Raw genomic sequence first — 56,448 nt, forward strand, 5'->3', positions numbered from 1 at the left:
AACGGCACCCCGCTGCAGATCTGGGACTGCTACGGCGGGGGCGGCACCCAGCCCAACCAGGTCTGGACCTTCCGCTGAAGGCCGTCGCAGCAGGGGGCGGCAGGGCGGGCTGAAGCGCGCTCCGCCCCGGCGTTCCCTCCGGCCCGGACGAGGTAGTGCACGGGGGCGACGGCCCGCACCGCGTGGTGCGGGCCGTCGCTCTCCTGTCGGCAGCCGCGCAGACCCCGTGGTTCTCCACGCGGGCGGAGGCGAGCTCGACGCGGGCCCGCACGGCGGGTGGTACGAGGACGGCCCTAGGAAACCCGTTCGGGGTCCCCCCACTCCCGGACGGCCACCTCGTCGCCGACCGACAGCTTTCCCGGTGTCAGCACGGAGAACTTCGCCCCGAACACCACGCCGCCGCTCGCGGCCCGCCGGTAGCCCGCGAGGGTGCGCAGCGGCTCCGGACCCCGGCGCGCCCCGGTCTCCTGTTCCACCAGGGTGACGGCGCAGCGCACCGTGAGTTTGGCGTGGCCCGACTCGTCCGCGCCGATGGTGAGGCGGCGCGCCCGGTCCTCGGCGTGCGGGACGGCCGCCCAGTCGTCGCCGTGGCCCTCGCAGTCGTGGCCCTCGCAGTCGTGGCCTTCGCAGTCGTGGCCCTCGCAGTCGTGGCCGTGGCTGCCGACGACGACGATGTTCGGGCGGAAGCGGTTCACCGGCAGGGGCGGGGTACCCCGTTCGGCCAGCCGCCGGTCGAGGAGGGCCGGCGAGGCGCGGGACGGCACCCGGACCAGGCGGCTGGGGATGCCGAGGAACTCCGAGAGCCAGGCGGCGACTTCGCCGCCCTGGTCGATGCCCCGGAAGGCGGTGCCGAACAGGTCGACGTCGCGGCGGGGCGCGGTCGTCGTCACGTCGAGGCGCACCGTGCCGAAGCGGTCCCTACCGTCGGCCGGGGCGAGGGTGAGCCGGGTCCCGTCGGGGCTGACGGCGGGCCGGACCAGGGCGAGGCGGGGGTGGCGGCGCTGGGTGCGGTAGGTGCCGTCCTCGCCGACGACCATGAAGCTGCGGTCGTGCGCGAGGCCCGCCGGCGTCAGGAACGCCTCGGTCGCCGACGTGCCCGCGCACCCCTTCACGGGATGGCAGATCAGCTCCGCGACGCCGGCCATCCGCCGCCCCCCTTCGGTCGACAGCCACCCCAAGGCTTGTCCCGTCACGGTCGAGCGGCTGTGTGCCGAGCAGCTGCGTCAGGCAGCTCTGCGGCCGACGGTCCTCGGTCCGTCCGACGCACGGATGCCCCGGACCGCCTCGGCCGGCCGGAGGCCGCGGCGCCGCCGAGCCGCGCTACAGGGAGTCCGCTACAGGAAGTTGTTGGGCCAGATCATGGTGCGCCACATGTGCGCCGAGGGCGAGTCGTCGAACCCCAGCCCTTCGCGGGGCTGTCGGAAGCAGCGGCCGAGCTCGTCCTCGAACTCGCTGATGTCGATCGCCTCGGCCGGGTCGAAGTCGAAGGTGTAGAGGTCGTTGAGGGTGACCAGCCGCGCCGTCATGTACCAGCGGTGGGCACGGGCCTGACGGTAGGCGTGCCGCACGTGCTCGGGCGGGCGGTAGTCGGCGCCGAAGAACGCGTCGTAGGCCTGCGGGTAGTCGTAGCCCACCGCGGGGTCGGGGAAGAAGCGGAGGACCTCGTGCTGGCGGATCGCCCAGGCGACCTCCTCGCTGACGTAGGGGGCGACCAGTTGGGCGCCCCAGTGCCCGTGGTGGCTGCGCAGCAGGCCGCCGACGGCGATGTCGTGCAGCAGGCAGGCGGTGACCACCGCGTCGCCGAGGTCGAGGGCGCGGGCGCGGCGGGCGCTGTGGATCAGGTGCAGGGCGGTGAAAGGATCCTGCGCGAGCCGCAGGCGGAAGAAGTCCGCCAGGGTGGGCCTGGCGGGCATCGGTGGCAGCGCCGGGTTGTCGCCCATCATGTAGACGCGGTCCGCGCCGAGCCGGGCGAGGGTCTGGGCACCGTCGATGTGGTGGTCGGTGCCCAAGGTGGCGGCGGCGGGCAGCGCGATCATGCGCTCCAGCCCTTCCTGCCCGGTGCCGGTGCCGGTGCCTCCGGCTGTCGCTGGTGGGAGTGCGCGCTGCGCGGGAGCGCTCTCGGACGGGCCGCGGTACGGGTCATGGGTCAACATCATGATCGTTCCAACGAGGATCCCGCGGCCAGGTCACCGAAGCCGGGGCGAGGCGCTGGAGCGGGTGGAGGGGACCTCCGCGTTCCGGCTGGGCCGGGTGGAGCCGGAGCGGGTGCCGCCGAACCCGCCGACGACGCCGACGAGGGCCGGCCGGGTCCGAAGGCACCGAGGGTGGAGCGAACGCGGGGCCGTGGTGCGCGGCGCTGCTGCCGCCGGTGGTGCGACGCCTGACCGGCGGCCTGCTCCACGGCCCCGACCGCGGTCTCCCGGCCCCGTGACCACCCGTTCACCCGGCACCGCCTGACGGTCGACGGACCGCCGCTCCGGACCGACGGCAGCGGGTGCCCGAGCGGCGGAAAGCGGCCCGCCGCCGGGCATCACCCGGTGCCGGCGGGCCCCCGGGCGACCGCGCGTCCCGGACCGGACGGCCCTGGCCGGTCTCATCCAGGTGCTGCGGACCGGTGCCGCGTGGCTCCGACGTCCCCGCGCAGGGCGACGACCGGTCAGTGCCGCGTCCCCGACCTCACCGGGCGGAACGCCTCGCCCGGTCGCGACGCCCGGCCACCACTGACTGCGGCCGGTCGGCGGTGGCGGCTGCGGCGGCGGCGGCGATATCGGATTGACCGGCGCGGCGGGCTCCGCCCATCATCCCCCCATGGAACACGGGCTGCCGCGGGGGCTGTTGAACGTGGTCGACATCGAGGCCACCTGCTGGGACGGGCAGCCGCCGCCCGGCCAGGTCAGCGAGATCATCGAGATCGGGCTGACGGTGGTGGACCTCGACTCCCTGGAGCGGGTCGGCCGGCACCGCGTCCTGGTCCGCCCCCGGCGCTCGACCGTCAGCGCCTTCTGCACCGAACTGACCGGCCTGACCGGCCCCGAGGTGGAGACCGGCCTGCCGTTCTCCACCGCCTGCCGCCTGCTGGCCGCCGAGCACCGGGCGGGCGAGCGGCCCTGGGCCAGTTGGGGCGACTACGACCAGCGGCAGTTCACCCGCCAGTGCCGGGCCACGGGCACCGCGTACCCGTTCGGCCACCGGTACACCAACGCCAAGGCGGTCTTCACGGACGCCCGCGGCCTGCGCCGGCGCCCGGGCATGGCGCAGGCCCTCGAACTGGCCGGCCTCCCGCTGGAGGGCCGCCACCACAGCGGCGCGGACGACGCCTGGAACATCGCCGCCCTCGTCCTCACCCTGGCCCGCTCCGGCCACTGGCCGCCGGACGCCGCGCCCGGACGCAGCCCGATGAGCCCGGTCGCGGCCTGCGGTGACGGCCGCCCGAGTTGACTGTCGGTCAAGGCGCCTAGGGTGATCACATGAGTTCCTCCCTGAGCCCCTTCCTGATCGACACCGCCGCCGTGCGCGGCCTGGTCGGCTCCGGCGACGAGCAGTTGCTCCGGATGATCGGCGAGCGCTTCGGCGCCCGCCTCGCCGCGGACGACGACTGGTTCTCCGACGAGATAGCGGAGGGCGCGCCGACCGCCGCGGAGGCGCTGCACGCGGTGGTGCACGGCGGCCCCTACCCGGCGGACTCCTCGTACGTCTTCCCGTACGGCTACGCCTACAAGCGCCTGTGTGAGCTGACCGGCAGTTTCCTGGACAACTCCGGCTTCTCGCCGTTCCGCGGCTCCTGGCTGGAGACGGTCGACGAGGGCCTGCGGGCGCTGCGGATCACGGCGGTCTCGGTGGCCGAGTTCGGCTACCACGGGGGCCTGCCGAGCGGGATCCCCTCGGACGACCTGCCGCGCTGCGGCGAGTGGACGCACGAGCAGTGCCTGGCCGCGCTGGAGCAGTTCGAGCAGACCGAGCGGGACGGCCACGCCCCGTCGCTGGAGCCCGCCGTGGCGGACGCCGTCTCCGACGTCGTCGGCTGGCTGCGCCAGGTGGAGAAGCGCCCGGGCTTCGGCGTCGTCGGCTTCGTCTTCTGAGCCGCCGCCCGGAACCGGACCTCAACGGCCGGGACCGGATCAGCGGCCGGGCCTCAGCGGCCCGCCCCGGGGACGTCCCGGGCGTGGGCGGCGGCCAGCAGCCGGTAGCCCTCTCCGTTGGCCCGGATGCCGGCCCGTTCCTCCTCGGTGAGTTCGCGCTTGACCTTCGCGGGGACGCCGGCGACCAGCGACCCGGGCGGCACCCGCATGCCCTGCGGGACGACCGCGCCGGCCGCGACCAGCGAACCGGCCCCGATCCGGGCGCCGTTGAGCACGGTGGCGCTCATCCCGATCAGCACGTCGTCCTCGACCGTGCAGCCGTGCAGGACGGCGTTGTGGCCGACCGAGACCCGCTCCCCGAGGACGGCGGGGAAGGACGGGTCGGCGTGGACGGTGCAGTTGTCCTGGATGTTGGTCAGCGCGCCGACGCTGATCCGCTCGGCGTCCCCGCGCAGCACCGCCCCGTACCAGACGCTGGCCCCGACGGCGACGGTCACCGCCCCGACCACGACCGCCCCGGGCGCGACGAACGCGTCGGGGTCGACCTGCGGGTGCAGTCCGCCGACGGCGGCGATCAGGGGTTCGGCCACGGTGGCACCTCCGGTACGGGACGGACGCGACGACGGAACGGCAGGACGGCGGAGCGCTGGGACGACGGCGTCCGCCGCCCCGGCCCAGTCTTCCGTACCCACCGGTAGCCCGGGTACCCGCCCCCGCCCTACCCCCGTCGGGTCGGCCAGTGGTCGAGCGGCAGCGGCCCCCGGGACCGGACGGTGCGGATGGCGAAGGTGGAGCGGGCGTCGCGGACCGGGCCGACCGCGAGGATCTCGTCCAGCAGCACCTGCTCGTAGGCGGCCAGGTCCGGGACGGCGATCTCCACCAGGAAGTCCGCCTCGCCCGACACCACGTGGCAGGCGACCACCGCCGGGATCGCGCACAGCGACTCCTCGATGTGCCGCGAGGTCTCCCGCGAGTGCTGCTCCACCCGCAGCGCCACGAACACCGTCAGCCCCAACCCGACGCGCTCCCGGTCGAGTTCGGCCCGGTACCCGGCGATCACCCCGTCCGCCTCCAGCGCCTTCGTCCGGCGCAACGCGGAGGAGGGCGAGAGCCGGACGGCCTCGGCGAGGTCGACGTTGGGCGTCCGGCCGTGGCGCTGGAGGTGGGCCAGGATGGCGCGGTCGATGCGGTCGTACTGCGGGCTCGGCATGCCCCGCACCCTAGTGCTCCGGCACGGGGTGCCGCGAAACGTCCGGCGCGCGGCAGGATCTGCCGTCCGGGCCCCGTCGCGGCGCGGATTTCGCCAGCGGGTGCCGCGCGATCGGGGCCAGGATCGGGGCATGACCGACACCCCGTCCGCGCCCCGCCCCCGTCCCCGCCTCCGCTTCCTCACCTCCCGGGCCTCCCGGGCCTCCTCCCGTCCGGCCGCCCTGCTGTCCACCGCCGGGGCGTCCGCGCTGTACATCGGTGCGCTGCTCGGCCCGAGCCTGCTGCTCCTGCCGGGGCTCGCGGCGCGGGCGGCGGGCCCGGCCTCGCTGGTGGCGTGGCTGGGGCTGCTGGCGCTGTCCGGGCTGATCGCGACGGTGTTCTGCGGGCTGGGCACCCGGCTGGGGTCGTCCGGCGGGGTGGCCGGGTACACGGCGGCCGGGCTGGGGGCGCGGGCGGGCCGGGCCGCGGGGTGGTGCTTCCTGGCGGGGGTGGTCGCGGGGGCGCCGGTGGTCTGCCTGATCGGCGGGAGCTACGCGGCGGCGGCCGTCGGTGCGGACGGGGGCGCGGCCGTCCGGGCGGGGCTGGTGCTGCTGGCGGTGGTGCTGGCGGTGCGGCTGCTGGGGGTGCGCACCGGTGCCGGGCTGCAACTGGTGCTGGTGTCCGCCCTGGTGGGGCTGGTGCTGTTCGCGGTGATCGGCGCGGCTCCGGCGGCCCGGTCCGCGCACTGGACGCCGTTCCTGCCGCACGGTTGGACGGGCGTCGCGCAGGCCGCGCCGCCGCTGATGTTCGCGTTCGTCGGGTGGGAGGCCGCCGCCTCGCTGACCACCCGGCTGCGCGACCCGCGCCGCCAACTGCGCCGGGTGGTGCTGATCGCCTTCGCCGTGACCTCGCTGCTCTGCCTGGGCCTGGCCGCCGCGACGGTCGCCGTGCTCGGCCCGGGCGCGGGCGGTTCCGTGCCGCTCGCCGACCTGATGCGCGCCGCGATCGGCGACCGGGGCCCGCTGCTGGCCGCGGGCGCGGCCCTGGTCCTGACCCTGGCCGCCACCAACACCTATCTGACCGGCGCCGCCGCCCTGCTGGACGCCCTGCTCCCGTCCGGTGCGGCGGCCGGCCGGCGCGGTGCGCTCGCGGTACCGGCCGCGACCGCGCTCATCGGCGTCCCGCTGTTCGCCCTGGTCGGCCGGGGCGTGCTGACCACCGCTCAGCTGGTGGCGGTCCCCACCGCCCTGTTCCTCACCGTCTACCTGACCTGCACGGCCTCGGCGGTCCGGGTCCTGACCGGCGCGCCGCGCCTGGCTGCGGCCGCGAGCTGCCCGGCGGTCCTGGCCCTGCTGCTCGGGACCGGCTGGCCGGTGCTGGCCGCGGCGGCGGTGGCCCTGACCGCGGCCGCCACGGACCGAACGGGCGACCGATCCGCGTTCGAACGTTCCGCCGCAGCTCGGGAGGGTTCACCGGCCGGTGGGGTTTGACCCCGAACGACTACCGCGCACCACCGGAACGGTCCGATGATCGGGCAATGGACCATGCCGCGGGCGCGTACCCGCCGCCCCTGTCCCTGCCCCCGCTCCCGCCGCTCCCGCCCTTGCCTCCGCTGCCCTCCCTGCCCCTGCCGCACCACCCGCCCTGGCCGTGGCCGTGGCACTGCCACCACCCGGCACCGACGCCCACCCCGACCCCCGCCCCGACGCCGACACCCGCGCCGCACCCGTCGCCAACTCCCGTTCCCACCCCCGCACCCACTGCGCACCCGACGCCGCTCCCGGCCCCGGCCCCGACGCCCGTCGCCTCGTACCCGACGCCCCTCCGCACCCCGTCCGCCTCGCCCCACCCACAGCCCCAGGCTGCGGCCCCGGCCCCGGCCCCGGCGGCCGCCGCTCCGGCGGCGAGCCCGTCGCCCCCGGTGGCCGCCCCCGCCCCGACCCCCGGCACCGCCTCCTCGACCCTGGTCGCCGCCCCGCCGCCGGAGGCCCCGGCCGGGCCGGGCCCGCTCGAACCCTCGGTCTGGGCGACCGTCCTGCTCGTCACCGTCCTGCTGCCGGCCGCGCTCGCGGCCCTCGCCGGGCAGCACTTCGTGTTCTCCAGGAGGAGACGTTGAACCTTGCTCCGTTGCTCGGCGCCCTCGGGGCGCTGGTGCTCGCGGTGGGCGCGCTCGCGGTGGCGAACCGGCTGCGCCCCGAGGTCCCGGCGGGCGAGCCGTTCCCGGAACCGCACCCCACGCTCGGGGCGATCGGGTCCGGGCTGCTGTCCGGGTTCACCCTGCTGACGGGCTTCCTGATCGCCACCGGCTGGGCCGCCCGCAGCACCGGCATCGTCCCGCCCGACGGCCTGTACATCGCCGACCTCGCGGCGGGCGGCGCCGTCCTGCTCTACCCGTCGCTGGCGGGGCTGCCGTTCACCCCCCGGTACGTCACGGCGGTGTGCCTGTTCGGGCTGCTGGTCGGCTACGTGATGGTGACGGCCGTCCAGCTCCGGCCCTGACCGGCGCGGGGCGGGCGGAGCGGGCGGGGCGGAACGGAAGGGTGCCCCGCCGGCCCTCGGGTGGGGGGTGGCCGGCGGGGCTGGGGAGGGTGGTTCAGGAGGTGGTGCAGGCGGTGCCGTTCAGCGTGAAGGCGGTCGGGGTGGTGTTGTTCGACCCGTAGGTCGCCTGCAGGCCGAAGCCGGTGGACGCACCCGCCGCCAGGGTGCCGTTGTAGCCGAGGTCGGTGGCGGTGACGGCGGCCCCGCTCTGGGTGACCTTGGCGTTCCAGGCGCTGGTGACCTTCTGGTCGCCGGGGAACGTCCAGCGGAGCGTCCAGCCGGAGATCGCGGCGGAGCCGGTGTTCTTCACCGTCACGTCGGCGGTGAAGCCGCCCGCCCAGGAGTTGGCCCGGTACGCGATCGAGCAGGACGCGTTCCCGGTCGGCGGCTGGGAGGTCGGAGGCTGCGAGGTCGGCGGCTGGGACGTCGGCGGCTGCGAGGTGGGCGGCTGCGAGGACGGCGACGGGGACGGCGTGCTCGGGTCGGGCGCGTTCTGCGCCAGCTGGTAGGCGATGTCGGGGACGAACGTCCCGGCCGCGGCGGCGCAGCCGTCGGCCTCGCCCGGGGGCTTGATCCACAGGAAGGCGTCGACGGCGCTGTCGTTGGTCGCGGCGGTCGGGTAGTTGCCGATCCGGCGGCCGGACGGGTCGCACCAGGCGCTGCCCGCCGGGCCGTTGCCGTTGCGGCTGGTGTCGATGACGGCGTGCAGGTTGCCGGGGTTGCCGAGGGCGTTCAGCACGTTGCGGGCGAAGGAGCTCTCGTTGGCGGTGGTGTTGAAGTTGGAGACGTTGGTGAAGAAGCCGTCCGCGTTCAGCACGCCCGCGCCGCGCAGCCGGTTGGCCTGCTCGGCGGCGGAGTTCCAGGTGGAGTGGCCGCCGTCGAGGTAGACCTTGGCGTTCGGGTTGGCGGCGTGGAGGGTGGTGACGGCGCGGGCCAGCGAGGCGAACCGGTCGTTCTGCTGCTGGGCGCTCAGGCAGGTGGTGAGCGCGATCGAGTCGGGCTCCAGCACCACCACAGCGCGCGAACTGCCCAGCCCGGCGGCGAACTTGCCGACCCACGCGTCGTACGAGGGCAGGTCGGGCGCGCCGCCGGCGGAGGCGCCGCCGCAGTCCCGGTTGGGGATCGCGTAGGCCACCAGCACCGGCACCTGGCCGGCCTGGGCGGCGGCCGAGGTGACCGCGCGGACGTCGGAGGTGACGCTGTCGGGGCGGTAGTTGGAGAACCAGATGCCCTGCGGCTGGCTGGCGATCCGCTTGGAGATCACCTGGGTGCGGGAGTCCCCGGGGTTGGCGGCGACCCACTTGACGACCTGCGAGGTCGGGTCCTTGTAGAACTGGGTGTCGGCGGCGAGGCTGCCCTGCACGGCCGCGCCCGCGCCGCCCTGGGCGGCGACCACCAGGCCGACGGCCGAGGTCGCGGCGGCGAGGGCGAGGGCGGCGGCCCGACGGGTCGGCCGGACGGGCGGGACGGGGGTGTGCCGGTGCGGGTCGGGGGTGTGCACGGTGTCCTCCGGTGGGGTGCTCTCGGGTGGGAGAGGCGGACGGCAGCCGGGTGGGGGGCATGCTGACCGGGGCCGATGCGGGAGCCGGAGCGTGGGAGCGCTCCCGCAACGAACCGCGCCCGATGCTAGCGGCCCGCCCCGCCCTCACGGCAGGCCCCGGACACCGCGAACTCCCGCCGCCCCGAACGACCCTGACTCCGCGCCACCGGGCCGAACCGCCGCCGAACCGCCGTCGAACAGGCCCTTCGCGCCCGTCCCGCCCGCGCCCGGCCGTCTCGGGGAGCCGACCGGCCCCGCGAAACTTTCACCCGGGACGGAACGGGACCGGCGGCCGCCCCCCTCACCCCTGCGGCGCCCGGGCGGGCTCGGGCAGGTCGAGGGTGGCGATGTCCTCCCCCATCGCGAGCATCCGGTCCAGCAGCGGGCGTCGGCCGAGCAGGGTGTTGCGCAGCCACAGGCCGCGGGCGGTGCGCGGGGCGAGGAAGGGCCCGGTGCGGTCGCCGCCGCGCTGGCAGCGCCGGGCGTAGGGGCGGACGGTGCGTTCGTAGCGGGTGAGTGCGGTGCGGTGGTCGCCGTCGGCGCGGGCGAGTTCGGCGGCCAGGACGTACGCGGCGACCAGGGCGGTGCCGGTGCCCATGCCGCCGATGGTGGCGCCGCAGGCGGCGTCGCCGAGCAGGGCGATCCGGCCGTCGGACCAGGCGGGGACGTCGGCGCGGCTGATCGAGTCGACGTACAGGTCGCGGTCGTCGACCTCGTCCAGGGTGGCGAGCAGGTGCGGGACGGGGTGCGGCAGGTCGGCGAAGCGTTCGCGCAGCAGGGCCTTGAGGCGGGCGGGGTCGTGCCGGTCGAGGGGGAGTTCGGGCGAGGCGAACAGCAGGAAGGCGCCGGCCCGGTCGGGGTCGCGGGGGTCGGCCCCGGCGGCGGCGAGTCGGCCGGGGGTGTTGATGCCGGTGCTGCCGGCGGGCAGGCCGAGGCGGTTGGGGAAGGGCCAGGTGGCGGCGTAGTAGCCGAGGTGGCGGACGTAGCGCCGTTCCGGCCCGAAGGCGAGGGCGCGGACCCGGGAGTGCAGGCCGTCGGCACCGATCACCAGGTCGAAGTGCCGTTCGGGGGCGTGCCGGAAGGAGACCAGGACGCCGTCGGGCCGCTGCCGCAGGGCGGTGGCGGTGTCGCCGAACAGGTACTCGGTGCCGGGCGCGCTGTGCCGGTGCAGCAGCCGGACGAGGTCGCCGCGCGGGATCTCCACCTCGCCCCCGGCGAACTCGGCGGGCAGCCGCAGCCTGGTCCGGCCGCGCGGGTCGGTGAAGGTCATGGGGGTGCCGCCGGTGCGGTGCGCGCGCAGTTCGTCCAGCAGGCCCATCCGGCGCAGGACGGTCAGGTGGGTGGGGCCGCGGAAGTCGACGGCCTGCCCGCCGGCCCGCGGTCCGGGGGCGAGTTCGACCACGGTGGGCCGGTGTCCGTACCGGGCGAGCCAGTACGCGAGCGCGGGGCCGCCGATGCCGGCGCCGGAGATCAGTATCCGCACGTGCTTCCTCCTCGGGTGGCGTCGCCGCCGAGAAACTGCGTCCATAGGACGCGGTTCATTGCTGTGTACGGTAGACACAGTTCCGGGCCGCGCACAAGGCCGGCCCGCGGAGCGAGGAGGGACCGTGCCGGAACCGAACGCGGCGCTGCGGCTGCTGTGGGGCCCGCCCGCCCGGCCGACCCGGGGGCCGAAGCCGTCCCTGAGCCTGGAGTCGATCGCCCGCGCCGGGGTCGGCGTCGCGGACGCCGAGGGCCTGGCGGCGGTGTCCATGCAGCGGGTCGCGGGGCTGCTCGACCACACCAAGATGGCGCTGTACCGGTACGTGCCGGGCAAGGCCGAACTGGTCGCCCTGATGGTCGAGCACGCCGCGGGCGACCCCCCGCCCGCGAGCGACGCCCCGTGGCGCGAGCAGCTCGCCGACTGGGCCCACCGGATGTCCGCCGTGCTGGCCGCCCACCCCTGGCTGCTGGACGCCCTCGCCGCCCCGCGCCCCACCGGCCCGCGCGAACTGGCCTGGCTGGAACGGGTGGTGGCGGCCCTCGACGGCCACGGCCTGTCCGGCGCGGAACGCATGGACGCCGCCGTCCTGCTGGTCGGCCACGTCCGCACCATCGCCGCCCAGCACCGCCAGTCCCGCGACGGCTCCCCCGAGGCCGAACTCCTGCGCGCCCTGGGCGATCTGGTCCAGACCCACGCCGACCGCTACCCCGCCCTCGCCGCCGCCCTCGCCGAACCCCCCGGTGGCCGCGACGACGCCTACGACTTCGGCATCGCCCGCATCCTCGACGGCATCGCCGCCCTGATCGACCACCGCACCCGCTGACCCTCCCCCGCCCGGCACCCGGACGCTCCACGCCTTCGCCCGGGCCCGGGAAGGGCCTGGCGCGGCACCGGCTGAGTACCCGTACTCATGCGTCCGGCCCCCGGCTCGCCGAGGGTGGAGCCGGAGGTGCGGGATGACGGGGAAGCGGAGGTCGCTCGCGACCGAGTGCGCCAGGACGCTGGGGCTGGTCGGGGCGCTCGTCCTGGCGCGGTTCGGCGGGACGAACCTCAGCGGGCCGTCGAAGCGGAAGCTGCGGCGGCTGGTCGGGTCGCCCGGGGTGGAGTCGCGCCGGGCGGCGGCGGAGCGCGCGATGGGAGCGGTGGTCGAGCGGGTGGGCGCGTGCGGGGGGCTGGAGCACGTGGTGACGCACTGGGCGGAGACCTTCTCCCGGCGCACCGAGTTCGCGGGTTTCGGCTCCCCCGCCGCCCGCAAGGTCACCTGCGAGCTGCGGGCCGTCGCCTACTTCGGGGTCCGCGGCGAGGTGGCCGACGTCCTGGACGGGCTCCGGCGGTACGGCCTCGCGGACTGGCTGCCGCCTGCGGAGTACGGCCCGGCCCGGTCCGGCGGCCCGGAGTTCGGCACTCCGGAGCTGCGGATCGACTGGGACCGGCCGGGGTCGCCGCTCCCGCTCCGGGACGGGGTGCGGGCGCCGCGCCGGGGGATCGGCTCCGGCCGGCTGCGCCACCGGCGCTGGAGCGTCCCGCCCCGATCGCCGGGCCGGACCACCCGGACCGACCGGGCGGACCGGGCGCGGCTGGCGGACGCGCGGGCCCGGTGCGGCACCCTGCTGGTGCTGCGCCTCGGCGGGCCGGGCCGGTACGGCGGGACCCGCTTCACCGTCCGGTACGAGAAGTGATGGTCCGTCAGTATTCCCGGCCGCGCGGGTCGGCGCGGTGGCGGCCGCGGCGGGCGGAGCCGCGGGTCGCGGTGACGGCCGCGGCGAGGATCATGGGGGTGAGCAGCAGGAGCATGGTGAGTTGCATGTGGTGCCTCCGGGTGGTCCGGTTCCTGCTGGTGCGGGTACCCGCACCTGGCGCGGACATGTGGACCGCCCTCCCGGGTCACCCGCCCGGACCGCGCCGCGGCCCGGATCTCGCCCGGTCGGTCGCCCACCAACCGGGGATCTTCCCGGGCAGACGATCCGTCAATCTGCTTCCCGGGGGCGCTCGGGCAGCACGATCGGCGCGCCCCCGCGCGGATGCGCCAGTACCTCCACGGGGTGGCGGTAGACCCGGCTGAGCAGGTCGGCGTCCAGGATCTCCGCGGTGGGGCCGACGGCGACGGTGCGTCCGGCGTCCAGCAGCGCGATCCGGTCAGCGTGCGCGGCGGCCAGCGTCAGGTCGTGCAGGACGACGACCACGCCGTGTCCGGCGTCGGCACGTTCCCGGGCGACCCGCAACACGAGTTCCTGGTGGCGCAGGTCGAGCGCGGCGGTGGGTTCGTCGAGCAGCAGCAGCGCGGTGTCCTGGGCGAGGACGCGGGCCAGCGCGACCCGGGCCCGTTCGCCGCCGGAGAGCGCGGTGAACGGGCGTTCGGCCAGGTGCGCGCAGTCGGTGGCGGCCATCGCGCGGGCGACGGCCCGTTCGTCCTGGTCGGCGGTGCGGCGGCCGGCCCAGGGGGCGCGTCCCATCCGGACCACCTCGACGGCGGGGAACGGGAAGGACACCTCGTGGGTCTGCGGCAGCAGGGCCCGGCGGCGGGCGAGTTCGGCGGGCCGGTACCCGGCCAGCGGGCGGCCGTCGATCCGCACCTCGCCGCGGGCCGGGCGCTGGTCGCCCGCCAGGACGGACAGCAGGGTGGACTTGCCGGCGCCGTTGGGGCCGAGCAGCGCCAGGATCTCCCCGGCCCGCACGGCCAGGTCGACGTCCGCCAGCAACTCCCGTCCCCCGGCGGCGAAACCGATCCCGTCGGCTTGCAGCAGCACGGTCATGCCCAGCCTCCCTGGCGGCGTCGGGTGCGGCGCAGCAGCCAGAAGAAGAACGGGCTGCCGAGGAGTGCGGTGAGGACGCCGAGCGGGAGTTCGGCGGGTGCGGCGAGGGTGCGGGCGGCGAGGTCGCCGGCGACCAGGACGAGCGCCCCGCCGACGGCGGAGGCGGGCAGCAGGAAGCGGTGGCCGGGGCCGGCCAGCATCCGCAGCAGGTGCGGGACGACCAGGCCGACGAAGCCGATGATGCCGCTGACCGCGACGGCCGCGGCGGTGAGCAGCGCGACCACGGTGATCAGCACGATCCGCATCCGTTCGACGTCCACGCCCAGGTGCCGGGCGGGGCGTTCGCCGAGCGCGAGCAGGTCCAGGCGGCGGGCGTAGCGGGGGGCGACGGCCAGGCCGAGGGCGGCGAACGGCAGCACGGCCAGCACCTTCGTCCAACCGGCCTGGGAGAGCGAGCCGAGCTGCCAGAACGTCACCTGGCTGATCGCGGCGGTGTCGGCGGTGAACAGCAGCAGGCCGATCAGCGCGCCGCAGAACGCGTTGACGGCGATGCCGGTGAGCAGCAGGGTGACCACCTCGGTGCGGCCGCCGCTGCGCGACATGGCGTAGACGGCGCCGACGGTGAGCAGGCCGGAGGCGAACGCGGCGGCGGTGACCGTCCAGGAGCCGAGCGCGTCCAGGCCGAGCACGATGCAGCTGACGGCGCCGACCGCGCCGCCGGAGGAGACGCCGATCACGGCGGGTTCGGCCAGCGGGTTGCCGAACACGCCCTGCATCAGCGCCCCGGCGCAGCCGAGCGCGCCGCCGACCAGCAGGGCCAGCACCACCCGGGGCAGCCGGACGTTCCACAGCACCGATTCGGGGACCCGCTCCAGGGCGTGGCCGCCGAGGTGGGCGCGGTGGGCGAGCGAGGCGAGGATGTCGCCGAGCGGGATGGCGTAGGCGCCGGTGCCGGCGGCGAGCAGCGCGCAGGCGAGCAGGGCGGCGCACAGGCCGGCCAGCAGCAGCGGGCGCCGGTCGCGGGCGGCCTTCTTCACCAGGGGGGTCGCGGCGGCGGCGGTCCCGCCGGTCGGGCCGGTCGGACCGGTCTCGGGCAGGGTGGCGGTCACTCGGCGTCCCGGTGCAGCTGGGTGGCGATGTCGCGCAGCACCTCGGGGGTGCGCGGGCCGTAGGAGAGCAGGCGGCCGTCGTCGACGGCGATGATCCGGCGGTCGAGTCCGGCGGGGGTCTGGGCGACGCCGGGGAGGCGGAGCAGGCCGTCGACGCCGCCGACCGACTCCAGGCCCTTGGTCATCACCAGGATCGCGTCGGGGGCGGCCTTGACCAGGGCTTCGCTGGTGAGCGGGGTGAAGTCGCCGGTGAGGTGGGCGGCCGTGCCGGCGTCCTCGCCGCCGGCGGCCTCGATGAGCGAGGGCGCGCCGGAGTCGGGGCCGCCGAGCAGGAAGACGGAGGCGCTGCCGCGCAGGTAGAGGAAGGCGACCTTGGGGCGGGTGGCCCCGGCGGCCGGGAGCTGCGCCTGCACGTCGGCGATCTGACGCCGGGTGCGCTCCTTGAGCCGGGCCCCGGCCTCGGGCACGCCGAGGGCGGCGGCGACCCGGTCGATCCGGGGGCCGACGTCGTCGAGCCTCTTGGCGTCGTCCAGGACGATCAGTGGGACGCCGGCGGCGCGGATCTGGTCGACGGCCTCGGCGGGGCCGGTGCTGCGGTCGGCGAGCACCACGGTGGGGTGCAGGGAGAGCACGCCCTCGGCGGAGACCTCGTGGGCCTGGGTGATGACGGGGAGTTTCGCGGCCTGCTCGAAGGTGGTGGACACGTCCCGGGCCACCGCGCGGTCGCCGAGGCCGAGGCTGAACACCAGCTCGGCCAGGCTGCCGTCGAGCGGGATGATCCGGTCCGCGCTGGTGACGGTGACCTGTCGGCCGTCGGCGGAGGGGACGGTGACGGGCAGGCGGGGCGCGGGGGTGTCGGGCAGCGCCTCGATCCGGTCGGGGTCGGCGGCGACGGAGGCGGAGGCCGCCGGTGCGCCGGGGGCGGCCTCGCCGGTGGAGCAGGCGGCGGCGCCGAGCAGGAGTCCGAGGACGGCGAGCAGGACGGCGGGGGCGGTTCTGGTCCGGTCGCGGAGGGTGCGGGTCAACCTCGGGCCTTTCTCGGTGCGTTGACGTCCCGTCGAGGCCGCCGAGGGGGGTCACGGCCGGGACACTTGACTCATATATTAGGTTAGCCTTACCTCAATTGAGCAAGGGGGCCGCCTCCCCCCGCACCCCTTGCCACCTGCCCGTTTCCCCTCCGCCGAGGAGTGATCCGCCATGCCCGTCCCCGGACGGCCCCCCGTACCGCCCCGCCGCCCGGCCGCCCGGCTGCGCACCGCCCTCGTGCTGCCGCTCGCCCTGCTGCTGGCCCTGGCCTGGCTCCCCGGCCGGGCCGCCGCGGCCGATCCGGCGGTCTCCGGCGGCCGGCTCGACTGGGGCATCAAGCAGTCCTTCCTCACCTACGTCACCGGCCCGATCGCCAACGGCACGTGGGCCCTGACCGGCGGCGCGGCCACCGTCGGCGGCTCGGCGTTCCGCTTCCACTCCGCGGCCGGCAGCTACGACCCGGCGACCGGCGCGCTCTCCGCCGCCTTCCAGGGCGGGGTCCGCTTCACCGGCCACCAGGAGAACGGCAGCAACGCGCTCGACCTCTCGATCTCCCACCTCACCGTCAAGGCCGCGGCCGACGGCAGCGCCGCCCTGTACGCGGACGTCAGCTCCAAGTCCCGCGAGACCGGCAAGACCTCCAGCACCAGCCAGGCCCGGCTGGCCGACCTCTCGCTCTCCGGCGTCTCGCTCAAGAACGCCTCCGGCACCCTCACCCTCAGCAACGTCCCCGCGACGCTGACCCCGGCCGGGGCCGGTGCCTTCGGCGGCTTCTACACCGCGGGCACCGCGCTCGACCCGCTCACCTTCTCCGTGACGCTCAAGTCCCCGGCCGCCGCGCCCTCCCCGACGCCCACGCCCACCCCGACGCCGACCGCCGCCCCGGAGAGCGCGGCCGGAGCCGCCCCGAGCGCCACCGCCGCCGCCACCGCCCTCGACCGGGGCGCGCTCGACTGGGGCGTCCGGCGGACCTTCCGCGACTACGTCACCGGCTCGATCGCCCGGGGCGGTTGGCAGCTCGGCGGCGGCGCGGCCGACGGCGGGGCGTTCTTCCGCTGGACGCCCGCCCACGGCACCTGGGACCCGGCCACCCGCACCCTCGACGCGGGCTTCACCGGCACCGTCCGCTTCACCGGCCTGCGCGAGGGCGACACCCTCGGCCTGGACCTGACCCTCGCCGACCCGCGCCTGACCGCCGCCGGCACCGAGGGCCACCTGACCGTCGACGTCTCCGGCCGCACCCCCGACGGCACCACCCGCGCCGCCGCCACCACCGAGATCGCCACCTTCGACGCGAGCGCCCTGAAGACCGAGAACGGCCTCCTCACCGCCGCCGACCTGCCGCTCACCCTCACCGCCGCCGGTGCGGGCGCCTTCGGCAACCTCTACCCGGCCGGCACTGAGATGGACCCGCTCACCGTCAACCTCCCGCTCACCCCCGCCGCGGCCGTCCCGCCGCTGCCCGACCTCGGCGCGACGCCCACGCCCCCGCCGTCCCCGGCCACCGCGCCCGTCGCCGCCGCCACGTCCTCCTCCTCCCGCACCGCCCTGATCACCACCCTCGCCCTGGTGCTCGCCGCGGCGGTGGCGGCGGCCACGACCCTCGTCGTCCGGCGCCGCAGGCGTTCCTGAACGCCCCCGTTCCCGAACACCCCGGTTCCCGAACGCCCTCGTTCCCGAACGCCCCCCGGCAGGTCCCCGGCCGCTCCCCCGGCCCCTCCTCCCGCCCCACCCCACCGATTCCGGAGTCCGATCCATGTCCCACACCCCTGCCGTCCGCCACCGCAACCGCACCCGGCTGGCCGCGCTGGCCGCCGCGACCGCGGGTCTCGGCCTGACCGCCTTCGGCCTGCCCTCGCTCGCCTTCGGCGCCGGCGCCCCCACCACCGTCAACTACGACACCGGTTCGCTGGACTGGGGCGTCAAGGCGAGCTTCCGCACCTACGTGACCGGCCCGGCCGGCGGCGGGAGCGTCACCCTGAGCGGCGGTGCCACCACCAACGCGGACGGCTCCTACCACTTCAACCTGGCCTCCGCGGGCTACGACCTGACGACGCACCGGCTGAACGCGGCCTTCGACGGCGGGGTGCGCTTCCTCGCCCACGGCGGCGCGCTGGACATCGCGATCAGCGACCTGCGGATCGTCACCGAGGGCACCACCGGCACCCTCACCGCGGACACCGCCTCGAAGGAGAGCATCGGCGCCGCCGCCCCGACGCTGCGCCAGGACGTCGCGCTGGCCACCTTCACCGTCGCCCGCGACACCACCAACGGCGGGGCCACCGCCGCCACCCTGACCGCCGACGGCGCGAAGGCGTTCGCCGGGTTCTACCCCGAGGGCACCGCGCTGGACCCGCTGTCGATCGTCCTCAAGCAGACGCCCGCCCCGTCCCCCTCCGCGTCCGCCTCGGCCTCCGCTTCGGCCTCGTCCGCGCCGTCCTCCTCCCCCTCCCCTTCGGCGTCCGCGTCTGCGTCCACCTCCACCGCGCCGTCCTCCTCCCCCTCCCCTTCCGCCTCCGCCTCCACCTCCGCCGCGCCGTCCGCCTCCCCCTCGCCCTCCGCGTCCGCGTCCACCCCGGCGGGCAACGAGCTGGCGATCGTCGACGGCCGGCTGGAGTGGAACGTGCAGCCCGACTTCCTGGCCTACGTGACGGGTCCGATCGCCAACGGCAAGGTGGAGTTCGGCGGCGGCGCGGCCGAGTTCCGCTTCGGTCCGGGCAGCGGCAGCTACCGGACGGACACCCACGCGCTGTCGGCGGGCTTCGCCGGGTCGGTGCGCTTCCTCGGGCACCAGGCGGCCGACGGGCACTACCAGTTGGACACCGCCCTCTCCCACCTGGGCCTGCGGGTGGACGCCTCCGGCGCGTACCTGGTGGCCGACGTGACCGCCAACTCGCTCTCCGGCGGGGCGCCGGTCCGGCTGACCGGGGCGAAGATCGCCAAGCTGGACCTCGCCGAGGCCGACCTCACCCCGGTCGACGGCGTGGTGACGCTGCGCCAGGTCCCGGCGACGCTGACGGCGGAGGGCGTGCCGGTGTTCGGCCAGTACAAGGAGGGCAAGGAGCTGGCCCCGGTGACGGCGGTCCTCTCCTTCGACCGGAACGCCCCCCTGCCGTCCGGCACCCCGACCACCGGCACCGGAACGGGCACGGGAACCGGCACCGGCACGGGCACCGGCACCGGCGGGACCGGTGGGGCCACCCTCACCACCTCCGGCGGCACCGGCGGTGAACTGGCCTTCACCGGCGGCGGCACCGGCACCGTGCCGATGCTGGCCACCGCGGCCGGGCTGCTGCTGGTGGGCGGGGCGACCACCGTCCTGGCCCGCCGCCGCTCCTCCGGCACCGCCACCGCCGGCACCACCGCGGCCGAGTAAGGCCGCTGACCCCGCTCCGGGCCCGCGCGGACACTTCCGCGCGGGCCCGACCGCGTCCTCGCCGACTCCCGGCGGACGGGATCTACCGGGCGGCGGCCAGGACGGCCAGCTCGCGCAGGCGGGTGAAGTAGTCGGCGGCCCCGGGGTCGTCGGCCAGTTCGGGCAGGATGCGGTCGACGGTCGCTATGCCGGTGCGCAGGGCCGCTCTGCGGCGTTGGTCGAGCGGGCCGGTCAACGCGGCGGACACGCAGCCCGCGAGGTGGCTGTCCAGCAGCACCAGGTCCTCGCCGACGGGCGAACGCAGGTAGCAGCTCTGCGGGAAGGGCAGGCCGAGGAAGCCCTGCCAGCGGGTGTCCAACTGGTCGTTGTGCGTGTCGCTCATGCGGACGATGATGCCCGAGCGCACGGCCGCCCCGTCACCCGCCCCGACCCGGTGCGCCCCCGTCCCGACCCGCCGGTGCGGACGACGACGAGGCCCGGTGCGGGAACGGTTCCCGCACCGGGCCTCGCGGCGCCCCACTCGCTCGGGCGCCCGGGTGTCCAGCCGCTCAGGTGTCCAGGTGTCTAGATGTCCAGGGGCTCAGGCGCTCAGTCGCTCAGGCGCTCAGCGGGTACCGCCCGCCGAGCTCGCTGAATATCGCGCCGTTGAGGACGAAGGCGCGCTTGCACTCCTCGGCGACCCGGCGCTGCTCGACCTCGTCCATCAGCGCGCCCGCGGCGTCCAGCTTGGCCCGGTAGTCGCGTTTGAACGCGGCCGGGTTGTCGATCTCCTCGAAGACGTAGAACCGGACGCCGTCGCCCTTGCGCTCGAAGCCCCAGGTGCGCTCGGCGACGCCGCGGATGATCTGACCGCCCGACAGGTCGCCGAGGTAGCGGGTGTAGTGGTGGGCGAGGTAGCCGGCCGGCCAGCTGTCGGCGAGCTCCTCGATCCGGGCGGCGATCGCCTCGGTGGCGGGCAGCGGGGCGAGCGTGCTGCGCCAGTCCGGGCCGGCCAGGTGGTCGAGGTCGCGTTCGATGGCGGCGGTGCGCAGCAGGGCGCGGTCGATCAGCGGGCCGGCCAGCGGGTCGGCGGCCAGGGTGTCCAGGCGGGACTCCAGGGCGCGGTAGACGTACCAGAGCTGGCCGGTGAGGTCGGTGTAGGCCTGGACGCCGAGCCGCCCGCCGAGCAGGTCGCTCATGAAGGAGGACTGCTCGGCCGCCTGGTGCTCCTCGGCGCTGGCGGTGCGGAGCAGGGCGGAGAAGGCGGCGGGCTGCTGGTCGGGGCTGGACATCGGGACGGGCCTCCAAAGATCGAATCCACTCGATTATTTAGGTGAGGCTCACCTAAGTCAAGCGGTTGCCGACACCTCGTCGGCAAGATTCTACGGAGCGTTAAATCCCCCGGTCCACCGGCCCTGACGTGCTTGGATGGCGGCCATGGACCGATCATTCGACGCCCTGGTCGACGAGGCCGGGGCCGCCCCCGTCGACGGCTGGGGTTTCGCCTGGCTCGACGGCCGGGCCACCGAGCAGCGCCCGTCCTGGGGTTACCAGCGGCTGCTGGGCGAGCGGCTGGCCGCCGCCCGCGCGGCGCTCGACCTGCAGACCGGTGGCGGCGAGGTGCTCGCGGGCGCGGCGGACTTCCCGCACTTCCCGCGCACGATGGCGGCCACCGAGGGCTGGGCGCCGAACGCGGCGCTGGCCACCCGGCGGCTGCACCCGATGGGCGCCGTGCTGGTGTCCTCCCCGGCCGACGCGCCGCTGCCGTTCGCGGACGGCGCGTTCGACCTGGTGACCAGCCGCCACCCGGCCGCGGTGGACTTCCCGGAGATCGCCCGGGTGCTGGCCCCGGGCGGCACCTACTTCGCCCAGCACGTGGGCGGACGCACCAACGTCGAGCTGAGCGCGTTCTTCCTCGGCCCGTTCCCGGTGCCCACCGCCCGCGAGCACGAGGTGGAGGCCGAAAGGGCCCGGGCGGCCGGGCTGGAGGTGGTGCGGTGCCGCAACGAGCGGCTGCGCCTGGAGTTCTTCGACGTCGGCGCGGTGGTCTGGTTCCTGCGCAAGGTGGTCTGGACGGTGCCGGACTTCTCGGTCGACCGCTACCGCGAGCGCCTGCGCGCCCTGCACGAGCTGATCGAGCGCGAGGGCGTGTTCGTCTCCACCATGTCCCGCACCCTGTTCGAGGCCCGCAAGCCCGCCGGACCCGCCCCGTCCGCCCCCTGACGGACTCCCCCCGCCCCGCCCCGCCCCGCGCCGGGGCGGGGGGCGGCGGTCAGGCAGTGGGCTGGACGGGGAGGGCGGCCACCGTGGGGTGGTCCTTGGGGATCAGGCCGAGCCTGGCGCTGCCGCCCGGGGTGCCGAGGTCGTCGAAGAACTCGGCGTTGGCGGGGGTGAAGGGCTGCCACTCCTCCGGGAGGTCGTCCTCGTAGAAGATCGCCTCGACCGGGCAGACCGGTTCGCAGGCGCCGCAGTCGATGCACTCGTCGGGGTGGACGTAGAGCATCCGCTCCCCCTCGTAGATGCAGTCGACGGGGCAGTCGTCCACGCAGGCCCTGTCCTTGACGTCGACGCAGGGCAGGGCGATCACAAAGGTCATCGGGGTGCGGTCCTCTCCGGTCGGTGGTGCTCGCCGCGCTGGCGCAGCCGACCGTAGGTCCTCAAGTAAGGTTGAGGTCAACAGGGGAGGCGGGGAGGCGGGGAGGCGGGGAGGCGGGGATGACGACCCATCGGTCCGGTGGCGGGCGGCCCGCGGCGGGCGACTGGCTGGCCATCGGCGAGGTCAGCGCGCGGACGGGGGTGGCGGTGTCCGCGCTGCGGTTCTACGAGGAGCTGGGCCTGATCGCCTCCGAGCGCGACGGGCGGGGGCGGCGGCACTACCCGCGGCACATGCTGCGCCGGATCGCGCTGGTCTCGGTGGCGAAGCGGATCGGCGTCCCGCTGGAGGACGTCCGGGCCGTGTTCGCCGACGTGCCGCTGGACCGGCCGCCCAGCCACCAGGAGTGGCAGCGCGCCTCGCGCGGCTGGAAGCGCCGCCTGGAGGAGCGCCGGCAGACCATCGAGCGGCTGGAGGCCGAACTGACCGGCTGCATCGGCTGCGGCTGCCTGTCGATGAAGGCGTGCGCGCTGCTGAACCCGGGCGACAGCCTGGCCGAGGGCGGGGTGGGCCCGCGCCGCCTGTGACCGGGCACCGGACGGCCGGTCAGCGGCGCAGCGCCAGCACGGTGTTGTGGCCGCCGAAGCCGATCGAGTGACTGAGGGCCAGCCGGGGCGCGTGCCGGCGGGGTGCGCCGGTGACCAGGTCGATCCCGGCGGTGTCGGGGCCGGGGGCGTCGTGGTTGGCGGTGGGCGGGACGGTGCCGGTGCGCAGGGTGCAGACGGTGAGGGCGGCCTCGATCGCGCCGGCCGCGCCCATGGTGTGGCCGAGGGCGCCCTTGGCGGAGGTGACGCTGGGCGGGGTGCGGGCGAACAGGTCGCGGATCGCGGCGGATTCGATCGCGGCGGCGGCGGCGTACACGGCGAGGTCGCCGGTGGCGGTACCGGGCGCGGCGCGGCGGCGGCGGTGGATGCCGGTGCGTCGGCGGATCCACTCGTCGCTGCTGTCGAGGCCGCCCTCGGCGATCACCTCCTCGTTGTCGACGCTGCGGGCGGGCAGGCAGGAGCCGAGGCCGACGACGGCCGCGCGGGGCACCCGGCGGGTCATCCGGCGCCCCCTCGGGCCGGGAACGGGGACGGCGGCTTGGGGACGCCCGCCAGTCCGCCGTCCGGGGTGCTGAGCCCGCCGTCCAGCACCAGGGTCTGCGCGGTGACCAGGTCGGCGGCGGGCGAGGCCAGGAACAGCACCGCCGCGGCGACGTCCTCGGGGGTGCCCCAGCGGCCCTGCGGGACGTGGCTCATCAGCCACTGCGAGACCGGCTCCGCGTCGGACGCGAAACTCGTCATGTCGGTGGTCACCCAGCCGGGACAGACCGCGTTCACCCGGATGCCCTCCCGCGCCCAGCCGACGCCCAGGCTGCGGGCCAGCGAGATCTGGGCGGCCTTCGAGGCCGCGTACGCCTCCAGCATCGGGGTGCCCATCAGTCCGGCCGCCGAGGACATCAGGATCAGCGAGGCCCGCCCGGAGGCCGCCAGGTGCGGGTGCGCGGCCCGGCACAGCTCGGCCGTGACGTTCAGGTTGACGGCGATCACGTGCTCCCAGTCGTCCTGCGCGGAGTGCTGGAACGGCACCAGGACGGGGCTGCCGTCCGCCGCCGTGGGCAGCACCCCGGCGTTGTGCACCAGCACGTCGATCCCGCCCAGCGCGGCGGCCGCCTCCGCCACCACGGCGCTCGGCGCGCCCGGCGCGCCCAGGTCCGCGGGCAGCGCCCGGGCCCGGGTGCCGAGCGCCTCGGCCTCCTCGGCGACCGCGTGCAGCGCCGCCGCCGACCGGGCGGTCAGCACGGCCTCGCACCCGGCCTCGGCCAGCGCCAGCGCGCAGGCCCGCCCGATGCCCCGGGAGGCCCCGGTCACCAGGGCGCGGGCTCCGTCCAGCCGGAACGCGCCCGGCAGTGTGCTGCTGCTCATGACAGCTCCTCCTTCCGTGCGGTGCGGAGCGGGCCGGTCCCGGTGCCGACCCCGGTGTCGGTCCCGGTGTCGGCCCCAGGGCCGGTGCGGGTGCCGGGACGAGTGTCGGGACAGGTCTCGGGGCGGGGCTCGGACCAGCGCAGCAGGGCGCTGCCCCAGGTCATGCCGGCGCCGAAGACGGTCAGCAGGATCAGGTCGCCGGGTTGCAGTCGGCCCTCGGCGTGCGCGGTGGCCAGTGCGTACGGGGCGCTGGCCGCGCCGATGTTGCCGACCAGGTCGCCGACCACGGTCATCCGGTCGGCGAGGCCCGCCTCGGCGGCGAGCCAGCGCACCAGGACGGGGTTGGGCTGGTGGGTGATCACGTGGTCGATGTCGTCGGTGGTCAGGCCGTGGCGCTCCAGCGTCTCGCCGAGCATCCGCGGGAAGGCGTCCCGGATGAACCGGCTCACCGCCCGCCCGTCCATCCGGATGCGGTGGGCGCCCTCCGCGAGGGTCTGCCGGGTCGCCGGGCGGCGGCTGCCGCCGGCCGGGATCAGCACCCGGTCCGCGAGCCTGCCGTCCGAGCCCAGCCGGAACCCGCCCAGCCCGCCCGGCGGTTCGACCGGACCCAGCACGGTGGCGGCGGCCCCGTCCGCGAACAGCGCGGCGGTGGCCCGGTCCGCGGGGTCGAGGAACTTCGAGTACGCCTCCACCCCGACCACCACCGCGAGCATCGGCCCGTCCGCCTCCCGCAGCCAGTCGTGCGCGACCTTCGCGCCGAACAGCCAGCCCGAGCAGGCCGCGGAGACGTCGAGCGCGACGGCGTCGACCGCCCCGACCAGGGCCTGCACCCGGCAGGCCGTCGCCGGGCCCAGTTCGTCCGGCGTCGAGGTCGCGCAGACCAGCAACCCGAGCTGCCGGGCCGGCACGCCCGCCGAGTCCAGCGCCCGGCGCACCGCCTCCGCGGCCAGGTCCGAGGCCGCCTGCGACCCGTCCGCGACGTGCCGGCGGCGCACGCCGGTGCGCTCCGCGATCCACTCCGGCGTCACCCCCGTCCCGGCCGCGACCTCCGCGTTGCTCCGCACCCGGGCCGGCACGTACCGCCCGGTGCCCCACACGCCCACCGCGTTCACGGCGCCGGTTCCTTCCGCTCGGCGGGGTCGGCAACGCGCTCGGCGGGTTCGGTGGCGGCCGACCGGGGCTCGGGAGCGCCGTCGCGGGCCCGGACCAGGTCGTCCGGGAAGGCGAAGGCGCGTTCGATCCGCTCCAGGTGCGGCAGCAGCCGGTCGTAGCCGCGCTCCAGGGCGTTCTCCAGGCCGACCAGGTCGCCCGGGGTGAGGGTGCGGTGGCGCAGCAGGGCGCCGGCCGTCCGGTCGGCGGCGCGCAGGGCGGCGAGGTGGGCGAGGGCGGTGGTGGCCTCGTCCCCGGGGAGGGTGGCGAGGGCGCGCGGGAGGTCCTCGGCGGCGAGCCGGGCGGCGTAGGTGGCGCCGAGTTCGGCCGCCCGGTCGAGCAGCGGGTTCCACACCTCGAAGGGGGTGGCGGAGCCGGGCGCGTGCTCGGTGCGGGCCCGGCGCAGCCACCCGGTGAGGGTGTGCTGGTGGCGGGCCAGCACGGCGGGCCACCAGCCGGGGTCGGCGAGGTCGGCCGGGACGGGCGGGAGGGTGCCGGTGCCGGTGGAGGTGCCGGTGCCGGTGGAGGTGGCGGGCGGGTCGTCGAGCAGGGCGCGCCCGAGGTCGTAGCGGATCAGTCGGCTGTCGCCGCCGGCCGGGTCGAAGGAGCGGGCGAAGCCGTGGTAGCCGGGCAGCCGGTTGTCGTCGGCGAGTCCGGCGTGGCCGCAGCGGCGCTGGCACTCGGCGACGATCCGTTCGGCCTCGTCGGCGCAGTGCGCCTTGTACGCGGACAGCGGGCGGCTGACGGCGGACCAGGGCGCGAACCCGGCCTCGGCGTCGGCGGTGTCGGACTCCCGGGCGGCGGCGAGCAGTTCGCGGGCCCGGGCGGCGGCGCAGCTGAGCGCGAAGGCGTCGGCGAGGGCGCCGAGCAGGGCGCGCTGCTGGCTGCGGTGGGCGAGCAGGGGGCTGCCGGGGGCGAGGGCGGCGCGGGTCTCGCGGTGGCGGGAGTGCCGGACGGCGAGCACCGCGGACTGGCGGGCGAGGGCGGCCAGCGCGGTGGGCAGGACGCCCCACAGGTCCTGGCCGACGGCGAGGGTGCGGCGCAGCCGGTCCTCGGGGGTGCGCGGGTCGCGCAGGCGGCCGTGCTCGTCGAGCTCGGCGTCGTCGCGCAGCCAGTGCGCCTCCGGGACGCGGACGCCGTCGAACCCGATCCGGTGGTAGCCGAGCGGGAGCGCGCCGACCGGGACGGGCGGGGAGAGGGTGACGCCCGGGCGCGGACCGTCGTGGTCGGCCAGCCGCACCAGGAAGGCGAACACCCCGCCCTCCCGGCCTCGCCCGTCCACCGCGCGGGCGATCACCACGGCCCCGCGCGGCCCGGGGTGCCCGGCCACGCCGCCGAACTTCCGGTCCGCCGCGGTGGGGGTGCGCAGCACGAACTCGCGCCGCCCCGGGTCGAATTCGGCCACCGTCCCGGCACCGAGGTGGCTGCTGGCGCGGCCGGCCTCGGTGACCAGGTAGCCGATCCGCAGGGCACCGGCGTCGACGGCGTCGAGCTCCGGCCGGACGTCCTCGGGCTCGCCGGCCAGCCGCAGCAACGAGCCCTGGCCCAGGATGCTCTGGGTGACCACCGTCATGCCGAGCCGGGGGTCGGCGACGGCGGCCCAGGCCAGGGCGGCGGCCAGCGCGTCGGCGTCGGCGTGCAGGTCGGCGGCGGCGGGCAGGGCGCGCAGCAGGGCGCGCAGGCGGCGGTACAGGTAGGGCTCGCGCTCGGCGGCGGACTCGGCGACCCGGTAGGGGTGCCGGGCCAGGGCGCGGTGCAGGCGGGGCAGGTAGCCGGGGTGGTGGCGACCGTGCAGCAGTTCGTCCAGGGTCCTCGTCGGCTCCTCGGCCATCGTCACGGTCCTTCTCGCTGCGGGGGTCGGCGGGTGGTCGGGTAGGGGGCGGGCGGCTGGCCGGACGGTGGGGCGGGCGACTGGCCGGACGGTGAAGCGAGCGGCCGATCGGGCGGCTCGTCGAGCGGTGGGGCGAGCGGCCGGCCGGGTGGTGGGGCGTGCACCCGGGCGCCGGTGCCGCGCAGGCAGGCGGCGGCGTTGCGGCTCAGTGCGCGGCCCGGACCGGCCTCGCGGTAGTCGGTGTGGCCGTGGGCGGCGAGCAGGGCGAGGACCCGGGGCAGGTGGGCGGGGCGGACCAGGCAGTCGGCGGCGCGGGCGGCCAGGTCGTCGGTGGGGGTGTAACGGCGTCCGGCGACGGCCGAGTAGACCGGGACGGCGGGCTCCCCGATCGCCGGGCCGCCGCGCAGGATCGCCTCGAACTGCCTTCGCTGCCGGTCGAGTTCCGGGTGGTGCGAGGTGAAGGGCAGGCGCAGCCGGACGGCGGTGACGCCCTGCTCGGCGGCGAGCCGTTCGACGGCGGCCAGCCGGTCGACCGGCCCGCCGAGCACGCACTCCCCGGGGCTGTTGACGCAGCCGACGGTGACCCGGCCGCCCCCGGCGCGGACGGCCAGCGCGGCAGCCCGCCGCTCCCCGCAGCCGATCAGCGTCAGCCCGCCGGGCGTCCGGGCCAGCACCCGGGCCAGGCCGTACGCGGCGCGCGCGCCGGTCCCGACCGTCCAGGCACCGGCGGCGGTCAGCGCGGCGAGTTCCCCGAAGCTGACGGCCAGCAGCGCGTCGGGCGGCCCGTACCGCTCGGCCAGCACCCGCTGCCAGGCCACCGCCGCACCGTAGTGGGCCAGTTGCTGGAGGCCGACCGAGCCCTCCGCCAACTCCCTCCCGCCGGGCGGGTGTTCGCCGAGCAGCAGGGCGGCCGGCGGGGGGCCGGGGGCGGGTGCGGAGGTGTCGGAAGCGGGGGTGCCGGAAACGGGGGTGCCGGAAACGGGGGCGGCGTCATCGACGGTGGCGTCATCGATGGTGGCGGCGGCATCCGCGACGCTGGCGTCGATCTCCTCGTAGACGGCCCGCAGCGCGCGGCGCAGGGCACCGTCCCGGGCGGCGGCCCGGTACAGCGCCTGCACGGGGAAGTCCCCCTGACCTGGGAACATGTGAACCGACACGGGCATGACTGCACACTCCGCAGCAGCGAGAGGGCCGATCCGGCACGGGCCGCACCGCGCCCGGCCCCGCGCCGGCTCCCCTCGGCGCGGCCGGCGTCCGGCCCGCCACCACAGTGCCCAATCAGTACGCCCACCATCCAGTCATATGACCGGTGGATGCGTTGAAAGTTCCGCCGCCGTTGAACACCCGCGCGAACTCACCGGCCACGCCCCCGCCCCGCACCGGCGCACCGGCACCCCCGCCCCGACGTCACCGCGCGATCATTCCCGCCAGCGCGAGGTCGAGCAGCCGGTCCGCCTGGGCCTCGGTGTCGTGTTCGCGGGCCCAGGCGGCGGCGTTCATCAGGGTGAACACGTCCACGCCCGTGGTGTCGCCGCGCAGGGCGCCCGCCCGGCGGGCCCGGTCGACCAGGCGGTCGCCGATGGCCGTCAACCGGTGGCAGGAGTCCTGGAGTTCGTCGGACCGGGCGGCCAGCGCGGCGGCCAGGCCCTGGTAGGCGGCGGCGTGCCGGACCACCGCGCGGATCCAGTCGGCCAGCGCCAGGGCCGGGTCGGGGTGCTCGGCGAGTCCGTCCCCGTGGGCGAACAGCTCCTGGTTGCGCGCGTCCAGCAGGGCGGCGATCAGCGCGGCGCGGGTCGGGAAGTGGCCGTAGAGCGTGCCGATGGCCACCCCGGTGCGGCGGGCCACCCGCTCCAGCGAGGCGCCGGTGCCCTCCTCCCGGAAGACGGCGTCGGCCTCGGCGAGCAGCCGCTCACGGTTGCGCCGCGCGTCGGCGCGCGGACGGCGGCGGACGGTCTCGGTCACGTCATCTCCCTTTCCGGGCGGGGCCCTTGCTGCCGGTCCTCGCGCTCGGCCCTCGCGGCCGGTCCCCACCCGTCGACCCTTGCGGTCGGCCGTCAAGTCGAGGCATCCTCGACTCACCTCGAAACCGAGGATGCCTCAGCTTATCGGCGCGCCGTCCGCCGCGCCACGGAACACCAGACAGGGGAGAACCCGCCGTGATCCTGCTGACCGGAGCCACCGGCGCGATCGGCCGCCACCTGGTCCGCCGACTCGCCGACCGGGGCGCCGAGTTCCGCGCCCTGGTCCGGGACGAGGCCAAGGGCCGCGCCCTGGGCTGCGCGTACGCCGTGGGCGACTTCGCCGATCCGGGCTCGCTCACCGCCGCGTTCGATGGCGTCGACCGGCTGTTCCTGAACGGGCCCGGCGCGGCGCCGGTGGACGGGGAGCAGCCGATGGTCCGTCAGCTCGGCTCCGTCATCGACGCGGCCGCGGCGGCGGGCGTCGAACGGGTGGTGAAGGTCTCGGTGTGGCACGCCGCGCCCGGCCGCCCGCTCTCCGAGGGCGTGCACGGCGTGCTCGACCGCCGCCTCGCCGAGTCCGGCCCGGCCGCCTGGACGCTCCTGCAACCCTCCGGCTTCCTGCAGAACCTGCTGGCCCCGGGCACGTTCACCCCCGACGGGCGCCTGGTCGGCCGCTACGGCGGCGCGCCCGTCTCGCACATCGACTGCCGGGACATCGCCGAGTGCGCGGAGGTCCTGCTGACGGGGCCGCCGCGCCCCGGCGAGTCCTTCGTCCTGACCGGGCCGGAGGCCGTCACCGACCGGGAGCTGGCCGCCCGGATCTCGCACGCCCTGGGCCGGACGGTCGGCCTCGCGCCCCTCGCCCCGGACGAGGTCTCCGCCGCACTGGCCGCCCAGGGCCTCCCGGCCGGCTTCACCGCGGGCCTGGCCGAGCTGCTGCGCCAGGTCGCCGCGGGCTCGCTGGCCGGAGTGACCACCGCCGTCCCCGACCTGCTCGGTCGCCCCGCCCGCACGGTGGACGCCTTCCTCGCCGACCACCTGCCGGCCTTCCGCGCGGCCCTCCGACTGCCTTGACCACGGCGGCCTCGAACTGACGTGGACCGGAACGCCCTTGCCGCCCGCTCGCGCGTCCCGGGCCTGAGTACAGGTACTCAGGCCGCCGGTTCACCGCATACGGAATGATGATCGGCGCGACGGGCCGCAGGGGCCCGTCCCTGCCGACCGGAGCGCCCCACCGTGAAACGTCCCGCCCTGGCCGTGGCCGCCACCGTGCTCGCCGCGGGCACCCTGCTCGCCGGCTGCGGCTCCACCCGCAGCTCCGACTCCCCCGGCTCCCCCGCGGGTTCCGGCTCTGCCGCAGGCGCCGCCGCCGGTTCGCCGGACGCCGCGCAGGCGGCCCGGCAGGGGTACGAGCAGCAGTACGCACAGGCGGTGGCCGACCACGACCGGGCGTTCCCGAGCGTCGCGAGGGCCTGTGCGGGGAAGCCCACTACGCAGCCGTCACCGGTGGACACCCCGTCGTCCGGCCCCCAGCCCGAGAACCCCAAGTACGCCGAGAACCACGCTTACCTGCGGACGGCCACGCTGGACCCCGCCGCCCAGTGCCGCGGCGAGGCGCACGCCGCCCGCATCGCCGCCGAGGCCGCCGCGCAGCCCCCGGCCGGCCCCGCGCAGGCCAAGGCCCTGCTCGCCCGCCTCGGCTACCCGGACGCCACCGTCGACCAGGGCGGCGACGGCGTGCACTTCACCTTCTCCGTCCCGCAGCTCGGCCCCTGCCTGACGGGCGTGCTGTCCGACCCGCCGCACATCGAGGTGCACGGCCCGTACCTGGAGGGCGGCTGCGAACTCCCGAAGGGCGGCCACTGAGCCTCCCCTCGCCGCGCCGCCTCCGGCCCGGAATCCCGGTGCGGCGGAGCCGACCGCACTGCCAGAATCGGGCGATGACCGACGACCACCTGCTCCACCGGGCGTCCCGCCTCTGGACGGGGCTGGCCGACGTGCCCGCGGCCTTCCCCGCGCCGGGTGCCGCGAGTGTCGTGGTGTCGCCGAACTCCGGGCTGTGCCCGCCGGGTTGGGTCGGCCTGCTGACGCTGGGCGGCGCGGTGCTGGCGACCGCCCCGGACGCCCGGCGCGCCGAACTGCTCCGCGCCGCGCTGCGGTCCTGCCCGGAGGCCGGGTGGGACGCCGAACTGCTGGGCGCCGCACTGCCGGTCCGTCGGATGCTCGGCCCCGCCGCGCTCGCCTACCTCGCCCCGACCGACCTCGTTCCGACCGACCTCGTTGCGACCGATCCCACCCCGACCGATCCCACCCCGGCGGCTCGACACCCACCCGTCCGCGAACTCCCCAGCGAGCACCAGGAGTTGCGCGCTCTGGAGGCCCGGGTGCCGGCCGCGGAACGCGACGAGGCAGCGCTCGGCGAGATCACCTCGCCCGTGTTCGCCGTCGTCCGGGAGGGCCGCGTCCTGGCCGCCTGCGGTTACCGCGTCTGGCCGTTCGAGACCGCCCAGTTCAGCGTGCTGACCGACCCGGCGGCCCGTGGCCGGGGCCTGGCCCGCGCCGCCGCGACGGCCGCCGCCGCCCACGCCCTCGCCGCCGGGCTGCTCCCCCAGTGGCGCGCCCGCGTCCCGGCCTCCCGCCGGGTCGCCGCCCGGGTCGGCTTCCGCGAACTGGGCACCCAGCTCTCGGTCGAACTCCCCTGAGCCCGGCCGCGCACCCCCGGCGGGGCTTCAGCCCGCCGCCGCCTCCCCGCGCACCTTCGCCAGGAAGGCGGCCAGGTTGCCGCGCATCCGCTCGATCCGCTGCTCCAACGTCAGCGACTCGTGGATCTTGGTGCCGGTCTCGCGCAGGCCGCGGACGTACAGCGAACAGGCCAGGTCGCTGCACATGTACGCGCCGACCGAGTTGCCCTGCCGCCCGGCGGGACCGGCCAGCGGGGCCACCAGCAGCGAGACCCCGCCGGTGTGGGTGGTGACGCACAGCGAGCAGATGCTGCGGCGGGGCTGCCAGGACGCGCCGGAGGAGGACCGCAGGACGACGGCCTGCGGACGGCCCTCCAGCTCGGCGACCAGGTAGGCCCGGTCCGGGGCCTGCGGGTCGCGCCAGCCGAGGAAGTCCAGCTCCGGCCAGGGCTGTTCGTGCAGCTCACGGGGCAGGTTCAGTCGTTTCGCCTCGCCCTTGGAGCAGTTCAGGAACGCGGCGCGGATCTCGGGATCGGTCAGCTCTCTCACGAAGCACCACGCTAATTTGCCTAAGTCGTTTAGGCAAATGGATAATCGACTCAGGAAGCACGACCGGACGACGACGAGGAAGGGACGGGTGGGTGCGGTGGCACGTGCAGGTCTGACCCCCGAGGTACTGGCCCGAGCGGGCGCGGAACTGGCCGACGAGGTGGGCTTCGACCGGGTGACGGTGACCGAGCTGGCCCGCCGCTTCGACGTCAAGGTCGCCAGCCTGTACTCGCACGTCAAGAGCTCCCACGACCTCAAGGTCCGGATCGCCCTGCTGGCCCTCGCCGAACTCGCCGACCGCGCCACCGACGCGATCGCCGGCCGGTCCGGCCGGGACGCCCTCGCCGCCTTCGCCGAGGCGTACCGCGGCTACGCCCGCGAATACCCGGGCCGCTACGACGCCGCCCGCCTCCGCCTCGACCCCGGGACCGCCGCCGCCAGTGCCGCTCCCCGCCACTCCCACCTCACCCGGGCCATCCTCCGCGGCTACCACCTCCCCGAACCCGACCAGACCCACGCGGTCCGCCTCCTCGGCAGCGTCTTCCACGGCTACATCGGCCTGGAATCCGCCGGCGGCTTCGCCCACACCCCCGTCCCCCCGCAGGAGTCCTGGGACTGGATCGTCGACTCCCTCGACACCCTCCTCCGCGCCCGCAGCACCCCGGAGGGGACCGGCTGAAACTCCCCGCCCCGCCACTCGCGGACCGGCCCGCAGAGGCTCGCGCGCGCCGCCGACCGGATGACGAGGTGGCGCGGTGACCGAACATGACGAGGCGGTGCCCGTCCGTCGGCACCGGTCCGGGTGCGCCCACCGCTCGACCGCGCGGGGAACGACGCTCACCTCCGTCTCTCCCCTACGGCGAACGGCGGCCACCGGAGACCGGTGACCGCCGCCGTGCCCGCTCCCGGCCCCCGCGGGGGCCGGGGCTCGGGCCCTTACGCCCCTTCGCGGACCGGGAGCTTCCAGCCCGGGCGCGGGTAGTGGCAGGTGTAGCCGTTGGGGTAGTGCTGGAGGTAGTCCTGGTGCTCGGGCTCGGCCTCCCAGAAGTCGCCGAGCGGGGTCACCTCGGTGACCACCTTGCCCGGCCACAGGCCGCTCGCGTCGACGTCCGCGATGGTGTCGAGGGCGGTGGCGCGCTGGGCCTCGTCCGCGTAGAAGACAGCCGAGCGGTAGCTGCTGCCGATGTCGTTGCCCTGCCGGTCCAGGGTGCTCGGGTCGTGGATCTGGAAGAAGTACTCCAGCAGCGTCCGGTAGCTGATCCGCTCCGGGTCGTAGACGATCTCCAGCGCCTCGGCGTGGCCGGGGTGGTTGCGGTAGGTGGCGTGCGCGTTCTCGCCGCCGGTGTAGCCGGTGCGGGTCGACTGGACGCCGGGGAGTTTGCGGATCAGCTCCTGCATACCCCAGAAGCAGCCGCCGGCCAGGACGGCACGGTCCGTGGTCATCTAGTACTCACTCCTCGCATGGGACGTCGACTCGTCCGCCCGGGGCACCGCCCCGGGGGACCATCCGGTCCAACCGCCCGGACACCCCCGATGTTCCCCGCCCGGCCCCCGCCCCGCCCGCCGACCCGCGCACCGCCTCGCTCAGCCGGCCAGCCCCTCCAGCACCTGCGCCCCGGGCAGCGCACCGGCGACCGCACCGGGCAGGATCAGCTTCCCGCGTCGCCGACCGCTGCCCACCAGCACGTACGGGGCGGCGGCGACCGCGGCGTCGACCAGCAGCGGCCAGTGCGCGGGCAGGCCGACGGGGGTGATGCCGCCGTACTCCATGCCGCTCTCGCCGACGGCGGTGTCCATCGGTGCGAACGACGCCTTGCGCGCGCCCAGGTGACTCCGCACCGCCTTGTTGACGTCGAGCCGGGTGGTGGCCAGCACCAGCCCGGCGGCCAGCGTGGTCTCCCCGCCGCGCTTCGCGGCGACCACCACGCAGTTCGCGGACGCCTCCGCCGGGACGTCGTACGCGGCGCAGAACACGGCGGTGTCGGCCAACTCCGGGTCGGTGTCCACGTACAGCACCTGCCGGGCCAGCTCCGCGTCCCAGCGCCCGAGCAGTTCGGCCACCGGGGCCGCCAACTCCCCGACGGCGTCCACCGCCCGCCGCACCTGCGGGAAGTTCCCGAACGGCGCCCGCACCGACTCCCCGGCCGATCCGGACTGCTCCAGCTGCTCCGTCTGCTCGCTCATGCCCCGACTCTAGCGAAGGCGCACCCGCCGCCCGCACGTCTCCGCGGACTGCGACGGCCACACCGGCTCCGGCGGCTCCGGCGGCTCCGACAGCTCCGATGGCTCCGGCGGCTATTCGGCGAGCGCCGCCCGCCAGGCCCAGGACTCCCGGCGCGGCCGGCCCGGGAGTTCGCCGCGGCCGGTGCACCAGAGCAGGACGGGGGCGGGCTCTCCGGCGGGGGCGTGCGGGAAGAGCCGGGCCAGGACGGCGGCGCAGAGCGCGGGCGGCGGCGTCCAGTCGAGGGCCAGGCCGGTGGTGATGTCGTGGGTGTGCAGCAGCGTCTCGGCGACGCCCATCGCGGCGAAACCGCTCGGGTCGGTCGGTCCCCAGTGCCAGGCGCGCAGCCCGGGGTCGGCGGCGGCCAGCGCGAGGGCCAGCAGGTCGCCGCAGGCCAGCGCGGTCGCCAGCAGGTCGGCGGGGCGGGCGTCCTGGCGTGCCGTCAGGTCGAAGGGCAGGTAGCGGTCGGTGGGCCGGGCGGCGAGCTGTCCGGCGTAGGCGAGCAGGTCGTGGCCGATGTGGGCGAGGGTGTCCCGGCAGCTCCACTCCAGGGGGCCGGCCGGGACGCCCCAGTCCAGGCCGAGCTGCGGGGTGAGGACGCTTCGCGTCTCCGCCAGGGCCGCACGCAGTTCCTGATGGTCCATCGCCCCATCCTCGCACCCGCGATCCGCTGACCCGCCGGCCCGCGTCGACAGGTCGTCGGATCAGCGGATCGACAGGTCGATAGGTCGACAGCTCAACCGGTCACAGGTAGGGCCGGGTGATCAGCTCCAACCCGTGGCCGGCCGGATCGAGCACGTAGACGCCGCGTCCGCCGTGCTCGGTGTTGGTCTCGCCGAGGCGCTGCATCTGCGGGTCGGCCCAGTGGTCGATGCCGCGTTCGCGCAGCATGGTGTGCGCGCGGTCGAAGAGTTCGTCGTCGACCAGGAAGGCGTAGTGCTGCCGTTGGATCTCCACCGGCGGTTCGGCGAACTGCAGCAGCACGCCGTCGGCGAGCCGGAGGTTGGTGAACGGGCCCCAGGAGGGCGCCTGTTCGGCCTCCAGCAGCTCCTGGTAGAAGCGGGCGGAGGCGGTGCGGTCGCGCGAGGCGATGATGGTGTGGTTGAAGGCGGCGGGCATGGTTCGGGTCTGACCTCGTTCCGGATGTGGTCGGCAGGGGGGCGGTACGCGCACTGCGCGGAGGAGGGGTGGTCCTCTGGCGTGCGGGCGGCCCTGCGGCACCCGGGGCGCGGTCAGTCGCCCACCGGGTCGCCGATCCGTGCGTGGCCCATGGCCGTTCCGGTGTTCACCCGGACACCGTACGGAACCCCCTCGTCCCCCGACAACACCTTTTCCGCTGCCGCCACTCCCCTCTCCTCCGCCCCGGCCGCACCGAAAACCGGGCGCGGCCGGGACGCCGTCGGCACTACCGTCGCGCGGATGGCCGACGAATGCTTCACCCTGCCCCGGCTGGCGGCGATCCACGACGCGCTCGACCCGGTGCGCGACGACCTGCCGCCCTACCTCGCCCTGGTGGACGAGCTCGGCGCGTCCCGCGTCCTCGACCTGGGCTGCGGCACCGGGGTGTTCGCCCTGCTGCTGGCCGGGCGCGGCGTGCGCGTGCTCGGTGTCGACCCGGCCGCCGCGTCCGTCGCGGTGGCCCGCCGCAAGCCGGGTGCCAAGCGGGTCCGCTGGCTGGTCGGGGACGCGACGGGCCTGCCTCCGCTGGAGGTCGACCTGGTCACCATGACCGCCAATGCCGCCCAGGCGGTCACCGGTCCCGGGCAGTGGCACGCCACCCTGCTGGGCGTGCGCGGCGCGCTGCGCCCGGGCGGGCACCTGGTGTTCGAGAGCCGGGTGCCGGCCCGCCGGGCCTGGGAGTCCTGGACGCGGGAGGCGTCCCACCGGGTGAGCGAGCTGCCGGACGTCGGCGCGGTGGAGAACTGGGTGGAGCTGCTGGACGTCTCCGGGCCGCTGGTGACGTTCCGCTGGCACTACGTGTTCGCGGCGGACGGGCAGCACCTCACCTCGGACTCCACCCTGCGCTTTCGCGAACGCGGCGAGGTCGAGGCCGACCTGCGTGCGGCGGGCCTGGACCCGGTCGAGGTCCGGGACGCCCCGGACCGCCCCGGCCGGGAACACGTCTTCCTGGCCCGCCGCCCGAACGCCCCTTCCTGAGCGACGGCTTGACACCGACCCGGCCCCGGGTCGAACCCCGGCCGGACGCCGGGCGAATCCCGGGCGGACCCAGGACCTGCCGTTCCCCCGCCCCCGGGCCCGCTGGTTCGCCGGCCGTACGGCGGAACGCGGCGGACGGAGGGCCGGGGTGGGCATCGAGGGGACCGGCGCGCCGGGCGTCGCGACGGTCGGCGTCCTCGGGACGCCGCTGTCCGCGCTGCCGACGCAACACGCGGCGGACAGCGGGTGGCGGCGCGAGCGGGGACGCGCCGAGGCGGCGGCGGAGCGGCAGCGGCGCGAGCACGAACTGCGCGGAAACGACGCCGCCCGTGCCCGGATCTCCGGCCCGCTCGACCCGCCCGGCCGGCCGACCCGTCCGGCCCGCTCGACCCCGTCCGCGCCATGGAGCCGGACGTGTGGCAGCTGCCGGCCCGCCCGACGCATACTCCTGGCATCCGCTGGCGAAAATACCGCCAGCGGCATGCAGTTGCGAGGGTGCCGCGCCCCGCCCGGCCGGTACCGGACCCGCCGCGGCGGCCGGGAAGGAGCACCGTGACCGCCACCACCGCACCACCCGCCGTACGGTTCCACGGCAGCGTCGACGCACCGCTGCGGTTGACCGTCGCCCAGCTGCGCGCGCTGCCCGCCCACCGGGCCGAGGTGAGCTTCGACTGCCTCACCGACGGCGAGCGGCGGCACCGCTTCGAGGGCCCGAAGCTGTGGGACGCGGTGCGCGAGGCCCGTCCGCGGATCGACCTGCGCGGCCGCAAGCAGCGCCTGCGCTTCCTGCTGGCCGTGACCGGCGCGGACGGCCACTGCGCGGTCCTGTCCTGGGCCGAGATCGACCCGGACTTCGGCGGCCAGCGGGTCCTCCTCGCCACCAGCGCCGACGGCGCGGCGCTGGACCGCGCCGGCCCGCAGCTGGTGGTGCCCGCCGACCGCTGCGGCGGGCGCTACATCGGCGGGGTCACCGAGGTCTGGATCGGCCCGGTCGCGCGCTGACCGCCGCACCGGGAGCATCCCCGGGCGAGCCGCCCCGGGCGTGGGCGAAATCACCGGAGAGCCTCGCAACTGCCACGATAGAGTGGCGAAACCACTGGCAGATGCCATGTCGCGATGGGGGTCCCGTGTCCGACCAGCTGCTGTTCTCGTACGGGACGCTCTGCCTCCCGCAGGTCCAACGGGCCCGGTTCGGGCGCGAGTTGGCGGGCCGCCCCGACGCGCTGACCGGCTTCCGGCTGGACACCGTGACGATCACCGACCCGGACGTGATCGCCGACAGCGGCAGCGACCGGCACCCGGTGGCCGTCCGCTCCGACGACCCCGCGGACGCGGTCGAGGGCACCGTCTTCACGCTCAGCGCCGCGGAGCTGGCGGCGGCCGACCACTACGAGGTCGAGGACTACCTGCGCATCCGGGCCGACCTGCGCTCCGGCGTCCGGGCCTGGGCCTACGTGGACACCGCCACCGCGGAGGAGTTCCGCGCCCGGCGGCTGCTCGACGCCCAGGCCAAGGCGACCGTCCTGTTCGAGGAGGTGGCCCGGCGCGGCCTGGTCGCCCCCGGCCGGAGCGAGCAGGCCGTCAGCGACGGCATCCGCGACCTGGCGAACGAGCTGTTCGGGACGACCAGGCACTGGCACAAGCGCATCGTCCGCTCGGGCCCGCACACCCTGTTCCCCTACCGGGAGAACCCGCCGGACCGGGTCCTCGAGGCCGACGACATCGCCTTCGCCGACTTCGGCCCGATCTTCGAGGAGTTCGAGGCCGACCTCGGCCGCACCTACGTCCTGGGCGACGACCCGGACAAGCTGCGCCTCGCCGCGGACCTGCCCGCGGTGTTCGACGCCGGTCGCCGCTACTTCGCCGAGCACCAGGACGTCACCGGCGCCCGACTGCACGCCGAGGTCGACCGCCTGGCCCGGGCCGCGGGCTGGACGCTCGGCGGCACCGGCCACGCCGGGCACCTGGTCGGCGAGTTCCCGCACGAGAAGATCGACGCCGCCGAGATCGAGTCCTACATCGCGCCCGGCAACACCACGCCCATGCGCCGCACCGACCGGGCCGGACGGGTCTGCCACTGGATCCTGGAGGTCCACCTCGTCGACCCCGCGCGGGGCTTCGGCGGCTTCCACGAGCAGCTCCTCGACCTGGGCTGAACCCGCGACGGCCGCTGCGCGTCCGCCCGGGACGCGTGGGCGCGCGCACCACCTCGCGCGCCCCGGACCGGGTGATCGCCCGGAGGAAGTGCCGCGCGGGCGCGAGGGGCGGCCGGGGGCGGGCGGGTGGTGCGGGTCAGTGCCCGGGGGCGAGCGGTTCGCCGTGCTCGAACCGCAGGACCTGTCGGCGCAGGGCGCGCTTGGCCCGGGGCAGGAAGGCGCTGCTGGGGCCGCCGACGTGCGGGGTGATCAGCACGCCGGGGGCGTGCCAGAGCGGGTGCCCGGCGGGCAGCGGCTCCGGGTCGGTGACGTCGAGGGCCGCCCGCAGGCGCCGCGCGGAGAGTTCCGCGAGCAGCGCCGCGGTGTCGACGACGGGGCCCCGGGCGACGTTGACGAGCAGCGCGCCGTCCTTCATCCGGGCCAGGAATCCGGCGTCGACCAGGTGGCGGGTCTGCGGGGTCAGCGGCGTCAGCAGCACGACGACGTCCGCGGCCGGGAGCAGCTCCGCGAGTTCCGCCGTGCCGTGCACCCCCTCCTCGGGGCGGGGGCGGCGGGCGACCCGGACCACCTCGCACTCGAAGGGTTCCAGCCGCGCGGCGAGCGCCCGGCCGATCGAGCCGTAGCCGAGGATGAGCACGGTCCGGTCGGCGAGGGACGGGTGGAACTCCTGCTGCCAGCGCTCCCGGTCCTGGAGGCGGGTGAAGTGCGGGACGCCGCGCAGCGAGGCGAGGATCAGCGTCACCGCCAGCTCGGCGGTGCTGGCGTCGTGCAGCCCGGGCGCGTTGCACGCGACGACTCCGGGCGGCACGTGCGGCAGGACGTCGTCCATCCCGGCGGTGAGCGTCTGGACCACCTTGAGCGACGGCAGCCGCCCGATCACCGGCAGCGCGACGGCGTGCCGCATGTACGGCAGGCAGAAGAACTCCACCTCGCGCAGTGCGTCGTCCGGCGGCACCGGGCCGTCCCCGTCCCACACCAGGGCGTCGAGTCCGGCGGGCAGACCGCCGATCACATCGGGGGCGTACGGGAGGAGGTAACGAGCGCTCATGCCCCGACCTTAACCACCGCACCCACCTGCACCCACCGCCCGGGCCGGAGCCCGGGCCGCTCAGGGCGCCGCGGCCGGGCTGTCGGGGCGGTGGCCGGTCCGGTGGGCGGGGCGTTCGCCCGAGCGGCGTTCGACGAAGCGGGTGAGCAGGACGACCTGGCGCGGGGCGGAGCGGTCGCCGGTGATCCGGGCGAACAGGAGGTTGGCCGCGGTGCTGCCGACCGCGACCGGGTCCTGGCTGACGACGGTCAGGGGCGGGTTGAGGCGCTTGGCGAGCGGCAGGTCGTCGAAGCCGACGATGGCCATCGGCGCGGGGCCGTCGGCGGTCTCCGGACCGTCCGGGCCGTCCGCGGCGTCCGGGCCGTCCGGGCCGTCGGCGCGGTCCAGGACGCCGAGGGTGATCAGGTCGTTGCTGCTGAACAGGGCGGACGGCGGTTCGGGCAGGGCGCGCAGGGCGGCGAGGGCGAGCCGGGTGTCCAGGTGGGAGCGCAGGCCGTGCCGCACCAGGGCGGGGTCGGGGGCCAGGCCGCGGGCGCGGAGCGCGTCCAGGTAGCCCGCGTGGCGTTCGCGCTGGGTCCAGATGTCGTAGCGGTCGCCGAGGTAGGCGATCCTGGTGTGGCCGTGGTCCAGCAGGTGGGTGACGGCCCGTCGGGCGCCGTCGCGGTTGTCGACCGTGACGGTGTCCACGTCGAGGTCCTTGGCGGGCCGGTCGACGCAGACCACCTGGGTGCCCGCCTCCATGGCGGGTTTCAGGAAGCCGTGGCTGCCGATGGTCGGGACGATGATCAGACCGTCCACCTGCCGGGCGGTGAAGGCCGCGATCACCTCGCGCTCCCGGCGCGGTTCGTCGTTGGTGCTGCCGACCAGGACGACGCAGCCGCGCCGGTGCGCCTCGTCCTCGATCGAACGGGCCATCAGGGCGTAGAAGGGGTTGGCGAGGTCGTCGACGACCAGCCCGATCGTGGACGTGCCGAGTCGCTTCTGCCGCAGGTTGCGGGCGTTGTCGTTGCGCTGGTAGCCGAGTCGGCGCACCGCCTGTTCGACCTTGGCGGCGGTGTCGGGCGAGACGCCCGGGGTCTGGGAGACCACCCGGGAGACCGTCATCAGACTGACCCCCGCGGCTTCGGCCACGTCCTTCATCGTCGGGCGCTTCAACAGGGCTCCTCCTCCGCACGCTCCCCCGGGGCCCGCCGTCGAGCCCCTGCCGCGGCCCCGCGGCGTCCGGTGCGTGCGCGCGCGGCGTACCGGGGCATCGGACGACGGGGTCCCGGGCGCCCGCGGGTCGGCGCGGGCGTCGGAGAGTGCATCCTACGACGCCCGCCGGCCCGTCCCCGGCCGGCCGCCGGGCGGCTCCCACCGGGGCCGGGAGCCGCCCCGGCCCGGGGTCAGCAGGCTTCCCGGTAGACGTACTTGCCGACCTCGGGGTCGTCCAGGTTGGCCTTGGTGATGGCCACCATGGTGGTGCCGATCTGCGCGGTGACCGGCTGCCCGGCGACGGCGGCGAGCGCCTGGTCGACGCCCTGGGTGCCGATGCCGGCCGGGTCCTGGGCGACCAGGACGTCCAGGGTGCCGCTCTTCAGGGCGGCGACCTCGTCGGGCTCGGCGTCGAACGCGGCGACCTTGACCGCGCCCTGGCGCCCCGCGGCCTGGAGGCCGGTGGCGACGCCCTGCGCGGTGTTGGTGTTGCCGGCGAAGACCCCGCCGAGGTCGGGGTGGGCGGCCAGGGTGGCCTGGAGCTGGGAGGCCGCGGTCGCGGGCAGGTCGTTGTCGTAGAGGACGGGCAGCAGGGTGATCGCCGGGTGGTTCGCCTGCATCTCCTCGGTGAAGCCCTTGATCCGGGCGTCGGTGGTGGAGACCCCGGGCTTGACGCTGATCACCAGGGCGGAGCCCCGGTCCCCCATCAGCTCGGCCAGCGCCTTGGCGGCCGTCCGCCCGCCGGCCTCGTTGTCGGAGGAGATCCGGGAGACGCCGACGGAGGCGTCGCTGACCGCAGTGTCCACCAGGACGACCTTGGTGCCGGCGCTCTGCACCTGCGTCAGCGACGGGGTGAGGGCCGCGGTGTCCACCGGCGAGATCAGCAGCCCGTCGGGGCGGTTGGCGCCGACCGCGTCGACGATGGGCCGCTGCACGGCGACGTCCCACTGCGCCGAGCCGTCGACGGTGAGCTTCACGCCCCGCTTCTCGGCCTCCGCCTGGGCGGCGCAGGCCATCGTGATGTAGAACGGGTCGCTCTTGACGCCGGTGACGAGCTTGAGCGTGACGCTCTTGGCGCCGCCGCCGCCGCCGTCGCTGCCGCAGCCGGCGGTGGCGGTGCCGGCGGCGACCAGGGCGAGGACGGCGCAGCAGCGGACGAGGGTGCGCGATCTGCTGGTTCCGGGCATGGCGGGTCTCCTCCTGCGGGGGGAACTGCGGGTGGGTGGGAGCAGAGGTGCGGGAGCCGGCGTACGGGAGCGGGGCCCGGACGCGCTGCGGCGCCCGGGCGGACCGGCCGGGCGGTCAGCCGCGCTCGCGGCCGCGCCGGCGGAACTGGTCGAGGTAGACCGCCGCGACCAGGACCACGCCGATCGCGACGTCCTGCCAGTACTGCTGGACGTCCATGATGATCAGCCCGGTGGTGAGCACGGCCGGGATGAAGACGCCGATCACCGTGCCGAGCACGCTGCCGCGCCCGCCGAACAGGCTGGCGCCGCCGAGCACGACCGCGGTGATGACCTTCAGGTTGTCGGTGGAGTGCCCGGCGATCGAGGTGGTGCCGAAGTAGGCCAGCCACATCGTGCTGCCGAGTCCGGCGAGCAGCCCGGTCAGGGCGTAGACCCGCACCAGGTGGCGGTCCACGTCGATGCCGGAGCGGCGGGCGGCCTCCGGGTTGGAGCCGATCGCGTAGGTGTGCCGGCCGAACCGGGTGCGGGCCAGGACCAGGCCGAACACCACGGTGGTGGCGAAGGCGATGACGACCAGCCAGGGGACCTGTCCGAAGAGCTTGCCGAAGCCGACGCCGCGCTGGAGCTTCCCGGAGACCGCCCCGGCCGGGTCCTGGCCGCCGGTGACGATCTGGGCGATGCCCAGGGCGGCGCCGAAGCCGCCGAGCGTGACGATCAGCGGCGGCACCTTCGCCTTGGCCACCAGCCAGCCCTGCAGCGCGCCCCAGAGCAGCCCGGTGACGAGCGCGATCAGGGTGGACACCGCGACGGTGCCCCAGCCGGCCGCCGCCCCGCCGTGGTGGATGGTGTACTCGGCCGACAGCACGGCGGAGAGCACCAGGACCGAGCCGACCGACAGGTCGATCCCGGCGACGATGACCACGTACGTCATGCCGACGCCCAGCACCAGGTAGATCGCGGCGTTGGTGGCGATCTGGGTCAGGTCGTAGCGGGTCAGGAAGGTGTCGGGCCGGGCGGCGGTGAAGAACGCCACCAGCAGCAGCAGGACGCCGAAGGTCCACGCCTCGTTCGCCGCGGCGAGCCGGCGCGCCCACCCGGGGACGGCGCGCGGGGAACGCCGCACCGCGCCACCCCCGACAGCCGTGCCGACCGCCGCGCCGACCGCCCTGCCGGCCCCGCCGGCGCCCGCCTCACCACCCTCGACCGCGACCGCCTCACCGCCGACCGCCCCGCCGTCCTCGACCGCCCCGCCGACTCCGGCCGTCTCGCCGCCGGCCGCTCCGGGCATCCGCGTGCTCACGCCGTACCGTCCTTCCTGGTGGAGGTGGGCACCGGGTCCAGCGCCCCGGTCATCGCGCCGACCAGTTCCTCGACCGAGGTGGCGGCGGCGTCGAAGACCGCCACCCGGCGTCCCAGGCGCAGGACTTCGACCCGGTCGGCGACCGAGAGCACCTCCGGCATGTTGTGGCTGATCAGGACGACCGAGATGCCGCGGTCGCGGACCCGCCGGACGGTCTCCAGCACCCGGCCGCGCTGGACCACGCCGAGGGCCGCGGTGGGCTCGTCCATGAAGATGACGCGGCTGGCGAAGGCGACCGCGCGGGCGACCGCCACCGACTGCCGCTGGCCGCCGGAGAGCGCGGCCACCGGGACGGACACGTCCCGCAGGTCGACGCCGAGTTCGGCGAAGGCGGCGACGGCGGCGCGGCGCATGGCGGTGTTGTCCAGCACGCCGAGCCGGCCCAGCAGGCCGGGGCGGTGCAGTTCGCGGCCCAGGTGCAGGTTGGCCGCGGCGTCCAGGTCGGGGGCGAGGGCCAGGTCCTGGTAGACCGTCTCCACGCCGTGGCGCCTGGCGTCGAGCGGGCCGGCGAACCGGACCGGTGTGCCGTCCACCAGGATCTCGCCGCCGTCGGGGGCGGCGGAGCCGGAGAGCGTCTTGACCAGGGTGCTCTTCCCGGCGCCGTTGTCGCCGATCAGGGCGACCACCTCGCCGGGGTGGACGGTGAAGTCGGCGCCCTGGAGGGCGTGCACCTGGCCGTAGCGCTTGCTCACCTGCCTGGCTTCCAGGAGGGGTTGTGTCATCGGGCCGTCCTCCGCGCCGCAATTGGTAACGTTCACGCAAGAGTTGGGAGTCTGATGGTGTGGCGGCGGGCTGTCAATAGCTTCGTCACACCTCGATGTCCCGGGCAAAGTCCCCGGGAAAAACCGGAGTTGACGTTGTGTCATGACCTTGACTGGCGCTCGACATCGTCGGAACAATGCCACTCGCTCGGTAACGTTCACATCGCTACCGGAAGGTGCTCACGGTGCCCCTGCCCGCTCTCAAGTCCCGGGCCGCCGTCGCGGCCGGCGCGCTCCTGCTCGCCGCCTTCGGCCCCGGCCTCCTCGCCACCGCCCCCGTCGCGCACGCCGCGACGGCGGCGGCCAACCTCACCCCGTACGTCGACCCGTTCATCGGGACCGACGACAGCAACGCGCCGAACCCCGTCGGGGGCGGCGCCGGCGGCTCCACCTACCCGGGCGCCGTGGTGCCCTTCGGCGGAGTCCAGTTCAGCCCCGACACGCCGACGGCCTCGCCGTCCGGCTACCGCGACTCGGACACCTCGATCGAGGACTTCAGCCTCACCCACTTCGACGGGGCCGGCTGCCCGAACAACGAGGACCTCCCGCTGCTGCCGGTCACCGGCGCGCTGGGCGCCTCGCCCGGCAGCAGCTGGACCGGCTACGCCTCGGGCTACACCAAGTCCAACGAGGCCGCCTCCCCCGGCTACTACAAGAACCGGCTCGACAAGTACGCCACCGACGTCGAGCTGTCCGCCACCACCCGCACCGGCATGGGCCGGCTCACCTACCCCGCCACCAACGCCGCCCAGCTGCTGGTCAACACCGGCCGCAGCGCCACCGGCAACCGCAGCGGCTCGGTGAAGGTCAGCGGTTCGGAGGTGACCGGCAGCGTCACCGCCGGCGGCTTCTGCGGCTCCTCGAAGACCTACCAGATCTACTTCGACATCCGCTTCGACCGGGCCCCGACCGGCTTCGGCACCTGGTCCGGCTCCACCGTCAGCGCCGGTTCGGCGAGCGCGTCCGGCACCAACACCGGCGCGTACCTCACGTTCGACACCAGCAGCTCGCGGACGGTGCAGTTCAAGGTGGCGCTGAGCTACGTCAGCACCGCCAACGCCCAGGCCAACCTGACCGCCGAGAACAACGGCTGGGACTTCGCCGCCGTGCGCTCCGCCGCCGACGCCTCGTGGAACCAGGTCCTCAACCGGGCCCAGGTCAGCGGCGGTTCGGCCACCGACCTGAAGAAGTTCTACACCGCCCTGTACCACGTCTTCCAGAGCCCGAACGTCGCCAGCGACGTCAACGGCGACTACCGCGGCTTCGACGGCGCGGTGCACAACTCCGCCCGCCCGGTCTACCAGAACTACTCCGGCTGGGACATCTACCGCTCCTGGGCGGCGCTGATCGCGCTGATCGCGCCGAACGAGGCCGCCGACATCGCCAACTCGATGGTCCTGGACGGCCAGCAGGGCGGCCTGCTGCCCAAGTGGTCGCAGCAGACCAACGAGGACTTCGTGATGACCGGCGACCCCGGCCCGATCATCGTCGCCAGCATGTACGCCTTCGGGGCCCGCGGCTTCGACACCGCCGCCGCGCTGGCGCTGATGAAGAAGTCCTCGGCCGGCGGCACCGCGCAGGGCTCGCCGATCCGCGGCAACCAGGGCACCTACACCAACCTGCACTACATCCCCGGCGCGCCGTCCGACTCGCTGGAGTACTCGGCCTCCGACTTCGCCGTCGCCCAGTTCGCCAAGGCGCTCGGCAGCACCGCGGACTACACCGACTTCATGACCCGGGCCCAGTGGTGGCGCAACACCTACGGCCCCGAGTCCGGCTACGTGCAGCCGCGCAACTCCGACGGCAGCTGGAAGTGGCCGCTGGACCCGGCCGCCCAGGCCGACTTCACCGAGGGCAACGCCGCCCAGTACACCTGGATGGTCCCCTACGACTTCGCCGACCTGATCAACGACATGGGCGGCCGGCAGACCGCCGTCCAGCGGCTCGACCACCACTTCACCCAGGTCAACGCCGGGCAGAGCCTGCCGTACTACTACATCGGCAACGAGCCCGAGCACGGCGTCCCGTGGGCCTACAACTACGCCCGCTACCCGGCCGGGGCCTCGGCGGCCGTCCGCAAGGTGATGACCGAGTCCTTCACCACCGGCGCGGGCGGGCTGCCCGGCAACGACGACCTCGGGGCGACCTCGGCCTGGTACGTCTGGGCGGCCCTCGGCCTGTACCCGTCGACGCCCGGCGCCGACACCCTGGCCGTGCACGGCCCGTCCTTCCCGTCCGTGCTGATCCAGCGCCCGGGCGGCAACATCACCGTCAACGCGTCCGGCACCGGCTCCTACGTGCAGGGCCTGAAGGTCAACGGGACGGCCACCAGCCACAACTACCTGCGCTACCCGGACCTCGCGGCCGGCGGCACCCTCGACTTCACCATGGGGTCGGCGCCCAGCACGAGCTGGGGCACCGGCGCGGGCGACGTGCCGCCCTCCTTCCAGGACGGCGCGAGCCCGGTGCCCGCCGCCCCGGAGCTGGGCACCAACCTGGCGCGCGGGAAGGCGACCAGCTCCTCGGCCGCGTGCGCCACCGCCGAGGGCGCGGACAAGGCCGTCGACGGCAGCCTCCAGAACAACAGCAAGTGGTGCTCGAAGGCGGCCGGGGCGAGCCTCCAGGTCGACCTGGGCTCGGCGCAGCCGGTCGGTTCGGTGGTGCTCAAGCACGCCGGGCTCGGCGGTGAGAACACCGCCTGGAACACCGGCGCCTTCCAGGTGCAGACCAGCACCGACGGCACCACCTGGAGCAGCGCCGCCACCGTCACGGGCTCGCGCTCCAGCCGCACCTACAGCCCGTTCGCGGTCCGCTCGGCCCGGTACGTGCGGGTGGTGGTCTCGACCCCGACCAACACCGGCGGCGACACCGCCGCCCGGCTCTACGAACTGGAGGTCTACGCCGCCGGGCCGGGCACCGGGTCCGGTCCGATCACCTCGGGCCTGAACACCGCGAAGTGCGTGGACGACTCCAACTCCGGCACCACCAACGGCAACAAGGTCGTGCTGTGGGACTGCAACGGCAGCGGCGCCCAGCAGTGGACGTCCACCGGCGGCACCCTCCAGGCGCTCGGCAAGTGCCTGGACGTCACCTCCTCGGGCACCGCCGCCGGCACCCTGGTCCAGCTCTGGGACTGCAACGGCAGCGGCGCGCAGCAGTGGCAGGCCGTCAACGGCACGCTGGTGAACCCCAGCTCCGGCCGCTGCCTGGACATCCCGTCCTCCAACACCGCCAACGGCGTGCAGCTCCAGATCTGGGACTGCAACGGGACCGCCGCCCAGAAGTGGAACCCGCCGGCCGCCGCGTAGCGAGCGGGGCCGCCCGACCGGTGCCGCCCGCCCCCGACCGGGGCGGGCGGCACCGCCGTGCCCGGCGGGCGGCACGTCGGGGCGGGCTGGCGGCCCGCCGGGGCAGGTCTCAGCCGGCCGCGTTGAGCAGGTCGAGGGCGCTCTGCTGGCAGCCGTAGTCGGTGCTGCCGGGGCCGCCGGCCCAGTGCGGGCCGTACTGGTCGAGCGGGTTGCGGTCCTTGGTGTAGGCGGAGTTCGCCCAGGCGGTGAGGGTCGGCGCGTAGGGGTGGTCGGACAGCTGGGTGTTGAGCCGGCCCAGGCCGCGGGCGTAGGCGCCCTTGAAGGAGGGGCCGTCGCCGGTGCAGCCGTCGCCCTCGCCGGGTTCGCGCAGCACGCCGCCGCTGGTCAGCCGGGTGGTGGAGGCGTCGGCGAGGGTGCGCGCGGTGGTGAGCAGGCTCGCGTCGCCGGTGGCCCGGTAGAGCTCGGTCAGGCCGCCGAGGACCACGCCCTGGTTGTACGTCCAGGTGGGCTGGCCGTTGTTGGCGCAGGCGTCGTTGAGGCCGTCGTTGACGAGGTGGTCGGCGTTGACCATGCCGCTGCCCCGGAACCAGGTCCACTCGTCGCGGGCCCGCTGGAGGTAGGCGGTGTCGCCGGGGATGCGGTTGTGCAGGGCGGCGGTGAGCTGGAGGTACAGCTCGTTGGTGATCGCGTTCTTGTAGGTGCTGCCGGTGTTCCAGCGCACGCCGCCGCCGCAGGAGCCGGTCCAGTTGGCGCTCATGTGGTCGGCGTCGGCGCGGGCGGTGGCCAGGTAGCGGCCGTCGCCGGTCTGGTCGTAGGCGGCCACCCAGGCCAGGCCCCACCAGCCGGTGTCGTCGAGGTACTCGTTGGTGAAGTTGCCGCCCTGCGCGTTGATGTTCTTGTCGTACGTCTCGGCGATGGCGTAGGTGTAGCTGCCCATGCCGGTGAGCCGGGCGTTGTCGATGATCGCGGTGAGCGCGTTGGCGCCGGTCCACCAGCCGTTGCCGCCGAAGAGCTTGGTGGTGCGGTCGAAGGAGGCCATCAGGGCGGTGGCGGCGGCGGTGCGCCGGTCCCAGGCGTTCCAGGTGGTGCGCGCCCAGGGGGTGCAGGCGAGGGCACTGCCGACCTGTCCGCAGGCCCGCAGCGCGCCGACGCCGCGGGTGTTCCAGTCGTCCACGTTGTACATCAGGGTGCGCCAGCCGCTGCCGCCCGCCGGGACCTTGGTGTCGCCCAGCTTGCTGCCGCCGGTCCAGGTCCGGCCGCCGTCCATGGAGCGGTCCAGCCACACCTCGTCGCCGGCCGCGCCGCCGGCGATCGAGGCCCAGCCCATGGCGTCGGAGTCGTCGAAGTGCAGGACGAGCGTGCGGCCCGAGAGCGCCGCGGAGACCGGCTGCCGGTCCTGCGGGCTGAGCGCGGGGTCGCGGGTGTCGCAGTACTTGTTGCAGATCGCGGCGGTGACGGCCGCGGCGGGGGCGGCGGCGGCGACGCCGGGCAGCGCCGCGGCCAGCACGGCGGTGGAGAGCAGGGCGGCGCGCAGGGATCGGGACACGGTCACGGGGGTCTCCTGGTGCTGCTGGGGAACGGGGGGGACGGAGGGACGGGCGGGGAACGCGGCGACGGCCGGGCCGGGGTCGGCCCGGCCGCGGCCGGTCGGTGCTGTGCGGGGGCGGTCGGTGCCGGGGGGTCGGTCAGGGCGCCCAGGGGGCGTCGACGGACCAGGTGGTGTCGGCGACGAACGAGGGGGTGTTGCCGTCCCACGGGTTGCCGCCGCCGTAGGTGGCGATCCACACCTGGGAGTCGAAGTGGCGCAGGTAGCGGTCGGGGTAGTTGTAGGCGGTGAGGCGGACGCCGCCGGTGCCGGGCCGGGCGCAGAAGGTGGCGTCGGCGCGGAAGAGGGCGTCGCTGCCGGCCTCGCGGTAGACCCGGCTGTCGCGATGGCGCAGGTACTGGCCGGGGTAGTTGCGCGACTCGAAGGAGTAGCAGGCGGGGTCGGCCAGGCCGGGGACGACCTTCCAGGTGGCGTCGGCCTTGAGCAGCGCGCTGCTGGCGGCGTCGACGTGCTCGGTGTTGGCGAGGCCGTCGTAGTGGCGCAGGTAGCGGTCGGTGCAGCAGGCGGTGGTGGCGCGCAGCGACTTGTACTGGCCGGTGGGCAGGGTGGGGCTGGCGGGGGTGGTGCGGGAGGCCGCGATCAGGGCGAGGTTGGCGGCCCGGACCCGGGCGGCGTCCACCTTGACCACCTGGCGGTCGTAGCTGAGCAGGCCGTTGGCCTCGTTCTCGACGTCGGTGATCTCGGTGTAGACGGAGGCGGAGAGCCCGGCGGGCATCTGGCCGGTGCGCAGGCTGTCGAGCAGGTTGACCAGGCGGTCGTTGAGGGCGGCCGCGCTGGGCTGGTCCTCGTAGCTGAAGCCGCCGCCGGGGTACCACTCGTGGCCGGCCACCCGCAGGCCGAGGCCGCCGTACTCGCCGAGGACGGCGGCCCGGGTGGCGGTGGGGGCGGTGGCGCCGGGGCCGACGTAGACGTGGTTGTCGACCACGTCGCCGTTGCCGCCGTCGACGGCGCCGCAGCAGTTGACGCCGCTCATGTTGTCGACCAGCCGGGAGGGGTCGTACGCCTTGACGTCGGCGGCGATCCGGGCCTGGTCGTACTGGCCCCAGCCCTCGTTCTCGTCGACCCACTGGATCAGCGCGGGTGAGCTGCGGTGCTGGTCGATGATCCGGTGGTACTCGGCCTCCCACTGGGTGCGGGCGGCGGCGTCGGGGGTGCGGGTGTCCATCGCGGGCATGTCCTGCCAGACCAGCAGGCCGAGCCGGTCGGCCCAGTAGAACCAGCGCTGCGGCTCGACCTTGATGTGCTTGCGGACCAGGTTGAAGCCGAGGTCCTTGTGCGCCTGGAGGTCGGACTTCAGGGCGTCGTCGGTGGGGGCGGTGTAGATGCCGTCGGGCCAGTAGCCCTGGTCGAGGGTGCCGGTCTGGAAGACGAACTGCCCGTTCAGCACGGGGCGTTTGACGCCGTTGACGGTGGCGACGGCGATCGAGCGGATGCCGGTGTAGCTGCCGACGGAGTCGACGGTGGCGGTGCCGGACAGCAGGTCGGCGCGGACGTCGTAGAGGAACGGGTCCTCGGGGGTCCACAGGTGGGCGCCGGGGACGGGCACGGTGATCGGCGCGCCGACCTGGCCGGTGGCGGTGCCGACCACGGTGCCGCCGGTGGAGACGGTGACCCGCACGCTCTGGCCGGTGGCGCCGTCGGCGAGGGCGGTGGCCCGGACGGTGCCGGCGGCGGGGTCGGGCACCAGGTCGAGGCGGCTGAGGTGGGCGGCGGCGACGGGCTCCAGCCAGACGGTCTGCCAGATCCCGGACGCGGCGGTGTAGAAGATGCCGCCGCCGGAGTGCGGCAGCACGCCGTTGGTGTTGCGCTGCTTGCCGACCGCGCCGCCGCCGGTCTGGGTCGGGTCCCAGACCGAGACCACGATGGTGTTGGTGCCGCCGTTGAGGTAGGGGGTGATGTCGTAGCCGAAGGCGTCGTAGCCGCCGCTGTGCACGGCGCCGACCTGGGTGCCGTTGACCCGGACGGTGGTCTGCCAGTCGGAGGCGCCGAAGTTGAGCAGGACGCGGCGGCCGGACCAGTTGGCGGGGACGGTGAAGGTGCGCTTGTACCAGAGCCGGTCGTTCTGGGTGATCTGCCGCTGGATGCCGGAGAGCGCGGACTCGGCGACGAACGGCACCCGGATCTGCTCGCCGAAGGTCGCGGGCTGGCCGGCGCCGGCCGGGGTGACGGCGAAGTCCCAGATGCCGTTGAGGTTGAGCCAGTCGGGGCGGGTGAGCTGCGGGCGCGGGTACTCCGGCAGCGGGTGGTCGACGGAGACCTGGCCGGTCCACGGGGTGGTCATCGGCGGCGACTTGGGCGTCCAGGCGGCGGCCCGGGCCGGGGCCTGCCCGGCGGCCAGCAGCAGGGCGGCGGCGGTCACGAGGACGGCGAGCAGGGCGGCCGTCCGGCTGCGGAGCGCGGCTGCGGCTGCGGCGGGGGGCGGTCGGTGCATCGGTGCTCCTCCAACGAAGGGGTGGGGAAGGGCGGTGCGGGGTCGCGGTGGTGCGGAGTGCGGCGGGGTCAGCGCAGCTGCCAGAGGTGGTCGGCGGTGCCGCTGTCGGCGAACTGCACCACCCGGGCGCTGTCGGCGGTCGACATGCCGTCCACGCCCAGCACCTTGCCCGAGTTGCGGTTGCGCAGCCGGAACCAGCCGTCGCCGTTGTCGACCAGGCGCCACTGGTGGTCGGCGGTGCCGTTGTCCGCGAACTGCACCACCCGGGCGCTGTCGGCGGTCGACATGCCGTCCACGCCCAGCACCTTGCCGGAGTTGGCGTTGCGGATGCGGAACCAGCCGTCGGCGTCGGCGAGGAAGGTCCACAGGTGGTCGGCGGTGCCGCTGTCGGCGAACTGCACCACCTGCGCGCTGTCGGCCGTCGACATGCCGTCCACGCCCAGCACCTTGCCCGAGTTGCGGTTCTGGACCCGCACCTGGCCGTCGGGCTGGAGCTGCCAGAGGTGGTCGGCGCTGCCGTTGTCGGCGAACTGCACCACCTGCGCGCTGTCGGCGGTCGACATGCCGTCCACGCCCAGCACCTTGCCGGAGTTGCGGTTGCGCAGCCGGAACCAGCCGTCGCCGTTGTCGACCAGCTGCCACAGGTGGTCGGCCGTGCCGTTGTCCGCGAACTGCACCACCCGGGCGCTGTCCGCCGTGGACATCACGTCGACGCCCAGCACCTTGCCGGAGTTGACGTTGCGGATCCGCAGCCAGCCGTCGCCGTTGTCGACCAGCTGCCACAGGTGGTCGGCCGTCCCGCTGTCGGCGAACTGCACCACCCGGGCGCTGTCGGCGGTCGACATGCCGTCCACGCCCAGCACCTTGCCGGAGTTGCGGTTGCGCAGCCGGAACGAGGCGCCGCCGGCGGTCCAGGGCGTGCCGGTCGGGGAGGTGGTGGGGAAGGCGGAGATCCGCAGCCGGGCCGCGCCCATCGGGATGAGGGTGACGGTCTCGACGGGCGCGGTGCTGCGGGCGGGGCTGTTCTGCAGCGGGGTGACCACGTGCTGGCCGTCGGCCTGCCACTCGGGGAGGCGGCGGGCGGGCACGGTGATCCGCACCGGGGTGCCGGCCTGGGTGAAGGGGTTGGCCGGGAGCGCTCCCCCGGCGGCGGTGAAGGCGGGGCTCCCGGCGTCCAGCGCGAGGCCGTAGTTCCAGGGCGTGGTGGCGTGCACGGCGTACTCGGGGAAGGCGGCGGTGCCGGCGTACCGCTGGTAGTTCTCGCCGATCCGCAGCGCGTACGTCAGCGGGCCGTGGTCGACCGAGACGCTGCCGTGGTTGGCGGTCCAGGTCCGGACGGTGGTGCGCTGCGGCAGGCGCAGCACGACGGTGTCGCCGTCGCGCCAGGTCCGGCGGACGATGGTGTACGCCGGTCCGGCGGGGGCGCTGACGGCGGTGCCGTTGACGGTGAGGGCGGGCGCGGCGCACCAGCCGGGGACGCGCAGGTAGAGCGGGAAGTCCAGCGGCTTGGGGGTGCTCAGGCGCAGGGTGACGGTCTCGGCGAACGGGTAGTCGGTGGTCTCGGTGAAGGTGACCGCCGTGCCGTCGGCGACCTTGGCGGTGACCGAGCAGGCGGCGTACATGGCGGCGGCGAGTCCGTTGTCGGGGGTGGCGAGCCAGAGTTCCTCCAGGAAGTAGGGCCAGCCCATGCCGTAGTTGTGCGGGCAGCAGCGGTACTGGTCGACGCCGGGCATGAACGCCTGCATGGCGAAGCCGTTCTGGAACTGGCCCTGGCTCTTGGGGGTGTTGTCGAGGTCGACGCTGTTGGCGCTGGTGATGTAGTGCACGGCCTTGCCGTCGGGGTCGAGCGAGGCGGGCAGCGAGTTGAAGGCGAGGTCCTCGCAGCGGTCGGCCCAGAGCGGGTCGCCGGTGATCCGGTTCAGCAGCTGGTGGCTGGCCATGAACTCGACGACGCCGCAGGTCTCGAAGCCCTGGCGCGGGTCGCCGAAGCCGGGCCGGGCGTTCTCGTCGCCCGCGAAGCCGCCGCCGGGGAACTGGCCGTACTGCGCCATCACCTTGTCGTAGGTGCGGTACGCCGAGCCGGTCAGGGTGGCGGACGGGGAGCGCAGCGCGTACTGGGCGGGTTCGCGGAAGCCCTGCGCGATGTTGACGTTGTGCAGGCTGGGCAGGTTGTCGGTCCAGTTCGCGCCGTAGGTGTGGATCTTGTCGGCGAGGGCGAGCAGGAAGGCGTCGCCGGTGCGGTTGTAGAGCCAGAAGACGCTGTCCAGCGCGTCGCCCCAGCGCACCGAGACCCAGCTGCTGTTGAACGCGCCGGGGCCCTGGGCGTTCATGTAGCGGAAGAAGGCGCTGAGCAGCGGGATGATCCGGGTGTCGCCGCTGTACTCCTGCCAGCTGCGCAGCGCCCAGGTGAGCGGCAGGAACGGCCAGAAGTCCGGTCCGCCGTTGAGCGAGGTGCGCAGGGCGGCCGGCCCGAAGAAACCGTCGGACTGCCGGGTGGCGACGATCGCGTCGATCCAGCGGCGGGCGGTGGCGAGGGCGGTGGCGTCGCGGGTGGCGACGGCCAGGTCGACGTAGCCGCGCAGCCAGTACGGGACTTCCTCCCAGCCGACCCGGTCGGGGTGGGTCCAGCCGCTGGTGTTCAGGTCGAGGAAGTGCGAGAGCTGGTCGTAGCGGCCGCACAGGCCGGCGAGCTGGAGCCGGAGCTGCCCGTCGAGCCAGCCGGCCGCGGTGATGCTGCCGGGCGGCAGGCGCAGGAACGCGACGGGAGCCAGTGGCGCCGCGTTGGGGAAGTAGAGGCCGCCCGGGGCGGGGGCGACCGTCGCGGCGGCCGTCGTGGCGGGGGGGGGCCGGGGGGGGGCGGCGAGCGCGTCGGCCGGTGCGGGCAACGAGAGGCCGGCGCCGACGGCGGCGGCGCTGCCGACGAACTGCCTGCGGTTCATGGGCATGACATTCTCCTCCCGAGGAGAATTCCAACGTTAGAAACCTGGGGGCAACGGCATGACAGCATGCGGCGGGAGCGGTGTCCAGTGCTCCGGCAGGGATCGTCGCGGATCAATTCGCTTGATCAGCGGCGGAATCGGCGGTTCGCCGGGAAGGCCGGAGGGCCGCCGACGGGCACCGACGCACCCTTGCCGACGACCCTCAGGCTCTGTATAACGTTGTAAAACCCGGTGGTGACCGGGCGCCGCGACCCGCCCGCACCCGCGGGCGGGAGACCGGCTCCCCGCCGCCGGGGCACCGGACCGGTCAGCGCCTCCCCGAGCGGCGTCGGGAAGGCGCTGACCACCTCCGGTCCGCGGGGGCGGGCGGCCCCCGCGGCGTCAGGACCGGCTCAGCCGTAGGCGTTGAACTCGGCGATCGACCACCAGGAGCTGGACGCCCCGGTCTGCACCACCTTCACGTACCGGGCGTTCTGCGCCGGGAAGTCCACCGTCACCAGCGCCCCCGTCCCACTGCCCGACGCCACCGCCGAACCCCACGACACCCCGTCCGAGGACAGGAACACCTGGTAGCCCCGCGCATAGTCACTCGCACTGCCACCCGAGTCCATCGTGATCCGCGCCAGCGACCGCACCGCACCGGTGTCCACCGTCACCGACTGCCCCGCCGCCATCGGCACCCCCGACGACCAACGCGAACCGGCCACCCCGTCCAGCATGTTCGCCGGCACGTCACCCCCGCCCGTCGAAGACGCCGACGCCGACCACCCCGTCCGCGGCAGCAGGGTCAGACCACCGCCGGTGCCCGAACTCCCGCCGCCGGTGTAGGCGTTGAACTCGGCGATCGACCACCAGGAGCTGGCCGCCCCGGTCTGCACCACCTTCACGTACCGGGCGTTCTGCGCCGGGAAGTCCACCGTCACCAGCGCCCCCGTCCCACTGCCCGACGCCACCGCCGAACCCCACGACACCCCGTCCGAGGACAGGAACACCTGGTAGCCCCGCGCGTAGTCAGCCGCACTGCCACCCGAGTCCATCGTGATCCGCGCCAGCGACCGCACCGCACCGGTGTCCACCGTCACCGACTGCCCCGCCGCCATCGGCACCCCCGACGACCAACGCGAACCGGCCACCCCGTCCAGCATGTTCGCCGGCACGTCACCCCCGCCCGTCGAGGACGCCGACGCCGACCACCCCGTCCGCGGCAGCAGGGTCAGACCACCGCCGGTGCCGCCGCCGGTGACGGTGGTCTGACCGGTGAGGCGCAGGTCGCGGGAGGAGGAGCCGACGGAGACGGTGTGGGTGCCGGGGGCGGTCGTCCAGGAGCCCGCCCAGTACTGGAAGCTGCGGGCGTCCAGGGTCAGCGCGACGTGCTCGGTCCGGCCGGGGTCGAGGGTGACCTTCCGGAAGCCGCGCAGGCTCTTCGGCGGCTCGCCGCTGGCGGCGGGCTGGCCGACGTAGACCTGGGCGACCTCGGAACCGGCCCGGGTGCCGGTGTTGGTGACGTCGAAGCCGACGGCCACGTTGCCCGCGGCGTCCGGCGCGGAGACGATGAGGCCGGAGTAGCCGAAGGTGGTGTAGGAGAGGCCGTACCCGAAGGGGTAGAGCGGTTCCTTGCTCTTCGCGTCGTACCAGCGGTAGCCGACGTTCACGCCCTCCGAGTACTGCACGCTGCCGTTCTGGCCGGGCCACTGCGCGGTGCTCGCGGCGGGCACGTCGGCGAGCGACTTCGGGAAGGTCACCGGCAGCTTGCCGGAGAAGTTGACGTCCCCGTAGAGCAGCGCGGCGATCGCCGAGCCCGCCTCCTGCCCCGGGTACCAGTCGGCCACGATGCCCTGCACCGCGCCGGCCCAGGGCATGGTGACCGCGGAGCCGCTGTTCACCACGACGACGGTGTGCGGGTTGACGGCGGCCACGTCCGCGACGAGCTGGTTCTGCGCGGCCGACAGGTCGATGTCGCGCAGGTCGGAGCCCTCGGACTGGAAGTCGCTGACGAAGACGAGCGCGAGCTCGGAGTTCCGGGCCGCCGTCACGGCCTGGTCGTGGGCGCTCTGGCCGGGCACCGACCAGCCGAGCGTGGCGTTGCTGCCGCCGCCGGCCTGGTAGTAGTCGACCTCGACGCTCACCGGCTGACCGGCCGTCAGGGTGATGCTGCCGGTGCGGGTGGTCGGGCCCTGGTTGTACCAGTTGTTGATGACCTGCTGCCCGTTGACGAGCAGTCGGCTGCCGTCGTCGCTGTTCAGCGAGAACTGGTAGCTGCCGCTGGTGGGCGGGGTCA

The 56,448-nt window shown here is 75.3% G+C and carries 52 protein-coding genes and 2 pseudogenes (2 of these 54 only partly in view); 22 read left to right on the top strand and 32 right to left on the bottom strand.

The features are described 5' to 3' along the window. Positions 1-78, top strand: the 3' end of a protein-coding gene (locus K353_RS00435) for a ricin-type beta-trefoil lectin domain protein (protein ID WP_111551523.1). The gene continues 1,149 nt to the left of window position 1, outside the view; 78 of the gene's 1,227 nt are visible here — the last part of the coding sequence; the start codon falls outside the window, past its left edge; its stop codon occupies positions 76-78. A gap of 215 nt (positions 79-293) precedes the next feature. Here K353_RS00435 and K353_RS00440 read toward each other — a convergent pair whose 3' ends face one another. Next, a complete protein-coding gene (locus K353_RS00440) occupies positions 294-1,145 on the bottom strand; it encodes an MOSC domain-containing protein (protein WP_111551524.1) in 852 nt (283 codons plus the stop codon). A gap of 189 nt (positions 1,146-1,334) precedes the next feature. Then, positions 1,335-2,156: a hypothetical protein gene (locus K353_RS00445; protein ID WP_146616357.1), complete on the bottom strand. Its 822-nt coding sequence runs from the start codon at positions 2,154-2,156 to the stop codon at positions 1,335-1,337. A 364-nt stretch (positions 2,157-2,520) separates the two neighbouring features. On the opposite strand from K353_RS00445, the pseudogene K353_RS37070 reads away from it, so the two are divergent. The 3 genes and pseudogenes from K353_RS37070 to K353_RS00455 all read left to right on the top strand — a co-directional run. After that, a pseudogene (locus K353_RS37070) lies at positions 2,521-2,625 on the top strand (IS5/IS1182 family transposase); the annotation flags it as partial. A 183-nt stretch (positions 2,626-2,808) separates the two neighbouring features. Continuing rightward, on the top strand, positions 2,809-3,438 hold the full coding sequence (locus K353_RS00450; protein ID WP_111551526.1) for a 3'-5' exonuclease: 630 nt from the start codon (positions 2,809-2,811) through the stop codon (positions 3,436-3,438). Between the two features lie 29 nt (positions 3,439-3,467). Beyond that, on the top strand, positions 3,468-4,079 hold the full coding sequence (locus K353_RS00455; protein WP_111551527.1) for a hypothetical protein: 612 nt from the start codon (positions 3,468-3,470) through the stop codon (positions 4,077-4,079). Between the two features lie 53 nt (positions 4,080-4,132). Here K353_RS00455 and K353_RS00460 read toward each other — a convergent pair whose 3' ends face one another. Beyond that, on the bottom strand, positions 4,133-4,669 hold the full coding sequence (locus tag K353_RS00460; protein ID WP_111551528.1) for a gamma carbonic anhydrase family protein: 537 nt from the start codon (positions 4,667-4,669) through the stop codon (positions 4,133-4,135). Between the two features lie 128 nt (positions 4,670-4,797). Next, the gene (locus K353_RS00465; protein ID WP_111551824.1) at positions 4,798-5,289 is read right to left on the bottom strand and encodes an Lrp/AsnC family transcriptional regulator; all 492 of its coding nucleotides are present in this window, start codon (positions 5,287-5,289) and stop codon (positions 4,798-4,800) included. A gap of 130 nt (positions 5,290-5,419) precedes the next feature. Here K353_RS00465 and K353_RS00470 point away from each other — a divergent pair, with 130 nt between their 5' ends. The 3 genes from K353_RS00470 (at position 5,420) to K353_RS00485 (ending at position 7,766) form a co-directional block, all read left to right on the top strand. Further along, positions 5,420-6,757: an APC family permease gene (locus K353_RS00470; RefSeq protein ID WP_233533267.1), complete on the top strand. Its 1,338-nt coding sequence runs from the start codon at positions 5,420-5,422 to the stop codon at positions 6,755-6,757. Positions 6,758-7,188: 431 nt separating this feature from the next. Continuing rightward, positions 7,189-7,383: a hypothetical protein gene (locus K353_RS00480; RefSeq protein ID WP_111551530.1), complete on the top strand. Its 195-nt coding sequence runs from the start codon at positions 7,189-7,191 to the stop codon at positions 7,381-7,383. Further along, positions 7,380-7,766: a hypothetical protein gene (locus K353_RS00485; protein ID WP_146616358.1), complete on the top strand. Its 387-nt coding sequence runs from the start codon at positions 7,380-7,382 to the stop codon at positions 7,764-7,766. The genes K353_RS00480 and K353_RS00485 overlap by 4 nt, the downstream gene beginning before the upstream one ends. 94 nt (positions 7,767-7,860) lie before the next feature. Here K353_RS00485 and K353_RS00490 read toward each other — a convergent pair whose 3' ends face one another. Beyond that, positions 7,861-9,306: a glycoside hydrolase family 6 protein gene (locus tag K353_RS00490; protein ID WP_111551532.1), complete on the bottom strand. Its 1,446-nt coding sequence runs from the start codon at positions 9,304-9,306 to the stop codon at positions 7,861-7,863. A 340-nt stretch (positions 9,307-9,646) separates the two neighbouring features. Next, positions 9,647-10,828: an FAD-dependent monooxygenase gene (locus K353_RS00495; RefSeq protein WP_305000275.1), complete on the bottom strand. Its 1,182-nt coding sequence runs from the start codon at positions 10,826-10,828 to the stop codon at positions 9,647-9,649. A gap of 124 nt (positions 10,829-10,952) precedes the next feature. Here K353_RS00495 and K353_RS00500 point away from each other — a divergent pair, with 124 nt between their 5' ends. Together K353_RS00500 and K353_RS00505 are read left to right on the top strand one after the other, a co-directional pair. Further along, entirely contained in the window at positions 10,953-11,651 is a 699-nt protein-coding gene (locus K353_RS00500; RefSeq protein WP_233533268.1) for a TetR/AcrR family transcriptional regulator, read from the top strand. Between the two features lie 133 nt (positions 11,652-11,784). After that, the gene (locus K353_RS00505; RefSeq protein WP_111551535.1) at positions 11,785-12,507 is read left to right on the top strand and encodes a hypothetical protein; all 723 of its coding nucleotides are present in this window, start codon (positions 11,785-11,787) and stop codon (positions 12,505-12,507) included. Between the two features lie 288 nt (positions 12,508-12,795). Here the strand turns inward: K353_RS00505 and K353_RS00510 are convergent, their stop codons facing one another. From K353_RS00510 to K353_RS00520, 3 genes are all read right to left on the bottom strand, one after another. Beyond that, positions 12,796-13,581, bottom strand: a complete 786-nt coding sequence (locus K353_RS00510; protein ID WP_111551536.1) for a heme ABC transporter ATP-binding protein — start codon at positions 13,579-13,581, stop codon at positions 12,796-12,798. Then, positions 13,578-14,621: an iron ABC transporter permease gene (locus tag K353_RS00515; RefSeq protein WP_233533297.1), complete on the bottom strand. Its 1,044-nt coding sequence runs from the start codon at positions 14,619-14,621 to the stop codon at positions 13,578-13,580. The genes K353_RS00510 and K353_RS00515 overlap by 4 nt, the downstream gene beginning before the upstream one ends. Before the next feature lie 65 nt (positions 14,622-14,686). Beyond that, a complete protein-coding gene (locus tag K353_RS00520) occupies positions 14,687-15,715 on the bottom strand; it encodes a hemin ABC transporter substrate-binding protein (protein ID WP_233533269.1) in 1,029 nt (342 codons plus the stop codon). Between the two features lie 172 nt (positions 15,716-15,887). Between K353_RS00520 and K353_RS00525 the strand changes: the two genes are divergently transcribed. Together K353_RS00525 and K353_RS36440 are read left to right on the top strand one after the other, a co-directional pair. Then, a complete protein-coding gene (locus K353_RS00525; RefSeq protein ID WP_111551537.1) occupies positions 15,888-17,348 on the top strand; it encodes an HtaA domain-containing protein in 1,461 nt (486 codons plus the stop codon). 124 nt (positions 17,349-17,472) lie between these two features. Beyond that, positions 17,473-19,092, top strand: coding sequence for an HtaA domain-containing protein (locus K353_RS36440; RefSeq protein ID WP_111551538.1), 1,620 nt, complete (start codon positions 17,473-17,475; stop codon positions 19,090-19,092). An 82-nt stretch (positions 19,093-19,174) separates the two neighbouring features. On the opposite strand, the gene K353_RS00535 is transcribed toward K353_RS36440, so the two are convergent. Together K353_RS00535 and K353_RS00540 are read right to left on the bottom strand one after the other, a co-directional pair. Beyond that, the gene (locus K353_RS00535) at positions 19,175-19,474 is read right to left on the bottom strand and encodes a hypothetical protein (protein ID WP_146616359.1); all 300 of its coding nucleotides are present in this window, start codon (positions 19,472-19,474) and stop codon (positions 19,175-19,177) included. 214 nt (positions 19,475-19,688) lie between these two features. After that, entirely contained in the window at positions 19,689-20,363 is a 675-nt protein-coding gene (locus K353_RS00540) for a heme oxygenase (biliverdin-producing) (RefSeq protein WP_111551540.1), read from the bottom strand. A gap of 145 nt (positions 20,364-20,508) precedes the next feature. On the opposite strand from K353_RS00540, the gene K353_RS00545 reads away from it, so the two are divergent. After that, positions 20,509-21,294, top strand: a complete 786-nt coding sequence (locus K353_RS00545) for a methyltransferase domain-containing protein (RefSeq protein WP_111551541.1) — start codon at positions 20,509-20,511, stop codon at positions 21,292-21,294. A 49-nt stretch (positions 21,295-21,343) separates the two neighbouring features. Here the strand turns inward: K353_RS00545 and fdxA are convergent, their stop codons facing one another. After that, positions 21,344-21,667: a ferredoxin gene (gene fdxA, locus K353_RS00550; RefSeq protein ID WP_111551542.1), complete on the bottom strand. Its 324-nt coding sequence runs from the start codon at positions 21,665-21,667 to the stop codon at positions 21,344-21,346. Between the two features lie 119 nt (positions 21,668-21,786). On the opposite strand from fdxA, the gene soxR reads away from it, so the two are divergent. Continuing rightward, on the top strand, positions 21,787-22,251 hold the full coding sequence (gene soxR / locus K353_RS00555; protein WP_111551543.1) for a redox-sensitive transcriptional activator SoxR: 465 nt from the start codon (positions 21,787-21,789) through the stop codon (positions 22,249-22,251). A 19-nt stretch (positions 22,252-22,270) separates the two neighbouring features. Here soxR and K353_RS37075 read toward each other — a convergent pair whose 3' ends face one another. The 6 genes from K353_RS37075 to K353_RS00585 all read right to left on the bottom strand — a co-directional run bounded on the left by K353_RS37075 (position 22,271) and on the right by K353_RS00585 (position 28,573). Continuing rightward, positions 22,271-22,771: a hypothetical protein gene (locus K353_RS37075; RefSeq protein WP_370447532.1), complete on the bottom strand. Its 501-nt coding sequence runs from the start codon at positions 22,769-22,771 to the stop codon at positions 22,271-22,273. Next, positions 22,768-23,631: an SDR family NAD(P)-dependent oxidoreductase gene (locus tag K353_RS00565; protein ID WP_111551544.1), complete on the bottom strand. Its 864-nt coding sequence runs from the start codon at positions 23,629-23,631 to the stop codon at positions 22,768-22,770. Before K353_RS00565 ends, K353_RS37075 begins: the two co-directional genes overlap by 4 nt. Continuing rightward, entirely contained in the window at positions 23,628-24,743 is a 1,116-nt protein-coding gene (locus K353_RS00570) for a 3-oxoacyl-ACP synthase III family protein (RefSeq protein ID WP_233533270.1), read from the bottom strand. The genes K353_RS00565 and K353_RS00570 overlap by 4 nt, the downstream gene beginning before the upstream one ends. Next, complete coding sequence (locus K353_RS00575) at positions 24,740-26,611, bottom strand: hypothetical protein (RefSeq protein ID WP_111551545.1); 1,872 nt, start codon at positions 26,609-26,611, stop codon at positions 24,740-24,742. The genes K353_RS00570 and K353_RS00575 overlap by 4 nt, the downstream gene beginning before the upstream one ends. A 2-nt stretch (positions 26,612-26,613) precedes the next feature. Then, on the bottom strand, positions 26,614-27,774 hold the full coding sequence (locus K353_RS00580) for an acyltransferase domain-containing protein (protein WP_111551546.1): 1,161 nt from the start codon (positions 27,772-27,774) through the stop codon (positions 26,614-26,616). Positions 27,775-28,018: 244 nt separating this feature from the next. Continuing rightward, positions 28,019-28,573 (bottom strand): TetR/AcrR family transcriptional regulator, encoded by a 555-nt coding sequence (locus tag K353_RS00585; RefSeq protein ID WP_111551547.1) that lies wholly within the window; start codon positions 28,571-28,573, stop codon positions 28,019-28,021. Positions 28,574-28,767: 194 nt separating this feature from the next. Between K353_RS00585 and K353_RS00590 the strand changes: the two genes are divergently transcribed. The 3 genes from K353_RS00590 to K353_RS00600 all read left to right on the top strand — a co-directional run bounded on the left by K353_RS00590 (position 28,768) and on the right by K353_RS00600 (position 31,274). Further along, entirely contained in the window at positions 28,768-29,646 is an 879-nt protein-coding gene (locus K353_RS00590; RefSeq protein WP_111551548.1) for an NAD(P)H-binding protein, read from the top strand. Positions 29,647-29,808: 162 nt separating this feature from the next. Then, positions 29,809-30,438, top strand: a complete 630-nt coding sequence (locus K353_RS00595; protein ID WP_146616360.1) for a hypothetical protein — start codon at positions 29,809-29,811, stop codon at positions 30,436-30,438. A gap of 74 nt (positions 30,439-30,512) precedes the next feature. Further along, positions 30,513-31,274: a GNAT family N-acetyltransferase gene (locus tag K353_RS00600; RefSeq protein ID WP_111551550.1), complete on the top strand. Its 762-nt coding sequence runs from the start codon at positions 30,513-30,515 to the stop codon at positions 31,272-31,274. A gap of 27 nt (positions 31,275-31,301) precedes the next feature. Here the strand turns inward: K353_RS00600 and K353_RS00605 are convergent, their stop codons facing one another. Then, positions 31,302-31,802: an FBP domain-containing protein gene (locus K353_RS00605; RefSeq protein WP_111551551.1), complete on the bottom strand. Its 501-nt coding sequence runs from the start codon at positions 31,800-31,802 to the stop codon at positions 31,302-31,304. A gap of 97 nt (positions 31,803-31,899) precedes the next feature. Here K353_RS00605 and K353_RS00610 point away from each other — a divergent pair, with 97 nt between their 5' ends. Beyond that, a complete protein-coding gene (locus tag K353_RS00610) occupies positions 31,900-32,481 on the top strand; it encodes a TetR/AcrR family transcriptional regulator (protein WP_111551828.1) in 582 nt (193 codons plus the stop codon). A 257-nt stretch (positions 32,482-32,738) separates the two neighbouring features. Here the strand turns inward: K353_RS00610 and msrA are convergent, their stop codons facing one another. The 4 genes from msrA to K353_RS00630 form a co-directional block, all read right to left on the bottom strand. Further along, complete coding sequence (msrA, locus tag K353_RS00615; protein ID WP_111551552.1) at positions 32,739-33,245, bottom strand: peptide-methionine (S)-S-oxide reductase MsrA; 507 nt, start codon at positions 33,243-33,245, stop codon at positions 32,739-32,741. Between the two features lie 141 nt (positions 33,246-33,386). Then, positions 33,387-33,986, bottom strand: coding sequence for a YbaK/EbsC family protein (locus K353_RS00620; RefSeq protein ID WP_233533271.1), 600 nt, complete (start codon positions 33,984-33,986; stop codon positions 33,387-33,389). A 111-nt stretch (positions 33,987-34,097) separates the two neighbouring features. Further along, a complete protein-coding gene (locus tag K353_RS00625; protein WP_111551553.1) occupies positions 34,098-34,667 on the bottom strand; it encodes a maleylpyruvate isomerase N-terminal domain-containing protein in 570 nt (189 codons plus the stop codon). Positions 34,668-34,767: 100 nt separating this feature from the next. Next, positions 34,768-35,142 (bottom strand): VOC family protein, encoded by a 375-nt coding sequence (locus K353_RS00630; RefSeq protein WP_111551554.1) that lies wholly within the window; start codon positions 35,140-35,142, stop codon positions 34,768-34,770. Positions 35,143-35,442: 300 nt separating this feature from the next. Between K353_RS00630 and K353_RS00635 the strand changes: the two genes are divergently transcribed. From K353_RS00635 to K353_RS00645, 4 genes and pseudogenes are all read left to right on the top strand, one after another. Continuing rightward, on the top strand, positions 35,443-36,180 hold the full coding sequence (locus K353_RS00635; RefSeq protein ID WP_111551555.1) for a bifunctional 2-polyprenyl-6-hydroxyphenol methylase/3-demethylubiquinol 3-O-methyltransferase UbiG: 738 nt from the start codon (positions 35,443-35,445) through the stop codon (positions 36,178-36,180). A 552-nt stretch (positions 36,181-36,732) separates the two neighbouring features. Next, on the top strand, positions 36,733-37,182 hold the full coding sequence (locus K353_RS00640; protein WP_111551556.1) for a hypothetical protein: 450 nt from the start codon (positions 36,733-36,735) through the stop codon (positions 37,180-37,182). A 101-nt stretch (positions 37,183-37,283) separates the two neighbouring features. Next, a pseudogene (locus tag K353_RS35025) lies at positions 37,284-37,628 on the top strand (gamma-glutamylcyclotransferase family protein); the annotation flags it as partial. Positions 37,629-37,634: 6 nt separating this feature from the next. Next, positions 37,635-38,336 carry a M24 family metallopeptidase gene (locus K353_RS00645; protein WP_233533299.1) on the top strand — a complete coding sequence of 234 codons (702 nt, stop codon included), beginning with the start codon at positions 37,635-37,637 and terminating at the stop codon, positions 38,334-38,336. 136 nt (positions 38,337-38,472) lie between these two features. Here the strand turns inward: K353_RS00645 and K353_RS00650 are convergent, their stop codons facing one another. The 5 genes from K353_RS00650 to K353_RS00670 all read right to left on the bottom strand — a co-directional run bounded on the left by K353_RS00650 (position 38,473) and on the right by K353_RS00670 (position 43,847). Continuing rightward, complete coding sequence (locus tag K353_RS00650) at positions 38,473-39,384, bottom strand: 2-hydroxyacid dehydrogenase (protein WP_111551558.1); 912 nt, start codon at positions 39,382-39,384, stop codon at positions 38,473-38,475. 60 nt (positions 39,385-39,444) lie between these two features. Further along, complete coding sequence (locus K353_RS00655; protein WP_233533272.1) at positions 39,445-40,539, bottom strand: LacI family DNA-binding transcriptional regulator; 1,095 nt, start codon at positions 40,537-40,539, stop codon at positions 39,445-39,447. Positions 40,540-40,769: 230 nt separating this feature from the next. After that, a complete protein-coding gene (locus tag K353_RS00660; protein ID WP_111551560.1) occupies positions 40,770-41,765 on the bottom strand; it encodes an ABC transporter substrate-binding protein in 996 nt (331 codons plus the stop codon). 115 nt (positions 41,766-41,880) lie between these two features. Continuing rightward, positions 41,881-43,065: an ABC transporter permease gene (locus tag K353_RS00665; RefSeq protein ID WP_233533273.1), complete on the bottom strand. Its 1,185-nt coding sequence runs from the start codon at positions 43,063-43,065 to the stop codon at positions 41,881-41,883. Next, complete coding sequence (locus tag K353_RS00670; RefSeq protein ID WP_111551561.1) at positions 43,062-43,847, bottom strand: ATP-binding cassette domain-containing protein; 786 nt, start codon at positions 43,845-43,847, stop codon at positions 43,062-43,064. Before K353_RS00670 ends, K353_RS00665 begins: the two co-directional genes overlap by 4 nt. Before the next feature lie 224 nt (positions 43,848-44,071). Between K353_RS00670 and K353_RS00675 the strand changes: the two genes are divergently transcribed. After that, on the top strand, positions 44,072-47,194 hold the full coding sequence (locus K353_RS00675; RefSeq protein ID WP_199527935.1) for a GH92 family glycosyl hydrolase: 3,123 nt from the start codon (positions 44,072-44,074) through the stop codon (positions 47,192-47,194). Positions 47,195-47,303: 109 nt separating this feature from the next. On the opposite strand, the gene K353_RS00680 is transcribed toward K353_RS00675, so the two are convergent. The 4 genes from K353_RS00680 to K353_RS00695 all read right to left on the bottom strand — a co-directional run. Continuing rightward, a complete protein-coding gene (locus K353_RS00680; protein WP_111551562.1) occupies positions 47,304-48,746 on the bottom strand; it encodes a glycoside hydrolase family 76 protein in 1,443 nt (480 codons plus the stop codon). A 133-nt stretch (positions 48,747-48,879) separates the two neighbouring features. After that, positions 48,880-51,231, bottom strand: a complete 2,352-nt coding sequence (locus K353_RS00685; protein ID WP_111551563.1) for an AbfB domain-containing protein — start codon at positions 51,229-51,231, stop codon at positions 48,880-48,882. A gap of 68 nt (positions 51,232-51,299) precedes the next feature. Then, positions 51,300-54,176, bottom strand: coding sequence for an RICIN domain-containing protein (locus K353_RS00690; protein WP_111551564.1), 2,877 nt, complete (start codon positions 54,174-54,176; stop codon positions 51,300-51,302). A gap of 386 nt (positions 54,177-54,562) precedes the next feature. Continuing rightward, positions 54,563-56,448, bottom strand: the 3' portion of a protein-coding gene (locus tag K353_RS00695; RefSeq protein WP_111551565.1) for a beta-glucosidase. The gene runs 1,498 nt beyond the window's last position; 1,886 of the gene's 3,384 nt are visible here — the last part of the coding sequence; its start codon lies beyond the right edge, outside the window; it ends in the stop codon at positions 54,563-54,565.

Source organism: Kitasatospora sp. SolWspMP-SS2h (assembly GCF_003259315.1).
Classification (GTDB): Bacteria; Actinomycetota; Actinomycetes; order Streptomycetales; family Streptomycetaceae; genus Kitasatospora; species Kitasatospora fiedleri.

Bases quoted from the DNA above. Each gene is read 5' to 3' on its own strand.
- K353_RS00455 (WP_111551527.1), top strand. From the start codon at position 3,468: ATGAGTTCCTCCCTGAGCCCCTTCCTGATCGACACCGCCGCCGTGCGC.
- K353_RS00510 (WP_111551536.1), bottom strand. From the start codon at position 13,581: ATGACCGTGCTGCTGCAAGCCGACGGGATCGGTTTCGCCGCCGGGGGA.
- K353_RS00545 (WP_111551541.1), top strand. From the start codon at position 20,509: ATGGACCGATCATTCGACGCCCTGGTCGACGAGGCCGGGGCCGCCCCC.
- K353_RS00575 (WP_111551545.1), bottom strand. From the start codon at position 26,611: ATGGCCGAGGAGCCGACGAGGACCCTGGACGAACTGCTGCACGGTCGC.
- K353_RS00670 (WP_111551561.1), bottom strand. From the start codon at position 43,847: ATGACACAACCCCTCCTGGAAGCCAGGCAGGTGAGCAAGCGCTACGGC.
- K353_RS00690 (WP_111551564.1), bottom strand. From the start codon at position 54,176: ATGCCCATGAACCGCAGGCAGTTCGTCGGCAGCGCCGCCGCCGTCGGC.
- K353_RS00450 (WP_111551526.1), top strand. From the start codon at position 2,809: ATGGAACACGGGCTGCCGCGGGGGCTGTTGAACGTGGTCGACATCGAG.
- K353_RS00525 (WP_111551537.1), top strand. From the start codon at position 15,888: ATGCCCGTCCCCGGACGGCCCCCCGTACCGCCCCGCCGCCCGGCCGCC.
- K353_RS00685 (WP_111551563.1), bottom strand. From the start codon at position 51,231: ATGCACCGACCGCCCCCCGCCGCAGCCGCAGCCGCGCTCCGCAGCCGG.
- K353_RS00600 (WP_111551550.1), top strand. From the start codon at position 30,513: ATGACCGACGACCACCTGCTCCACCGGGCGTCCCGCCTCTGGACGGGG.
- K353_RS00650 (WP_111551558.1), bottom strand. From the start codon at position 39,384: ATGAGCGCTCGTTACCTCCTCCCGTACGCCCCCGATGTGATCGGCGGT.
- K353_RS00635 (WP_111551555.1), top strand. From the start codon at position 35,443: ATGGCCGACGAATGCTTCACCCTGCCCCGGCTGGCGGCGATCCACGAC.
- K353_RS00440 (WP_111551524.1), bottom strand. From the start codon at position 1,145: ATGGCCGGCGTCGCGGAGCTGATCTGCCATCCCGTGAAGGGGTGCGCG.
- K353_RS00445 (WP_146616357.1), bottom strand. From the start codon at position 2,156: ATGATGTTGACCCATGACCCGTACCGCGGCCCGTCCGAGAGCGCTCCC.
- K353_RS00470 (WP_233533267.1), top strand. From the start codon at position 5,420: ATGACCGACACCCCGTCCGCGCCCCGCCCCCGTCCCCGCCTCCGCTTC.
- K353_RS00660 (WP_111551560.1), bottom strand. From the start codon at position 41,765: ATGCCCGGAACCAGCAGATCGCGCACCCTCGTCCGCTGCTGCGCCGTC.
- K353_RS37075 (WP_370447532.1), bottom strand. From the start codon at position 22,771: ATGACCCGCCGGGTGCCCCGCGCGGCCGTCGTCGGCCTCGGCTCCTGC.
- K353_RS00630 (WP_111551554.1), bottom strand. From the start codon at position 35,142: ATGCCCGCCGCCTTCAACCACACCATCATCGCCTCGCGCGACCGCACC.
- msrA (WP_111551552.1), bottom strand. From the start codon at position 33,245: ATGACCACGGACCGTGCCGTCCTGGCCGGCGGCTGCTTCTGGGGTATG.
- K353_RS00540 (WP_111551540.1), bottom strand. From the start codon at position 20,363: ATGTCCAGCCCCGACCAGCAGCCCGCCGCCTTCTCCGCCCTGCTCCGC.
- K353_RS00580 (WP_111551546.1), bottom strand. From the start codon at position 27,774: ATGCCCGTGTCGGTTCACATGTTCCCAGGTCAGGGGGACTTCCCCGTG.
- K353_RS00625 (WP_111551553.1), bottom strand. From the start codon at position 34,667: ATGGACCATCAGGAACTGCGTGCGGCCCTGGCGGAGACGCGAAGCGTC.
- K353_RS36440 (WP_111551538.1), top strand. From the start codon at position 17,473: ATGTCCCACACCCCTGCCGTCCGCCACCGCAACCGCACCCGGCTGGCC.
- fdxA (WP_111551542.1), bottom strand. From the start codon at position 21,667: ATGACCTTTGTGATCGCCCTGCCCTGCGTCGACGTCAAGGACAGGGCC.
- soxR (WP_111551543.1), top strand. From the start codon at position 21,787: ATGACGACCCATCGGTCCGGTGGCGGGCGGCCCGCGGCGGGCGACTGG.
- K353_RS00565 (WP_111551544.1), bottom strand. From the start codon at position 23,631: ATGAGCAGCAGCACACTGCCGGGCGCGTTCCGGCTGGACGGAGCCCGC.
- K353_RS00535 (WP_146616359.1), bottom strand. From the start codon at position 19,474: ATGAGCGACACGCACAACGACCAGTTGGACACCCGCTGGCAGGGCTTC.
- K353_RS00505 (WP_111551535.1), top strand. From the start codon at position 11,785: ATGACGGGGAAGCGGAGGTCGCTCGCGACCGAGTGCGCCAGGACGCTG.
- K353_RS00620 (WP_233533271.1), bottom strand. From the start codon at position 33,986: ATGAGCGAGCAGACGGAGCAGCTGGAGCAGTCCGGATCGGCCGGGGAG.
- K353_RS00465 (WP_111551824.1), bottom strand. From the start codon at position 5,289: ATGCCGAGCCCGCAGTACGACCGCATCGACCGCGCCATCCTGGCCCAC.